At 42.6% G+C, this 45,466-nt stretch carries 41 protein-coding genes, 1 tRNA gene and 1 pseudogene (1 of these 43 running past the window's edge); 39 read left to right on the top strand and 4 right to left on the bottom strand.

Annotated elements, in window-relative coordinates; all coding sequences use genetic code 11:
- Positions 1-111 precede the first annotated feature (111 nt).
- The 4 genes from HMPREF9421_RS00505 (at position 112) to HMPREF9421_RS00490 (ending at position 5,362) form a co-directional block, all read left to right on the top strand.
- A complete protein-coding gene (locus tag HMPREF9421_RS00505; protein WP_006595047.1) occupies positions 112-1,041 on the top strand; it encodes an ABC transporter ATP-binding protein in 930 nt (309 codons plus the stop codon).
- The gene (locus tag HMPREF9421_RS00500; RefSeq protein ID WP_006595046.1) at positions 1,034-1,912 is read left to right on the top strand and encodes an ABC transporter permease; all 879 of its coding nucleotides are present in this window, start codon (positions 1,034-1,036) and stop codon (positions 1,910-1,912) included. Before HMPREF9421_RS00505 ends, HMPREF9421_RS00500 begins: the two co-directional genes overlap by 8 nt.
- Before the next feature lie 326 nt (positions 1,913-2,238).
- On the top strand, positions 2,239-4,047 hold the full coding sequence (glmS, locus tag HMPREF9421_RS00495; protein WP_006595045.1) for a glutamine--fructose-6-phosphate transaminase (isomerizing): 1,809 nt from the start codon (positions 2,239-2,241) through the stop codon (positions 4,045-4,047).
- A 265-nt stretch (positions 4,048-4,312) separates the two neighbouring features.
- On the top strand, positions 4,313-5,362 hold the full coding sequence (locus HMPREF9421_RS00490; RefSeq protein WP_006595044.1) for an LLM class flavin-dependent oxidoreductase: 1,050 nt from the start codon (positions 4,313-4,315) through the stop codon (positions 5,360-5,362).
- A gap of 31 nt (positions 5,363-5,393) precedes the next feature.
- On the opposite strand, the gene HMPREF9421_RS00485 is transcribed toward HMPREF9421_RS00490, so the two are convergent.
- Positions 5,394-6,215: a Cof-type HAD-IIB family hydrolase gene (locus tag HMPREF9421_RS00485; RefSeq protein ID WP_006595043.1), complete on the bottom strand. Its 822-nt coding sequence runs from the start codon at positions 6,213-6,215 to the stop codon at positions 5,394-5,396.
- Positions 6,216-6,534: 319 nt separating this feature from the next.
- On the opposite strand from HMPREF9421_RS00485, the gene HMPREF9421_RS00480 reads away from it, so the two are divergent.
- The 14 genes from HMPREF9421_RS00480 (at position 6,535) to HMPREF9421_RS00415 (ending at position 20,380) form a co-directional block, all read left to right on the top strand.
- Positions 6,535-7,536 (top strand): uroporphyrinogen decarboxylase family protein, encoded by a 1,002-nt coding sequence (locus HMPREF9421_RS00480; protein ID WP_006596959.1) that lies wholly within the window; start codon positions 6,535-6,537, stop codon positions 7,534-7,536.
- A gap of 18 nt (positions 7,537-7,554) precedes the next feature.
- Positions 7,555-7,755 (top strand): hypothetical protein, encoded by a 201-nt coding sequence (locus HMPREF9421_RS00475; RefSeq protein WP_006595041.1) that lies wholly within the window; start codon positions 7,555-7,557, stop codon positions 7,753-7,755.
- A gap of 99 nt (positions 7,756-7,854) precedes the next feature.
- Positions 7,855-8,856: a uroporphyrinogen decarboxylase family protein gene (locus tag HMPREF9421_RS00470; protein WP_006595040.1), complete on the top strand. Its 1,002-nt coding sequence runs from the start codon at positions 7,855-7,857 to the stop codon at positions 8,854-8,856.
- Between the two features lie 27 nt (positions 8,857-8,883).
- Positions 8,884-9,762, top strand: a complete 879-nt coding sequence (locus HMPREF9421_RS00465; protein WP_006595039.1) for a transporter substrate-binding domain-containing protein — start codon at positions 8,884-8,886, stop codon at positions 9,760-9,762.
- Positions 9,763-9,828: 66 nt separating this feature from the next.
- Positions 9,829-10,521, top strand: coding sequence for an amino acid ABC transporter permease (locus HMPREF9421_RS00460; protein ID WP_006595038.1), 693 nt, complete (start codon positions 9,829-9,831; stop codon positions 10,519-10,521).
- Positions 10,522-10,524: 3 nt separating this feature from the next.
- Positions 10,525-11,211: an amino acid ABC transporter permease gene (locus HMPREF9421_RS00455; RefSeq protein ID WP_006595037.1), complete on the top strand. Its 687-nt coding sequence runs from the start codon at positions 10,525-10,527 to the stop codon at positions 11,209-11,211.
- A 19-nt stretch (positions 11,212-11,230) separates the two neighbouring features.
- Complete coding sequence (locus HMPREF9421_RS00450) at positions 11,231-11,995, top strand: amino acid ABC transporter ATP-binding protein (RefSeq protein WP_006595036.1); 765 nt, start codon at positions 11,231-11,233, stop codon at positions 11,993-11,995.
- A 358-nt stretch (positions 11,996-12,353) separates the two neighbouring features.
- Positions 12,354-14,459 (top strand): ATP-dependent Clp protease ATP-binding subunit, encoded by a 2,106-nt coding sequence (locus tag HMPREF9421_RS00445; RefSeq protein WP_006595035.1) that lies wholly within the window; start codon positions 12,354-12,356, stop codon positions 14,457-14,459.
- A gap of 292 nt (positions 14,460-14,751) precedes the next feature.
- Positions 14,752-14,997, top strand: coding sequence for a hypothetical protein (locus HMPREF9421_RS00440; protein ID WP_006595034.1), 246 nt, complete (start codon positions 14,752-14,754; stop codon positions 14,995-14,997).
- A 187-nt stretch (positions 14,998-15,184) separates the two neighbouring features.
- A complete protein-coding gene (yajC, locus tag HMPREF9421_RS00435) occupies positions 15,185-15,514 on the top strand; it encodes a preprotein translocase subunit YajC (protein WP_006595033.1) in 330 nt (109 codons plus the stop codon).
- 132 nt (positions 15,515-15,646) lie between these two features.
- Complete coding sequence (locus HMPREF9421_RS00430; RefSeq protein ID WP_006595032.1) at positions 15,647-16,396, top strand: isoprenyl transferase; 750 nt, start codon at positions 15,647-15,649, stop codon at positions 16,394-16,396.
- An 11-nt stretch (positions 16,397-16,407) separates the two neighbouring features.
- Positions 16,408-17,211, top strand: a complete 804-nt coding sequence (locus tag HMPREF9421_RS00425) for a phosphatidate cytidylyltransferase (RefSeq protein WP_006595031.1) — start codon at positions 16,408-16,410, stop codon at positions 17,209-17,211.
- A 41-nt stretch (positions 17,212-17,252) separates the two neighbouring features.
- The gene (gene rseP, locus HMPREF9421_RS00420) at positions 17,253-18,512 is read left to right on the top strand and encodes an RIP metalloprotease RseP (protein ID WP_006595030.1); all 1,260 of its coding nucleotides are present in this window, start codon (positions 17,253-17,255) and stop codon (positions 18,510-18,512) included.
- 17 nt (positions 18,513-18,529) lie between these two features.
- Positions 18,530-20,380, top strand: coding sequence for a proline--tRNA ligase (locus HMPREF9421_RS00415; protein WP_006595029.1), 1,851 nt, complete (start codon positions 18,530-18,532; stop codon positions 20,378-20,380).
- A 210-nt stretch (positions 20,381-20,590) separates the two neighbouring features.
- On the opposite strand, the gene HMPREF9421_RS00410 is transcribed toward HMPREF9421_RS00415, so the two are convergent.
- Together HMPREF9421_RS00410 and HMPREF9421_RS00405 are read right to left on the bottom strand one after the other, a co-directional pair.
- Positions 20,591-21,058, bottom strand: coding sequence for a hypothetical protein (locus tag HMPREF9421_RS00410; protein WP_006595028.1), 468 nt, complete (start codon positions 21,056-21,058; stop codon positions 20,591-20,593).
- Positions 21,059-21,166: 108 nt separating this feature from the next.
- On the bottom strand, positions 21,167-21,586 hold the full coding sequence (locus tag HMPREF9421_RS00405) for a hypothetical protein (protein ID WP_006595027.1): 420 nt from the start codon (positions 21,584-21,586) through the stop codon (positions 21,167-21,169).
- A gap of 291 nt (positions 21,587-21,877) precedes the next feature.
- Between HMPREF9421_RS00405 and HMPREF9421_RS00400 the strand changes: the two genes are divergently transcribed.
- Positions 21,878-26,269: a PolC-type DNA polymerase III gene (locus HMPREF9421_RS00400; protein WP_006595026.1), complete on the top strand. Its 4,392-nt coding sequence runs from the start codon at positions 21,878-21,880 to the stop codon at positions 26,267-26,269.
- A gap of 289 nt (positions 26,270-26,558) precedes the next feature.
- A complete protein-coding gene (locus HMPREF9421_RS00395; protein ID WP_006596968.1) occupies positions 26,559-27,422 on the top strand; it encodes a helix-turn-helix domain-containing protein in 864 nt (287 codons plus the stop codon).
- A 9-nt stretch (positions 27,423-27,431) separates the two neighbouring features.
- On the opposite strand, the gene HMPREF9421_RS00390 is transcribed toward HMPREF9421_RS00395, so the two are convergent.
- Positions 27,432-29,015, bottom strand: a complete 1,584-nt coding sequence (locus HMPREF9421_RS00390; RefSeq protein ID WP_006595024.1) for an ATP-binding cassette domain-containing protein — start codon at positions 29,013-29,015, stop codon at positions 27,432-27,434.
- A 191-nt stretch (positions 29,016-29,206) separates the two neighbouring features.
- Here HMPREF9421_RS00390 and HMPREF9421_RS00385 point away from each other — a divergent pair, with 191 nt between their 5' ends.
- The 19 genes and pseudogenes from HMPREF9421_RS00385 to HMPREF9421_RS00295 form a co-directional block, all read left to right on the top strand.
- Positions 29,207-29,470, top strand: a complete 264-nt coding sequence (locus HMPREF9421_RS00385) for a type II toxin-antitoxin system RelB/DinJ family antitoxin (RefSeq protein WP_006595023.1) — start codon at positions 29,207-29,209, stop codon at positions 29,468-29,470.
- Positions 29,463-29,741 (top strand): annotated as a pseudogene (locus tag HMPREF9421_RS00380) (type II toxin-antitoxin system RelE/ParE family toxin). The gene HMPREF9421_RS00385 and the pseudogene HMPREF9421_RS00380 overlap by 8 nt, the downstream one beginning before the upstream one ends.
- A gap of 37 nt (positions 29,742-29,778) precedes the next feature.
- Positions 29,779-30,474, top strand: coding sequence for a hypothetical protein (locus HMPREF9421_RS00375; protein WP_006595021.1), 696 nt, complete (start codon positions 29,779-29,781; stop codon positions 30,472-30,474).
- The gene (locus tag HMPREF9421_RS10890; protein ID WP_006595020.1) at positions 30,471-30,620 is read left to right on the top strand and encodes a hypothetical protein; all 150 of its coding nucleotides are present in this window, start codon (positions 30,471-30,473) and stop codon (positions 30,618-30,620) included. The genes HMPREF9421_RS00375 and HMPREF9421_RS10890 overlap by 4 nt, the downstream gene beginning before the upstream one ends.
- Before the next feature lie 18 nt (positions 30,621-30,638).
- A complete protein-coding gene (locus HMPREF9421_RS00365; RefSeq protein WP_006595019.1) occupies positions 30,639-31,880 on the top strand; it encodes an aminopeptidase in 1,242 nt (413 codons plus the stop codon).
- Between the two features lie 531 nt (positions 31,881-32,411).
- The gene (locus HMPREF9421_RS00360; RefSeq protein WP_006596963.1) at positions 32,412-35,972 is read left to right on the top strand and encodes a family 20 glycosylhydrolase; all 3,561 of its coding nucleotides are present in this window, start codon (positions 32,412-32,414) and stop codon (positions 35,970-35,972) included.
- A 145-nt stretch (positions 35,973-36,117) separates the two neighbouring features.
- A complete protein-coding gene (truA, locus tag HMPREF9421_RS00355; RefSeq protein WP_006595016.1) occupies positions 36,118-36,864 on the top strand; it encodes a tRNA pseudouridine(38-40) synthase TruA in 747 nt (248 codons plus the stop codon).
- Entirely contained in the window at positions 36,857-37,618 is a 762-nt protein-coding gene (locus HMPREF9421_RS00350; protein WP_006595015.1) for a bifunctional hydroxymethylpyrimidine kinase/phosphomethylpyrimidine kinase, read from the top strand. The genes truA and HMPREF9421_RS00350 overlap by 8 nt, the downstream gene beginning before the upstream one ends.
- A complete protein-coding gene (locus HMPREF9421_RS00345) occupies positions 37,608-38,078 on the top strand; it encodes an ECF transporter S component (protein WP_006595014.1) in 471 nt (156 codons plus the stop codon). The genes HMPREF9421_RS00350 and HMPREF9421_RS00345 overlap by 11 nt, the downstream gene beginning before the upstream one ends.
- A 3-nt stretch (positions 38,079-38,081) precedes the next feature.
- Positions 38,082-38,645: a TIGR01440 family protein gene (locus tag HMPREF9421_RS00340; RefSeq protein ID WP_006595013.1), complete on the top strand. Its 564-nt coding sequence runs from the start codon at positions 38,082-38,084 to the stop codon at positions 38,643-38,645.
- Positions 38,646-38,863: 218 nt separating this feature from the next.
- Positions 38,864-40,147 carry a trigger factor gene (gene tig / locus HMPREF9421_RS00335; protein WP_006595012.1) on the top strand — a complete coding sequence of 428 codons (1,284 nt, stop codon included), beginning with the start codon at positions 38,864-38,866 and terminating at the stop codon, positions 40,145-40,147.
- Between the two features lie 217 nt (positions 40,148-40,364).
- Positions 40,365-40,943 carry a DNA-directed RNA polymerase subunit delta gene (gene rpoE, locus HMPREF9421_RS00330; RefSeq protein WP_006595011.1) on the top strand — a complete coding sequence of 193 codons (579 nt, stop codon included), beginning with the start codon at positions 40,365-40,367 and terminating at the stop codon, positions 40,941-40,943.
- A 109-nt stretch (positions 40,944-41,052) separates the two neighbouring features.
- Positions 41,053-41,748 carry a B3/B4 domain-containing protein gene (locus HMPREF9421_RS00325; protein ID WP_006595010.1) on the top strand — a complete coding sequence of 232 codons (696 nt, stop codon included), beginning with the start codon at positions 41,053-41,055 and terminating at the stop codon, positions 41,746-41,748.
- Positions 41,749-41,912: 164 nt separating this feature from the next.
- A tRNA-Leu gene (locus HMPREF9421_RS00320) sits at positions 41,913-41,998 on the top strand.
- Positions 41,999-42,175: 177 nt separating this feature from the next.
- A complete protein-coding gene (locus HMPREF9421_RS00315; RefSeq protein WP_006595009.1) occupies positions 42,176-43,057 on the top strand; it encodes a class II fructose-bisphosphate aldolase in 882 nt (293 codons plus the stop codon).
- A gap of 155 nt (positions 43,058-43,212) precedes the next feature.
- Positions 43,213-43,968 carry a DeoR/GlpR family DNA-binding transcription regulator gene (locus tag HMPREF9421_RS00310; protein ID WP_006595008.1) on the top strand — a complete coding sequence of 252 codons (756 nt, stop codon included), beginning with the start codon at positions 43,213-43,215 and terminating at the stop codon, positions 43,966-43,968.
- 220 nt (positions 43,969-44,188) lie between these two features.
- A complete protein-coding gene (gene lacA / locus HMPREF9421_RS00305) occupies positions 44,189-44,614 on the top strand; it encodes a galactose-6-phosphate isomerase subunit LacA (protein WP_006595007.1) in 426 nt (141 codons plus the stop codon).
- A 16-nt stretch (positions 44,615-44,630) separates the two neighbouring features.
- Positions 44,631-45,146 carry a galactose-6-phosphate isomerase subunit LacB gene (gene lacB, locus HMPREF9421_RS00300; protein ID WP_006595006.1) on the top strand — a complete coding sequence of 172 codons (516 nt, stop codon included), beginning with the start codon at positions 44,631-44,633 and terminating at the stop codon, positions 45,144-45,146.
- Positions 45,147-45,157: 11 nt separating this feature from the next.
- Positions 45,158-45,466, top strand: the start of a protein-coding gene (locus tag HMPREF9421_RS00295) for a tagatose-6-phosphate kinase (protein ID WP_006595005.1). Its footprint extends 621 nt past the window's final position; the window shows 309 of its 930 coding nt (coding positions 1-309); its start codon is at positions 45,158-45,160; its stop codon lies off the right edge, out of view.

Genomic DNA, 45,466 nt, shown 5'->3' with positions numbered 1-45,466 from the left:
TTTTTTAGTGAAAATGAAGGTTAGACAGGACATGAATGTCCTCACGTTAGAGGATAGAAATTAGGTATACTGAGATTACAAGGAAAGAAAAAAGGATCTTGGTGTCAGAAAATGGAAATTAGATTACACAATGTAAAGAAAAGCTACGGTTCCTTTGAGGCTTTGAAAGGAATTGATTTAGTTCTTGAGGAGGGGAAATTTTATGGACTTCTTGGACCAAATGGAGCTGGAAAAACAACGCTTTTTAATTTGTTGATTCAGAATTTCAAGCCAAGTTCAGGAGAGATTTTTTGGGAGGTAGATGGAAAATCCTTGTCAACGAAAGATTTTTATCGACATATCGGTATTGTATTTCAAAGCAATCGTCTAGATGATCATTTAACGGTAGAGGAAAACCTGATTTCTCGAGGAGCCTTGTATGGATTATCAAAATCACAAGTACAAAAGCGTATTAAAGATCTGCAATCCTATTTGGATGTAGCTACTCTTAAAAAGAAAAGCTATGGCAGTTTATCAGGAGGACAAAAACGAAAAGTAGATATTGCCCGAGCTTTATTGCCACAACCGTCTTTGCTCTTGTTAGATGAGCCAACAACTGGTTTAGATCCACAATCTCGTCATGATTTATGGGAAGCGATTCATCAGTTGAATAAGAAAGATAATATGACAGTCGTTCTAATTACACACTATTTAGAAGAGATGGCTGCTTGTGATGTCTTAAATGTCTTAATTGAAGGGAACTTGTACTATTCAGGAGATATTGCCAATTTTATTAAACAGCATTCAACCACTAACCTGAATCTTACGTTAAAACCAGGAAGATCACTGAAATCATTATCAGTTTCTACGTTTGCTAATAAGTGTCAGATCCTTTCGGAGGCAGAAGTCGTATGTAAGGATGTTTCCGTTGAAGAGATGATGGAAATTATTGCAGAAAATCAAGGAAAATCAATTATTGAAACGTTTAATGTAGAATATTCAAATTTAGAAGCAGCTTATTTGAACTTACTAAGATCTAAAGGAGGAGAAGGGAATGCTTGAATTAATCTCTAGAAATCGGAAAGTCTATACAAGAGATCGCTTAGCTTTCTTTATGTCCTTCTTATCAGTCATCATCTTAATCTTGGTTTATCAAGTCTTTTTAGGACAAATTCAGATTGATGCCATCAAGGAGGCTTTGAATAGTGATACCGCCTCTACGGACACCGTCCAGATGGTCAATTATTGGTTAATCTCAGGTTTAACGACCATTATTTCAATGACCAGTACTCTTGGTGCATTTGGAGTGATGGTTTCGGATAGAGAAAAGAAATTGAGTGAGGACTTTAAAGTCAGTCCAGTTTCTAACTTTAAAATTGAACTATCGTATGCGATCTTTGCGATTTTATTTGGGATTATTATGACCATGTTCTCTTGTATCTTTGCAATTGGTATGTTTAATGGTTTTAGTGCTCTTCTTGACTATTCTATGATGGACTACTTATCTATTTTAGGAGTTGTCACAATGGGAACGATGTTGTCTGCAACTATTATTCTGCCAATCCTAGCTTTTATTCGAACCAGTTCAGCATTTACAACTTTGAGTACAATAGTTGGAACTTTTATCGGATTCATTTCAGGTGTTTATCTTTCGATTGGATCCGTAGGAGAAAGCTTGCAACAGGTCATGTCCTGGTTCCCTTTGACACAAGTGAATGCACTACTAAAACAGATTTTAATGAAAGATGCAATTAGTAAAGTCTTTGATCATGCACCGTCTACAGTAATTACGAACTACAAAGAATCTTATGGGATTATCTTGAAGAATGCGAGTGGGGAACATCTATCGAGTCAGTCCATGTTTGCCTATATTTTCATTATTATAGTTGTTTTGCTGGGAGTTGATTTGATGATTAAAAAGATCAAAAAATGAAGTGAAACTTATACAATTACTCGATAGGCATTTAGATCAGTTGGCATCAATAACGATCTAAAAATAAGCCAATCATCCTAACCTATCACTAAAAAAGTTGATAGGTTTTTCTTAATCCTTTCTTAACTAGACCAATTTTTGATATTTTGAAGGTTGACAAACAGAAAAAAGCATTGTATACTGACTCCGCTGATAATTTTTCTATCGAATCAGACTAGACCAATTTTATAAATTGGCTAAGAAAATAAGGGAACTCAAGTACGGATACCTATTTTCTTTCATTTTTATAGAAGGAGAAAGCACAGCTTGTCTGTGTCGTGTATACTATGTGTGGAATTGTTGGTGTTGTTGGAAATACAAATGCAACGGATATTTTGATTCAAGGACTTGAAAAGCTTGAATACCGTGGTTATGATTCTGCGGGGATTTTTGTCCTAGGTGGTGCTGAAAACCATTTGGTGAAAGCGGTTGGTCGTATTGCGGAATTGTCTGCTAAAACGGCTGGTGTTGAGGGAACAACTGGTATCGGACATACTCGTTGGGCGACTCACGGGAAACCAACGGAAGATAATGCTCACCCACACCGCTCTGAGACAGGACGTTTTGTCTTGGTGCACAATGGTGTGATTGAAAACTATCTCGAAATCAAGGAAGAATACCTTGCGGGTCACCACTTCAAGGGACAAACAGATACAGAAATCGCCGTTCACTTGATTGGGAAATTTGCGGAAGAAGATGGCTTGTCAGTACTTGAAGCCTTTAAAAAGGCTCTTCACATCATCCGTGGATCTTATGCCTTTGCCTTGATTGACTCTGAAAATCCAGATGTCATCTACGTGGCCAAGAACAAATCACCACTTTTGATTGGTCTTGGAGAAGGCTATAACATGGTCTGCTCAGATGCTATGGCCATGATTCGTGAAACCAACCAATATATGGAGATCCATGACCAAGAGTTGGTAATTGTGAAAGCTGATAGCGTTGAAGTGCAAGACTACGATGGCAACAGCCGTGAGCGTGCTAGCTACACTGCTGAACTTGACTTGTCAGATATCGGTAAGGGAACTTACCCTTACTACATGCTCAAAGAAATTGATGAGCAACCAACGGTGATGCGTAAGCTCATTCAAGCCTACACAGATGAGGCTGGTCAAGTAGTGGTAGACCCAGCCATCATCAAGGCTGTTCAAGACGCTGACCGCATCTACATCCTTGCAGCTGGAACATCTTACCACGCAGGATTTGCTTCTAAGAAGATGTTGGAAGAATTGACGGATACACCAGTTGAACTGGGTATCTCCTCTGAGTGGGGTTATGGGATGCCACTTCTCAGCCAGAAACCACTTTTCATCTTTATCAGTCAATCTGGTGAAACAGCTGATAGCCGTCAGGTTTTGGTTAAGGCCAATGAAATGGGAATCCCAAGCTTGACAGTGACAAACGTGCCAGGATCAACCCTTTCACGTGAAGCCAACCATACTATGTTGCTTCATGCAGGTCCTGAAATTGCTGTAGCATCAACTAAGGCTTATACAGCCCAAATCGCAGCCCTTGCTTTCCTTGCAAAAGCGGTTGGTGAAGCAAATGGCAATGAAAAAGCCAAAGCTTTTGACCTGGTTCATGAGTTGTCTATCGTGGCTCAGTCTATCGAGTCAACCCTTTCAGAAAAAGAATTGATTGATGCTAAGGTTCGTGACCTTCTTGAAACAACACGCAACGCCTTTTACATCGGACGTGGTCAAGATTATTATGTAGCCATGGAAGCCAGTCTCAAGCTCAAAGAGATTTCTTACATCCAATGTGAAGGTTTTGCGGCTGGAGAGCTCAAGCACGGAACCATTGCCTTGATTGAGGATGGAACACCTGTTTTGGCCCTCTTGTCAGACCCAGTTCTTGCTAACCACACTCGTGGAAATATCCAAGAAGTGGCAGCGCGTGGTGCTAAGGTCCTCACCATCGCAGAAGAAAATGTTGCCAAAGATACAGACGATATCGTTCTTACGACCGTACACCCTTACCTCTCACCAATCTCAATGGTCGTACCAACACAATTAGTCGCTTACTTTGCAACCCTCCACCGTGGACTTGATGTAGACAAACCACGGAACCTTGCTAAATCCGTAACAGTAGAATAATCTAAGAGAGAGCGGGACAGAAATCGGTAATTCGATAGAATTCGATTTCGTCGTCCCACCTCCGCACAGTTGAGTAGGGCTGTAAAAGCTGATGAAATCAGCGTAGTAGAGCCCACTCAACCACTGCGTCTTGCTCGACAATCCAAAAACAATTGAGAGGCTAGGACTTTTGTCCCAGCCTTTTTTTAATAAGCAAATTTTTTGCAATTATAACTAATTAGTGATAAAATCCCAAAATAACTAATAATGAAACGAGTAAATCAGTATGGTAGAATTAGGAATTTCAACATTTGGTGAAACAACAGCCTTAAATGGGACTGGACAAGTATACAGTCATGATGAACGAATCCGTCAGTTGGTGGCAGAGATAGAGTTGGCTGATAAGGTTGGTTTGGATGTGTATGGCATTGGGGAGCATCATCGGGAGGACTTTGCGGTATCAGCGCCAGAGATTGTCCTTGCAGCTGGTGCGGTGAATACCAAGAAGATTCGTTTGACCAGTGCTGTCAGCATCCTCTCGAGTATGGATCCCATCCGTTTGTTCCAACAATATGCCACCATCGATGCCCTTTCAAACGGACGTGCGGAGATTATGGCTGGGCGTGGTTCATTCACCGAGTCCTTTCCTCTGTTTGGCTATGACCTGAAAGACTATGAAGCCCTCTTTGATGAAAAATTGGACCTGCTTCAGCTGGCAAATGAAAGCACCAAAGTGAACTGGCGTGGACAATTGACCCAAAGCATTGCTGGAAAAGAAGTCTATCCACGTCCAGTTCAGGAAAAATTGCCTCTGTGGGTAGCGACAGGAGGGAACGTTGAGTCAACCATCAAGATTGCCCGTGCTGGTTTGCCGATTGTCTATGCGATTATCGGTGGCAATCCTCGCTATTTTAAAAAGTTGATTCAAGCTTATCGTGAGATTGGAAGCGAAGCGGGTCATGCTGACAAAGACTTGAAAGTGGGAGCCCATTCTTGGGGGTGGATTGCTGAAGATGGCGAGCAGGCAGTGAAAGATTATTTCCATCCGACCAAGCAAGTGGTGGATGCGATTTCTAAAGACCGTCCGCACTGGCAGGAATTGCGTTATGAGCAATATCTTGAGCAGGTGGGGCCAAATGGCGCTATGTTTGTGGGAAATCCAGATCAAGTAGCAGAAAAAATGATCCGTATGATTGAGGATTTAGGCTTGGATCGCTTTATGTTGCACTTACCGCTTGGTTCTATGCCACATGATCAAGTTCTTCGAGCTATTGAACTTTTTGGAACGCAAGTCGCACCAAAAGTGCGTGCTTACTTTGTCATGAAAGAAGGGTAATAAAAACCCATGAAGGAAGAAACTTCATAGGTTATTTGTTTGATGGTGATAAGACATACTCTTGGATTGCTTTTGCTACGCCGTGCTCTTGGTTGCTACTGGTGACAACTTGAGCTTCCTTTTGGACGGCTTCAGGAGCATTTCCCATGGCAACTCCAAGTCCAGCCAGACGAATCATGGGGAGGTCATTGAAGTGATCCCCGATGGTCATGACCTGTTCTAAAGGGACCTGGTAATAAGCAGCCAGTTCAAGGACAGCATCTCTTTTTGAGACGGACTTGGCGGTGACTTCTAGGTAGTTTTCCTTTGAAAGGTAGAAAGCAGTCTGAGGAAATTCTTGTGGATCCAGCTTCTGATAGAGTTCTTGAATGTTCTGAGTATCGCCGATCAAGAGCAATTTATGTAGATGGAGAGCATCGTCAGAGAGGGTCTGAGAAAGGGGCTGTATCTGTGGCGTCTCACCAGTAATCGAAGCCTCAACTTGGGTCCACTGGTCCTCTCTGGAGTTAAACCAGACTGACCCACTATAACAATTAATCGAAATGCTGGAATCTAGTTCTTCCACACGATGGAGGAAGGTGCGGATCTCATCTTTGTTCAGGCTGTGTTCAAATAGAATCTCTTCTCCCTTGACGATGAGAGCTCCATTATAGCAAGCGATTGGTTCCTGGTGGACGCCCAATCTTCTTGCGATAGGAGCAATCCCGATAGGAGAACGAGCCGATGCCAAGATAAAAGGAATCTTTTTTTCTTGGAGCTTGGGGATGAGTTCGATGAGGTCGGGATCGACCTGATGCTGCTGGTCCAGAATGGTTCCGTCAATATCACTGACAATTAAACGAATGGAAGACATAGGCACCTCCTTTTTCTTTAGTATACCATATTTTAGGAGAATGAAAAGGAGGGGTATAGTTGATTCTTATAACGGGGTCAAGTAATTTTCAAAGTAGGTTCCTTTCTTCAAAAATAAAATAATAGATCAGAATGCGCGCAAGGCTTTATTTTCAAGGGCTTGCGCTTTTTTTGATACCTACCTCAATAAAGAAATTTTAAGGCCTTGATAGGGAAAATATATTAGTCAGCTACTTTTCGAGGTGATATCATGGTTACAAATTTCAGAAGGGCAGCAATCAGTCTTCCTTTTGGAGAAGAGATTGAGGAGGTTTCACGGTATGAGTAAAAAAGAATTGGTTCTTCGTGCCATTCGAGGCGAAGCAGTAGAGCGAATTCCTGTAGGATTTTGGCTCCATTATGTGACCCAAGAAGAAAAAGAATTGGGTCTAGACAATCCGGCCGTACTTGAAAAAAGTATCAAAGGACACCAACACTATGTTGAAGAAATTTCCCCTGATTTTGTCAAGATTATGAGCGATGGCTTCTTCCGCTATCCGAGTGCTCTTTATTCGAGAGAGATCACATCAATCCAAGAATTAAAGGATATTCAGCCCATCGGAGAGCATCATCCTTGGATTGAAAAACAAATTGAAGTGGTCAAGGAAATTCGTTCTCATTTTCATGAGGAGATTGCTTCTTTCTACAACATCTTCTCGCCCATTTCTTATTTGAAACGCTGGTTCCGGACAGATCATTCTCGCGGGGATCAAGTGATTGCGGACTTTATCAAGGAAGATCCAGAAACCTTGGCCCATGTACTTGATGTCATTGCTGAAGATATCGCTATTCTTAGTCGCCGCTTGATCCAAGAAGCGGGAGTGGAAGGGATTTACTTCTCAACTCAGCAGATCCAAGATGAGCGCGTGACAGATGAAGAATACCGCAAGATTATTGAACCGAGCAGTATCGCTGTCCTAGAAGCGGCCAATGAAGCGGGTGGCATCAATATCCTTCATATCTGTGGCTTTGAAGGAGCTAGCAATGAAGTGGAACTCTTCAAGGATTATCCAGCTCAGGTTATCAACTGGGCGACCCATCATGAAGGGATCAGCTTAGCAGAGGGGCGCAAGCTCTTTGGCAATCGCGCCGTCTTGGGTGGCTTTGTCAATGGTAAGAAAGGCTTGCTCTACCAAGGGGAACGAGCAACTATCGAGCAAGAAACCCGTCGCTTGGTGGCAGAAGCTGGAAGTCGCGGTTTGATCCTTGGAGCAGACTGCACCGTGCCAGACGATTTCCAATTGGAACGTCTTGATTGGGTGCGCCAAGCAGCTGTCTTATAAAAGAGAAAGGAGAGGGAGATGAAAAAAATCAATATTTGGTGTCTGATGCTGGTAGCTTTATTCCTAGTCCTAGGACTCGCAAAAGTTGCTGCCGCTAGCAGTCAAGAGGAAAGCAAAACGGATCCGGATGTGGAAAGACTGGAGAAAATTCCAGCTCATAGTCTCTCCCTCATTCGCCCGTCTGATCTAGCAGGAGTCCTGCTCCTAGAAGATCAGTGATAAAAAAAGATGAAGGGCTTGATAAAAAATATATATTAGTCAAATAAAAGTCCAAGTGTTAAGATAACTAGCAAGAAAAGAATAGAACGAGGTAAGAACATGTCCACAAAAAGAGAATTAGTTTTAAAAGCTTTCAGAGGGGAAGCGGTTGACCGTGTGCCAGTTGGCTTTTGGCATCACTTTACAAGGGAAGAAGAATGGTTGAAAGGTTTTTCCAATCCTGAAATTATTGAAAAAAACCTCAATGGTCATAAAAACTTCCTACACAAGGTCAAACCAGACTTTGTCAAACTCATGAGTGATGGCTACTTTGCTTATCCAAACCCAGCTATTTACAAGGGCCTTGAAAACATCTCGGATTTAGCAGGGATTGAACCCCTTGGAGCAGATCATCCATGGATCACAGAGCAGGTAGAATTGGTCAAAAAAATTCGCGCTGGTTTTGAAGAGGACATTGTAGCAATCTACAACATCTTTGCTCCAGTGACCTACTTCAAATGGTTGGTCGGAGAAGTGTCAGGTGGAGATGACTTGATCGCCAACTTTATCGATCAAGATGCAGCCACTCTTAAAAAAGTATTGGATACCATTGGCCAAGATATTGCAAGTTTGAGCCAACGAATCATTAAAGAAGCTGGAGCAGACGGGATCTACCTCAGTGTTCAAAGCATCCAAGATGCGCGTGTCAGTCAGGAAGTTTACAAACAAGTCATCGCGCCTAGTGAACTCCATGTCTTAGAGACAGCTAAGGAAGCCGGTGGCGTAAATATTCTTCATATCTGTGGCTACGAAGGAGCTCGCAATGATATCCATCTCTTCACAGACTATCCAGCCCCAGTCATTAACTGGGCAGTCGGACCCGAAGGGATTAGCCTAGCAGAAGGACGCGAAATCTTCGGTGGACGCACGGTTCTCGGTGGTTTTGAAAATGGCAAAACTGGTCTTCTCTACACAGGAGACAAGGCTGCCATCCAAGCAGAAACCAAACGCATCATAGCAGAGACAGGAACCACAGGCTTGGTCATCGGTGCGGATTGTACTATCCCAAGTGACATTGATGAAGAACGAATCGAATGGGTTCGTGAAGCTGCAGCAGAATAAGGAAAATAGAAAGCGAGAAAAGAGAATATGAGTAAAAAAACATGGATTATCGGTGGGGTGGCTGTTCTTGCCCTTGCAGGTGCAACGATTATTGGTCGAAGCTTGAACCACGCAAACGACAGCAAAGAATCAACAGGATCTAATAAAGTAACAACCTTGAAAGTGGCCCACACGCAAAACTACGTGCCGTATGATTTCGTTGATGAAAAAGGGGAATCAGATGGCTATGAAGTAGCTGTGCTCAAAGCTATTGACGAAAAGCTACCAGACTACAAGTTTGAGTATACTGGAACGAGTGACGACGACCTCTTGATTGGTCTAGAATCTGGTAAATACGATATTGGAACCAAAGGAGCTTGGTATACCGAAGAACGCGCCAAGAAATTTATCATTCCAAAAGAACCAATCGGAGCCAGTATCATCGGATTTACCGTACGGAAAGAAGATGCGGATAAATACAAGAACATCGATGATTTTGCTAAAGAAAAAGGAAAATTGGTTCCAATTTCACCACAAAATGCCCAATGGAATGTCATCAAAGAATACAATGAAAAGCATAAGGACCAACCAATCGAATTAACAGCTGCAGAATCTTTCAAAGTCGCAGATGCCTATGCTTGGGTTCTGGAAGGACGTTACGACGGCTTCTTTGACATCAAACTTTCCTTTGAAAAAGCTGTCACAGATAAAGATGGTTCTTACCACCAATATGCAGACAAACTGAGCTGGTTTGCCTACAAAGGAATTCCAACTTACCCATTGATTCATAAGGATAAGAAAAACGAAAAATTTGCGGAAGCCTACAGCAAGGCCATCAAAGAATTGGAAGAAGATGGGACGCTTGCTAAACTATCCGAAAAATATTTCGGTGAAGATGTCTTCAGTTATGTAGATAAAGAAAAATAAGAAGAAACTGGGTGCGCATAGCCCCAGCTTCCTTATTTCTATACGGATACAGAAAGGAAAAGAAACATGGTCTCATACGACATTTCCAAGGTCTGGACTTTTCTCCCAACCTTGGTCCAAGCCCTACCAGCGACCCTAGCTTTGATGGTGTTAACGACGCTTCTAGGTTCGGCATTTGGCTTGGTTTTGACCTGGGCACAAGTATCAGAAGATAAGGTAGGAGCAGGTCTGGCCAAAGGCTATGTCTTTACCTTGCGTTGTACCCCTCCGATTGTCTTGCTCTTTTTGGTCTTTTATGGACTGCCCCAATTTTTGAACTGGTGGTTGGGCATTGACATTGACCACTGGTCCAAGTTTGTCTTTGTCCTGATTGCCATGTTTCTTCTCTTTGCGGCAATGATTTCTGAGGTCTTTAAGGCAGCCTATTTGGCCATTCCAAAAGGTCAGATGGAAGCGGGCTTGAGTATTGGTTTGACACCAGCTCAGACTATTTGGCGGATTGTCCTTCCACAAGCCTTTCGCGTGGCTCTTCCAAATATGACGACTGCCATCTTGAACCTCATGCGCGATGCGGCATTGGCTTATACCATTGGCTTTATCGATATCATGGGAGCAGGAAACAACTTGATCAGTCGCAATCTTGGAAATTATTCCCTCGAGACCTATACAGCCGTAGCAGTGATCTACTGGGCTATTGCCCTTGTGATTTCCTTCTCCGCTCAATTGCTTGAAAAACGACTCAGTGTAACAGAAAGGTAGCTTATGGATTTCAATTTTATTAGTAAAACGTTTCTAGCCACCTTGGGTGGCGTTCCAGTGACCCTTCTGATCATGGTCGTATCGATTCTCTTGAGTTTTTTTCCAGCCCTCTTTTTGGCACTCGGCCAGATCTATAAGGTCAAAGGGGTTCGCAGTTTCTCAGTGGTTTACTTAGCCTTTATCCGCGCGACACCTCCAATTCTCTTGATTCTCTTCTTTTATAGTCTCTTTCCCAGTCTCTTAAATAGCTTTTTTAAGAGCATAGGCAGTCACTTTAATGTCTTTGAGATCAATCCCATTTACTATGCCTTTATCATCTTTAGCTTGATGACGACAGGAAGTCTAGCTGAAATTTTACGGTCAGCCATTCTGACGGTGGATAAGGGCCAGCTAGAAGCAGCGCAAGCCATTGGCTTGACCAACCGCCAAGCCTATATCCGCATTGTTTTTCCACAAGCCTTGCGTGCGGCCCTGCCTAATCTGTGTAACCTGGTCATCAACTTGGTCAAAGGAACCTCCCTTGTCTTTGTCATGACCATCAAGGATATCACCGCCATTGCCAAGGTCGAAGCCTCTTATGGCTATCAATATTTTGAATCCTATTTAGTGATTTTTATTCTTTATATTGTCATTTGTGGGGTGATTCAGTGGGGATTCAACCTCTTAGAAAAACGCCTGACACTCGCATAGAAGAAGGAGAAATGAGAAGATGTTAGAAGTAGAACACGTATCGAAAAAATTTAAGGACCACCAAGTCTTGGTAGATGTTAATCTCAAGGTCAACCAAGGGGATGTCGTCGTTATTTTGGGTCCATCTGGATCAGGAAAAACAACCTTCCTTCGCTGCCTCAATCACTTGGAAAAGGCAGACACAGGCCGTTTGACTTTGGGTGGAAAAGAGTATGATCTCTCAAAGCTCAGCAAAAAAGAAATTCTAGAAATCCGCCAAAAGACAGCCTTTGTCTTCCAGCATTACAATCTCTTTGCTAATAAAACAGCGATTGAAAATATCTTAGAGGGCCTGATTGTGGCTCGGAAGATTCCAAAAGAAGAAGCCATCCAACGGGCAGAATCCGCCCTTGAAAAAGTCGGCCTCCTCGCTTATAAGGATTACTATCCTTCTCAATTGTCAGGTGGTCAGCAGCAACGGATCGGGATTGCGCGTGCCATCGCAGTGAAACCCGACGTGATCTTGCTGGATGAGCCAACTTCAGCGCTAGACCCAGAATTGGTCGGGGACGTCTTAGATGTCATGAAGCAATTGGCTCAAGAAGGCGTAACCATGGTTGTCGTAACCCATGAGATGGGCTTCGCGCGTGATGTGGCCAACCACGTCATCTTTATGGATGGCGGGCACATCATCGAAGAAAATGAACCGCATGAATTCTTCAACAGTCCAAAAGAAGAACGAACCAAACAATTCCTTTCACGGATTCTATCCGACGCCACCTACAGCGTCGAATACATGATTTGATAAGAGGCACACCCTGGTAAGGGTGTGTTTTTTTGCTTCGGAAAAATTTTTTTAAAAAATGTAAAAAATTATGTAAAAAAGTGTTGACAAAAAACCCAGTCTGCTTTATAATAATTTATGTAAACAAAAAGAGGTTGAGAAAATCTCAAAAGTTTACAGGATCAATAGTGGAAAGGAGATGGTGAAATGCTATTTCCAAAATATAGAAAACTAATTGATAAAAGAAGAAATACAAGATCCTAGCCCTCGAGGCTATTCATTTAAAAGTAAAATAAAATTATGTAAAAAACATAAAGTAGCCAAATCGGCTACTCATTTTCAAGAATAAATTAAAATTATGTAAAACGAGGTAATAACTATGAACAACAACTTTAACAATATGGATGATCTTTTCAATCAACTAATGGGAAACATGGGTGGTTTTCGTTCTGAAAGCCGTCGCTACATGATCAATGGTCGTGAAGTAACACCTGAAGAATTCGCCATTTACCGTCAAACTGGTCAACTTCCAACTGAAGGAAGTGAGCCCGTGCAACACCAACAAGGCAAAGGCATGAAACAAGATGGGATCCTTGCGAAGCTTGGTCGTAACTTGACCGAAGAAGCTCGTGAAGGTAAGCTAGATCCAGTTATTGGACGTAATAAAGAAATTCAAGAAACTTCTGAAATTCTTTCTCGCCGTACTAAGAACAATCCTGTTCTTGTAGGGGATGCGGGTGTTGGTAAAACAGCCGTTGTAGAAGGCTTGGCCCAAGCTATCGTGAATGGTGACGTTCCAGCAGCCATCAAGAACAAAGAAATTATTTCCATCGATATTTCTGGTCTAGAAGCTGGTACGCAATACCGTGGTAGCTTTGAAGAAAATATCCAAAATATGATCCAAGAAGTCAAAGCCATGGGAAATGTCATTCTCTTCTTTGATGAAATTCACCAAATCCTTGGTGCTGGCTCAATCGGTGGTGATAGTGGATCTAAAGGTCTTGCGGATATCTTGAAACCAGCTCTTTCACGTGGTGAATTGACCGTGATTGGGGCAACGACTCAAGATGAATACCGCAACACTATCTTGAAAAATGCAGCTCTTGCACGTCGTTTCAACGAAGTCAAGGTCAATGCTCCATCTGCTGAAGATACCTTCAAGATCCTCCAAGGAATCCGTGAACTGTATCAACAACACCACAATGTGGTCTTGCCAGATGAAGTCTTGAAAGCTGCTGTTGATTACTCTGTTCAATACATTCCACAACGTAGCTTGCCGGATAAGGCCATTGACTTGGTCGATGTGACAGCTGCTCACTTGGCAGCACAACACCCAGTGACAGATGTACATGCGGTTGAGCACGAAATCCAAGCGGAAAAAACTAAACAAGAAGAAGCTGCTGCAAAAGAAGATTACGAAGCAGCCCTTAATGCAAAAATTCGGATCGAAGAATTGGAAAAACAAATTGCTAACCATACAGAAGATCACAAGGTGACTGCAACTGTCAATGACGTAGCTGAGTCTGTCGAACGGATGACTGGTATTCCTGTTTCTCAAATGGGGGCTACGGACATCGAACGTTTGAAAGATATGGGTCACCGTTTGCAAACGAAAGTTATCGGTCAAGACAAAGCCGTTGAAGCTGTTTCAAAAGCGATCCGTCGGAACCGTGCAGGGTTTGATGAAGGTAACCGTCCAATCGGTAGCTTCCTCTTCGTCGGACCTACTGGTGTTGGTAAAACAGAGTTGGCTAAACAATTAGCCCTTGATATGTTCGGTACTAAAGATGCCATCATCCGTTTGGACATGTCAGAATATAGCGACCGTACAGCCGTATCTAAATTGATCGGTACAACTGCAGGTTATGTAGGTTACGATGACAACAACAATACATTAACTGAACGCGTCCGTCGTAATCCATACTCTATCGTCCTTCTTGATGAGATTGAAAAGGCGGATCCTCAAGTGATCACCCTTCTTCTTCAAGTCTTGGATGATGGTCGTTTGACAGACGGTCAAGGGAACACGGTCAACTTCAAGAATACAGTGATTATCGCCACTTCAAACGCTGGCTTTGGTTACGAAGCGAACTTGACAGAAGATGCGGACAAGCCAGAACTCATGGATCGTTTGAAACCATTCTTCCGTCCAGAATTCTTGAACCGTTTCAACGCTGTGATTGAATTTTCACACTTGAGCAAGGAAGACCTTTCTAAGATTGTTGACTTGATGTTAGTAGAAGTGAACAAAACTCTTGCTAAGAAAGACATCGACTTGACAGTGAGCGATGCTGCCAAAGAATACATGACTGAAGAAGGATATGATGAAGTTATGGGTGTTCGTCCACTCCGTCGTGTGGTTGAACAACAAATCCGAGATAAAGTGACAGACTTCCACTTGGATAATCTTGATGCTAAACACTTGCTAGCAGATATGGAAGATGGAGAATTGGTTATTAAAGAGAGTGGAAACTCAGAAGAATAACTAGGGCATCTAGCACCATAAACGAGAGAAAATCAGTTTGAAAAAGGAGGCTAAGAAAAAATTCTTAGCCTTTTTTTATGTCAACAAAAGAAAAATATATAAGGTATAGTTTTATCGTTTTTTTTCCCAGAAAGTGAAAAATGATAAAAAATAGGTATGATTTTTCATAAATTGGTGCAAAATACAGTATGAAAATGCCTTAGAAAGCGTCTGTAAGCAAGATTTTCTTATAAATGAACAAATAAATTATATAATATATAAAAGACTAAATTTAAGGGGATAGGATGATTTTATGAAAAATCCAATTGATATTTATTCGACAAAAGATTATAAGAAAGTTGAAGCTGTCGTTCAATTGATGGTGGATGGAAAGGTGACAAGTTATAGAGTAGCGACTGAGACAGATATTAGTAAGATGAGTCTAGCTACCTTGACAAAAGGAACCAGTAAAATTAAAAACATTACCTATCAAACAGCCATGTTGTTGATTGAATGGTATGATAAAAATCATGAAAAATATGGAATTGCAATCGATTAGCAAAAACCTATTTTTTATGGTTTTTTCTTTTTCTAAAAAAGGAATTACTAGAAAAGATGTTCGAATCGAATAGAGGGCAGACCACCTCAATCTACCGACTTATTTTTTGAAAATCAAGGGTTCGTATTGAAAATGCCTATAAAATTTGCTATAGTAGAGCATATATGATTTAAAAAGGAGAAATGGTATGCAAAGTGGTACAACCTTGCTATTTATGCTTGCGCTAATGGTCGGAATGATGTTCTTCATGAGCCGTAGCCAAAAGAAACAATACCAAAAACGGATGGAAAGCTTGAACAAGCTTCAAAAAGGGTATGAAGTGATTACCATCGGTGGTTTGTATGGAACAGTTGATGAAGTAGACACTGAACGGAAAACCGTTGTCTTGGATGTGGATGGCGTATACCTCACATTTGAATTGACAGCTATTAAAACAGTTTTGCCAGTTTCAGAAGGGGTGACAGCTGGTGCAGTTGAAGGCGCTGGTGACTCAGATTCTATCATCGACGGTGAATAATAAGAAAGAGCGATCAAAAGGTCGCTTTTTTCATTTTTAGATATATACCCTCTAGAAAAGGGGCTAGACTGCCATTTTAAGCGGATTTATGATATAATGAAGCGATAAAAACAGTGAAATAGGTAGAAAAACATGTTTCGTTTTAAAAAGAAAGAAAAGTTAAGTGTTCCCCTAGAAGTGCCCAAGCACATTGGAATCATTATGGATGGGAACGGTCGTTGGGCCAAAAAACGGATGCAACCTCGTGTCTTTGGCCACAAGGCAGGCATGGAGGCTCTGCAAGAAGTAACCATCGCAGCCAAGGAGATGGGAGTGAAAGCTCTAACGGTCTATGCTTTCTCAACTGAAAACTGGACGCGTCCTCAACAGGAAGTGAGTTTTATCATGAATCTTCCAGTTGAATTTTACGATCGCTTTGTTCCAGAACTTCATAGAAATAATGTGAAGATCCAGATGATTGGCGAGGTTTCCCGTCTTCCAAAGGAAACCTTAGAGGCTCTGGAAAAGGCAGAGGCGTTAACCCACTCCAATACAGGCTTGATTTTGAATTTTGCCTTGAACTATGGAGGACGGGCGGAACTGACCCAAGCAGTCAAACAAATCGCCCAGGAAGTTCTCGATGCGCACTTAAATCCGGGTGATATTACAGAAGAGACCATTGCCAATTATCTGTATACCAGTAGTCTACCCAAGGACTTGCGAGATCCTGACCTGATTATTCGGACAAGTGGGGAGCTTCGCTTGAGTAACTTTTTGCCTTGGCAAGCGGCCTATAGTGAGCTTTACTTTACCGATGTGATGTGGCCAGATTTTGGAGAAAAGGCCTTGCATGATGCAATAGAAGAATACAGCCATCGTCATCGACGCTTTGGTGGTGTATAGGAGAGAAATAGATGAGAAAAGATTTACAGAAGCGAGTGATTTTTGGAGGAATCGCCTTAGCTTTCTTTATTCCAGTCGTCCTTGTTGGAGGAGTTGTTTTTCAGATTGTAGTGGGACTCATCGCTATGTTGGGTGTTCATGAATTGTTGAAGATGAAAGGCTTGCAGACCGAAACCATCGAAGGAGCCTTGGCTATGCTAGCAGCTCTTGTGTTAGCCCTGCCTTTAGAGAGTTACCTTCCTTTCTTGCCAGCAGGTGGCAATTTCATCGCCTACGGGCTCTTGGTCTTGCTATTGATGGGGACAACTGTCTTAGCACAAGGCTATACCTATGATGAGGTTGTCTATCCAATCGCCTCTAGCTTTTATGTCGGCTTTGGATTCCACGCCTTGATTCAGGCGCGCTTAGCAGGTGTGGATAAAATTCTCTTGGCCCTCTTTATTGTTTGGGCTACGGATTCAGGGGCCTACTTTATTGGGAGCCAGTTCGGTAAGAAAAAACTCTTGCCAAGAGTGTCACCTAATAAGACTGTTGAAGGAAGTCTAGGCGGGATTGCTTGTGCAGTCGTTGTGACGATGATCTTTATGATCCTAGATCGTACTGTTGCGGGATCTTACGGTTGGGTAACCATGATTCTCTTTACCATTCTTTTCAGTATAGCAGCTCAGTTTGGTGACCTCGTCGAAAGTGCCATCAAGCGCCATTTTGGAGTGAAAGACTCTGGCCGTTTTATCCCTGGTCACGGTGGTGTCTTGGATCGATTTGATAGCTTGATTTTTGTTTTCCCACTGATGCTATTCTTTGGTCTATTTTAAACAATAATCGTATAATCATCAGATAAAACGAAGGAGCGTGTATGCAATTTATTGCCTTTATTATCATTTTTGGCGTCATTGTTCTGGTGCATGAGTTTGGCCATTTCTATTTTGCAAAGAAATCAGGCATCTTGGTCCGTGAGTTTGCGATTGGGATGGGGCCAAAGATTTTTGCGCATGTGGGCAAGGACGGAACAGCCTATACCATTCGAATCCTTCCGCTGGGCGGCTATGTTCGTATGGCAGGATGGGGCGAAGATACGACAGAGATTAAGACAGGAACGCCTGTCAGTCTGACTTTGAACCCTGAGGGAACTGTTGTTCGGATCAACCTTTCTGGAAAAAATATCGACCAGACAGCTCTCCCCATGAATGTCACAGATTTTGATTTTGAGAATAAACTTCAGATTACAGGAATCGTCATCGAAGAGACCAAAACCTATCCTGTCCACCATGATGCAACCATCGTTGAGGAAGATGGGACAGAAGTACGGATTGCCCCTCTGGATGTGCAGTATCAAAATGCTAGTATCTGGGGACGACTGATTACCAACTTTGCTGGTCCGATGAACAACTTTATCTTAAGTATTGTTGTGTACTCTCTTCTCGCCTTTATGCAGGGAGGAGCAGTGGACTACTACAGCAACCATGTTCGAGTTGTTCCTCAAGGAGTAGTGGCTAAGGCCGGTTTGAAAGACAATGACCAGATCGTTCAGATCAATGAATACAAGGTTTCCAATTGGGATGAGTTGACCGATTCTGTCCAGAAGGCAACCCGTAACCAAGGAAAAAATCCAGAAGTAACGATCACCTATGAACGAGACGGGAAGACTCAAAAAGTGACGGTCCAACCAGAAGAAGATGGTGGACGCTATTATATCGGTGTGATTAATGCCGTTAAGACCGGCTTTTTCGATAAGCTTCTCTCAGGTGTGACAGATACTTGGTACACCGCAACTCGTATCTTAACGGCCTTGAAGGATATTATCTTCCACTTTAGTTTGAACAAGTTGGGTGGTCCGGTAGCGATCTACAAAGCTAGTTCACAAGCAGCGGAGCTAGGACTTCCAGCTATCCTGTCCCTGATGGCCATGTTGTCCATCAATATCGGAATCTTTAACTTGATCCCCATTCCGGCCTTGGATGGTGGAAAAATCTTGATCAATCTGATCGAGCTGGTCCGTAGAAAACCGCTGAAGCAGGAGGTAGAAACCTACTTGACCCTTGCTGGAGTGGCAGTCATGGTTATCTTGATGATTGCCGTGACTTGGAACGATATAATGAAATTATTTTTGAAATAGAAAAGGAATGAATCTGAATGAAACAAAGTAAAATGCTTATTCCAACACTTCGCGAAATGCCAAGTGATGCGCAGGTCATTAGCCACGCTTTGATGCTCCGTGCTGGTTATGTTCGTCAAGTATCAGCAGGTGTTTATTCATATCTGCCACTTGCAAATCGTGTGATTGAAAAAGCTAAGAAGATCATGCGCCAGGAATTTGATAAGATTGGTGCCGTTGAGATGTTGGCTCCAGCCCTTCTCAGTGCGGATCTTTGGCGCGAATCTGGCCGTTATGAAACTTACGGGGAAGACTTGTACAAATTGAAAAATCGTGAGAAGTCAGACTTTATCTTGGGTCCAACTCACGAAGAAACGTTCACAGCAATTGTCCGTGATTCTGTCAAGTCTTACAAGCAATTGCCACTGAACTTGTACCAAATCCAGCCTAAGTATCGTGATGAAAAACGTCCACGTAATGGCCTTCTTCGTACCCGTGAATTCATCATGAAAGATGGCTATAGCTTCCACGCTAACTACGATAGCTTGGATGTAACTTATGATGAGTACAAGGCAGCCTACGAACGCATTTTCACTCGCAGTGGCTTGGACTTCAAAGCCATCATTGGTGACGGTGGAGCTATGGGTGGTAAGGATAGCCAAGAATTTATGGCCATTACTCCTTCTCGTACAGACCTTGACCGTTGGGTGGTGTTAGACAAGTCTGTTGCATCATTTGACGAGATTCCTGCAGAAGTGCAAGAAGAAATCAAGGCAGAATTGCTCAAATGGATGGTTTCTGGTGAAGATACCATTGCCTACTCAAGTGAGTCAAGCTATGCAGCTAACTTGGAAATGGCAACTAACGCCTACAAACCAAGCAACCGTGTTGTGACGGAAGAAGAAGTGGCTCGTGTGGAAACACCAGGTGTTAAATCAATTGATGAAGTCGCAGCCTTCTTGAACATCTCTGAAGAGCAAACCATCAAGACCTTGGTTTATATCGCAGACGAGGAGCCAGTTGTAGCCCTACTCGTCGGCAATGACCAACTCAATGAAGTCAAATTGAAAAATCACCTTGGAGCAGACTTCTTGGAACCTGCAACCGAAGCCGAAGTGAAAGAATTGTTGGGAGCGGACTTTGGTTCACTTGGCCCAGTCAATCTTCCGGAAAATGTTAAGATTATTGCTGACCGCAAGGTGCAAGATAGCCGCAATGCGGTTGTTGGTGCCAACGAAGATGGCTACCACTTGATGGGTGTCAACCCAGGTCGTGACTTCACTGCTGAGTATGTGGATATCCGTGAAGTTCGTGAAGGTGAAATTTCTCCTGATGGACAAGGCGTTCTCAACTTTGCGCGTGGGATCGAAATCGGTCACATCTTCAAACTTGGAACTCGTTACTCAGCAAGTATGGGGGCAGATGTCTTGGACGAAAATGGCCGTGCTGTACCAATCATCATGGGATGCTACGGTATCGGTGTGAGTCGTCTCCTTTCAGCAGTCATGGAACAACACGCTCGCCTCTTTGTTAACAAAACGCCTAAAGGTGAATACCGTTACGCTTGGGGCATCAACTTCCCTAAAGAATTGGCGCCATTTGATGTGCACTTGATTCCAGTCAATGTCAAGGACGAAGCAAGTCTTGAATTGACTAGCAAGATCGAAGACCAATTGGTCAAGGCTGGCTACGAAGTCTTGGTGGACGATCGTAACGAACGTGCCGGTGTTAAATTTAGCGATAGTGACTTGATTGGCTTGCCAATCCGCATCACTGTTGGGAAGAAAGCAGCTGACGGTGTCGTAGAAGTGAAAATTAAAGCTTCAGGCGACACGATTGAAGTGCATGCAGACAACCTGCTTGAAACCCTTTCAATTTTAAATAAATAAGCTAAACTGCCAGTTTTACCTGGCAGTTTTCTTTTCCTGAAGAAGTAGCTAACCCCCTGACTTTCCGAAGCGCTAAGAGATTATTGCTATTCGGAATAATTTACCCTCGAGCTGAATAAGTTAAAAACATTTTTTTGCAAAAAAAACTAACCATAGCTAATAGCTTGGTTAGTTCAGTGTTCAAGAGTGGTAATCTAGAGAAGTAGCGATCTAGTTCTCTTCGCTAGGGAAAGACTCTCCAAAAGACAACTCAGAGTATGGTATTTCAAAACTGTCTTTGTTATAAGTTACCTTGACTGAAGTCGTTCCAAAGTCGACGAGGATGGGATGTCCTGAAGTGATGATGGTATAGCGATCAGCGGTTTGTTTGATATCATAGACTGTCGTTGGTCCGTAAAGGTAATCAGAAGAATAGATATCCCCTTTTTTAATTGTTTTTGTTATGGCAACAGTTTCTTTAGTAGGAGAATAGGATAAATTATAGACTTCTTTTCTGTTGATGTCTTGTGCAATAAAAGTTTGATGGTCATCACTTTTTGCTTGATAGTGAATAAACTTTTCATCAAATCGTTTCAGGGCGTTTTGCCTAGTGAGATACAAACTTCCTCCCCATAGACATAGGCCTAAAACGACAAGAGAAGCGATACCAATCAGAACTGTTTTTTTAGTGAGGCGCATAATAACTCCTTTAAATTTATAGTGAATAGAACTAGAGTAAGGAACTCAGATTAAAAAAAAGACGAAAATTTGCGAATAGGTATACGTTCAAAAATGAATTAGAAAGCTTTATTCTTCTTCTGTCAAACCTTGTTCTTCGATAGCTTTAAAAAAGTCTTCAGGTTTACCTTTTAGTTTTTCAAAGAGGGTCCCCTTTTTGTTTGTCACGCCCAAAGCCGCGGCCACTTCATCTACATCCATCTTGGCCAAATCAAAAGTGACAAATTGTCGAACCGTTTTTTTATCTGCAGAAATTAGAACTTTTAACTCAATCCCTTTGGCTTTGTTCATCGCTTCAAAGTAGGGACTGCTTTCCATGTCTTCTTGATAATAGTCAGCTAACTCTTCGCGGCTTTTATCTTGTTCCTCTTCAGGGATCTCTTTTTCATGAATGAAAGAAAAAGCAGTCACCTTATCTTTTAGATAGTAGACTTTGATTTTAGTGACGACATCAGCACTTACTGCCCTTGAAAAAGTTTTCGTCTTCACCTTTTCTTCTTTGGCTTTCTGTTGACTCTGAGTTTGCTTGAGTTTGTTTTCTAGCTGATTCTGACTAGGCGTGCTACAGGCAGTCAGGGTCAGCAGACAGGCACCGGCTAGTAAAATTTCTTCACAGTGAGGGCTCCTTTTAATAAATATTCTGTTCTATTATATCATAACTGAGCCCCGTGAAAAATGACTCGCTAATTGTGTAGGAGCTCGCACCTGGCCCTATTTTTTTCTGTCGAAAAACAGGCCGATTTATGGTAAAATAGGGTCACTACTGTACGAGGAAATATCATGTCAAACAAGTTTGAAATCTTAATGAATCAGTTGGGAATGCCTTTGGAAATGCGTGAATCAGACGCTTTTGAAGGGGCTGAGATCCAAGAGGTCATCGTCCATAAGCTCAGTCGTGTTTGGGAATTTCGTTTTGTTTTTGCCGAAATTCTTCCCATCACGATTTTTCAGGAGCTCAAAAACCGCTTGGCTGAGGAGTTTTCAAAGACAGGAAATCGAGCGGTGTTTGAGATTCAGGTAAAGAATCCAACTTTTAGTGAGGAGCTCTTGCAAGCCTATTATCAGGAGGCTTTTGAAGATGGTCCCTGTGCGAGTCAGGGCTTTAAGAGCATGTATCAACACCTGCAAGTTCGCTCTCAAGGAGAAGAGCTGATTATTAGTGGCCCCTCATCTGTGGATACGGAGCACCACCGGAAAAACCATCTGCCTAATCTTGCTAGTCAATTGACCAAGTTTGGCTTTCCCCATTTCCAGTGTCGGGTCGAGGCGGATGACCAGTTGACAGAAGAACTCCAGCAAGCCTTCGAGGCTGAGAAGGATCAAATCTTCCAAGCAGCTCACGAAGAAACTCTGCGGGCCATGGAGTCCTTGTCTCAAATGGCCCCACCACCAGCAGAAGAAAAACCAGCCTTTGATTTCAAGGCCAAAAAGGCTGTGGCTAAGCCCAAGCTGGATAAGGCAGAGGTCACTCCTATGATCGATATCACGACAGAAGAGAACCGCATTGTCTTTGAAGGAGTGGTTTTTGATGTTGAGCAAAAGGTGACTCGGACAGGTCGGGTCTTGATCAATTTCAAGATGACCGACTATACTTCCAGTTTTTCGCTTCAAAAATGGGCTAAAAACGAAGAAGAAGCTCAGAAGTTTGACATGATCAAGAAAAACTCTTGGTTACGGGTCCGTGGGAATATCGAGGTCAATAACTTTACACGAGATTTGACCATGAATGTCCAGGATGTTCAAGAAGTGGTCCACTATGAGCGCAAGGATCTGATGCCAGAAGGTGAGCGTCGGGTCGAGTTCCATGCCCATACCAATATGTCGACCATGGATGCCCTACCTGAGGTAGAGGAGTTAGTCGCAAAAGCAGCCAAATGGGGCCACAAGGCTCTTGCCATTACCGATCACGGCAATGTGCAGTCCTTCCCTCATGGTTATAAGGCAGCTAAAAAGGCTGGTATCCAACTTATCTATGGGATGGAAGCCAATATTGTCGAAGACCGCGTGCCGATTACTTACAATGAAGTTGATTTAGACCTTCATGAAGCAACCTATGTGGTTTTTGACGTGGAAACGACAGGACTCTCAGCGATTTACAATGACCTGATTCAGGTTGCCGCTTCTAAAATGCACAAGGGCAATATTATTGCCGAATTCGATGAGTTCATCAATCCAGGGCATCCCATTTCCGCCTTTACAACGGACCTGACAGGTATTACCGATGATCATGTTCGCAATGCCAAACCTTTGAAACAGGTCTTGGAGGAGTTCCAGGAATTCTGTCAGGATGCGGTTTTGGTTGCCCATAATGCCACTTTTGACGTGGGCTTCATGAATGCCAACTATGAGCGTCATGGCCTTCCCAAAATCACTCAGCCAGTAATTGATACACTAGAGTTTGCTCGGAACCTCTATCCAGAGTACAAGCGTCATGGTTTGGGGCCCTTGACCAAGCGGTTTGGGGTTGCCTTGGAACACCACCACATGGCCAACTATGATGCGGAAGCGACGGGCCGCTTGCTCTTCATCTTTATCAAGGATGTAGCCGAAAAACATGGCGTGACTAATTTAGCTAAGCTGAATTTGGATCTAATTAGTCCGGATTCCTACAAAAAGGCACGGGTCAAACACGCAACCATCTATGTCAAGAACCAAAACGGCTTGAAAAATATGTTCAAATTGGTCTCTCTTTCCAATACTCAATATTTTGAGGGCGTTCCTCGGATTCCCCGGACAGTTTTAGATGCCCATCGGGAAGGGTTGATCCTGGGATCGGCTTGTTCTGAAGGAGAGGTCTTTGATGCGGTCGTCTCTCAAGGAGTTGACGCCGCAGTAGAAGTAGCCAAGTATTATGACTTTATTGAGGTGATGCCTCCAGCCATTTATGCGCCCCTCATTGCCAAAGAGCAGGTTAAGGATATGGATGAGCTCCAGACCATCATCAAGAGTTTGATTGAGGTGGGAGATCGCCTTGGCAAGCCAGTCCTAGCGACAGGAAATGTCCACTACCTTGAGCCTGAGGAAGAGATCTATCGGGAGATCATTGTCCGCAGTCTCGGGCAAGGGGCTATCATCAACCGGACTATCGGCCATGGAGAAAACGCTCAACCAGCACCCCTGCCAAAAGCCCATTTCCGCACAACCAATGAAATGCTGGATGAATTTGCCTTTCTAGGGGAAGATTTAGCACGAAAATTGGTCATTGAAAATACCAATGCTCTGGCAGAAATCTTTGAACCCGTTGAAGTGGTTAAAGGAGACTTGTATACCCCATTTATTGACAAGGCCGAAGAAACAGTTGCCGAATTGACCTATCAGAAGGCTTTTGAAATCTATGGCAATCCGCTACCTGATATTGTTGATTTGCGGATTGAAAAAGAATTGACCTCTATCCTGGGGAATGGCTTCGCCGTGATCTATCTGGCTTCCCAGCTCTTGGTGCATCGCTCCAATGAACGGGGTTACTTGGTGGGTTCACGGGGATCCGTCGGATCCAGTTTCGTAGCTACCATGATTGGGATTACCGAGGTCAATCCGCTCTCGCCTCACTATGTCTGTGGCCAGTGCCAGTACAGTGAGTTTATCACGGATGGTTCTTATGGTTCAGGCTTTGATATGCCCAATAAGGACTGTCCAAACTGTGGACACCAGCTTAGCAAAAACGGCCAAGATATTCCGTTCGAGACCTTCCTTGGTTTTGATGGGGACAAGGTACCCGATATCGATTTGAACTTCTCAGGGGAAGACCAGCCGAGTGCCCACTTGGATGTCCGGGATATCTTTGGAGAAGAATACGCCTTCCGGGCAGGAACAGTAGGTACGGTTGCGGCCAAGACGGCCTATGGGTTTGTCAAGGGCTATGAGCGTGATTTTGGCAAGTACTACCGAGATGCCGAGGTAGAACGTCTGGCCCAAGGTGCCGCTGGGGTCAAACGGACGACCGGTCAGCACCCAGGGGGAATCGTTGTTATTCCTAACTACATGGATGTCTATGACTTCACCCCTGTTCAGTATCCAGCAGATGATGTGACAGCCGAATGGCAAACCACTCACTTTAACTTCCACGATATCGATGAGAACGTCCTCAAGCTCGATGTCCTGGGACACGATGATCCGACCATGATTCGCAAACTTCAGGACTTATCAGGCATTGATCCAAACGATATTCCTATGGATGATCCTGGTGTCATGGCCCTCTTCTCAGGAACCGATATCCTAGGAGTCACACCGGAGCAAATCGGTACCTCAACCGGTATGCTGGGTATCCCAGAGTTTGGGACCAACTTTGTTCGGGGAATGGTAGATGAGACCCATCCAACCACCTTTGCCGAGTTGCTTCAGCTGTCAGGGCTGTCTCACGGTACCGATGTATGGTTGGGAAATGCCCAAGACTTGATCAAGGCGGGAATTGCCGACCTATCGACCGTTATCGGATGTCGGGACGACATCATGGTTTACCTCATGCACGCTGGCCTAGATCCAAAAATGGCCTTTACCATCATGGAGCGGGTGCGGAAAGGCATGTGGCTCAAGATTCCTGAAGAAGAGCGCAATGGCTATATCGAGGCCATGAAGGCTAACAATGTTCCAGAATGGTACATCGAGTCTTGTGGAAAAATCAAGTACATGTTCCCTAAAGCCCATGCGGCAGCCTACGTTATGATGGCCTTGCGGGTGGCTTACTTCAAAGTGCATCACCCTCTCTATTATTATTGTGCTTACTTCTCCATTCGGGCTAAGGCCTTTGATATCAAGACTATGGGTGCAGGCCTAGAAGCTGTGAAAGCGCGGATGAAGGAGATTGCTGAAAAACGCAAGAACAACGAAGCTTCCAATGTGGAGATTGACCTCTACACAACCCTTGAAATTGTCAATGAGATGTGGGAGCGTGGCTTCAAGTTTGGTAAGCTAGACCTCTATCGCAGTGATGCGACGGAATTCATCATCGATGGAGATACCCTTATCCCACCATTTGTCGCCATGGATGGATTGGGAGAAAACGTCGCCAAGCAGATTGTGCGAGCTCGAAAAGAAGGAGAATTCCTCTCTAAAACGGAGTTGCGCAAACGTGGCGGTGTCTCCTCAACCTTGGTAGAAAAGATGGACGAGATGGGAATTCTTGGCAATATGCCAGAGGATAACCAGTTGAGCCTCTTTGATGATTTGTTCTAATTTAAAGTCAACTTGTTCAAATAAGCCGACTAAGTTTCATCTAATTAAGACTTAACAGTAAAACCAGTAGAGATGATTTTTTATGATTTTCATTTCTACTGGTTTTTAGATATGATAGAGTATAAGTAAGTTTTTATCCAAAGACTAAAACTTTAGGAAGTTATATATTGAAATTATCAAAAATGATTGCTATAAATTACTAATAATGATACTCTTAAACAAGAGTAAGCTTAACGGAAGTAGTGTTTGCTATACCTTAATAACTTTTCGATATGGAATGGAGATAAGTATGATTTTAGGTGAAACTTATAGGAAAATAAGAGAAGAAAAGGGGATTTCTATTTCTTCATTAGCAGGTGCTGAAATTTCAAAATCTCAAATATCTAGATTTGAATTAGGAGAAACAGAGATTTCTGTCTTTAAGTTATTGTATCTTCTTGAAAGAATAGGAGTAACACTAGAAGAATTTCTGCTTATCTGTAATCATTATCAGCCTTCGGATTTTAATACCTTAATAGTTTCTGTTAAACAGGCTGCATATAATGAAGATGCTCAAGCATTACTAGATATGGTAGAGAAAGAAATAGAACTTTTTCATGAGACAAATTCTCATTACCATAAATTAAATGCTATTTTCATCGAAAGTATTGTTTCGGGAATGGATAAGAATCATCAATTGAGTCGTCAAGACGCCTCTTATCTTACAAACTATTTATTTTCTGTTGAAAACTGGGGTTATTACGAAACGCTCATCCTTGGAAATTGCTGTCGTGTTCTATCTCCAGATTTATTATTTAGATATGCCAAAGAGGCGCTCAAAAAAGGGAAATTGTATAGTTCTATACCTAGAAATAGACAATCTCTCATTCAACTACTTCTCAATTCTTTGATTATAATGATTGAGAACGACTTATATGAGGAATCTTTATTTTTAAAACAGGCTACGAAGAATATATTAGCGGATTCCACAGATTTTTTTGAACAAACTATTTTGCTATATTTAGATGGATATTTGGAACTGAAATTCTATCATAATCAAAAATCACTTTTAAAAATCGAAGAAGCTTTAAAAATTTTCGAACTCTTCAATAAAACAATCTACAAAAATTACAAAGAATACTTTGAGAAACACATCATTCATTTAATAGACTAGGCCATTTATCTATAAGGTAATAACGTGATCAAACTCTTCCAATATTTTTGGACTTTGATCATGAGTAATGACAATAACAATTGCATCTTTAATGGATAGAATGTAGTCCATCATTGCTTTAGCTTTTATTGGATCAAGATTGCTTGTAGGTTCGTCAAATATATATACAGAATATGGTTTGACTAAAAACCTAGCTAAATCAATTCGTTGCTTTTCTCCTTCTGAAATGCTTTTGCCTGATTGAGATAGACTCTTATTAAGGAAGTGTTCGTTAAATCCTAAGGCTTTTCTTAATTTTTCAGTTAAATAAAGGTTTCTGGACAGTTTGATATTATCTAGGACATTTCCTTCAATTAGAAAATCATTTTTTTGCACAAATGCAATATCTTTATATAACTCCTCTGAGGGAATATCAATATTCTGTTTTCCGTTGATTTGTATTTCCCCATCATAAATATTTTTGGAATAATAATTTAGTATTAATTTTACTAAAGTTGTTTTCCCAGCTCCTGAAGCACCGATAATTGCATAGCGCTTGCCTTTTTTAAATTCATAGGAAAAATGGTCAAATAATATTTTATTTTCAATTTCATAATGTAATTGGCTAATAGAAATGGTCGAAATGTTATCACAATCAATTGTACTTGTTTTATGGAAAGTTCCATGATTTGTCTCATATAGATTTTCTTGGATATTATCAATAATGGACTTGCTACTGCTGATTAAATTTTTATTGTAAAGAATAGATTGTAATGGAGCAAAAACACCGTTTAATAATTGAATACTTGTTACTAGTAATCCAATAGTCAGTAAGTTATTTCTTACAAAAAAGATACCAGCGACCATACAGGATAGTTGAGAGCCAAAACTTAGTAAAATTCCAGTAGTTGAAGCTAAGTCTTTTAAAAATTGATATGTTTTTCTGGACTCTTCAAATTCTAAACTGATTCCCTGAATTTTTTCTTGGGTCCAGCTTTGAATATTTAATAACTTAATTTGTTCAAAACCATTAATAAAGTTTGTCATTTTTGACAAATAGTGATTATTTTGTAGAGAATAATTATTAGTTGATTTAGTCATTAACTTTCCAGGAATTTGTGATAGAAAAATCGTTATACTCGACAATAAAAGAAAGACTAATGCTAATCGCCATTCTATATAAATAATAGCAACCACACTCATGATAAGGCTCCCTAAATTTGCAATTAGAGAGATTTTAGGGATTAATAAATTTTCTTGAATAAGGTCACTGTTTTTGGTGATATTATTTAAGAAATCTGAATGGTTACGGTTGTCAATTTGGTTAAATTCACGCGATAAATAATGTAATAAGAGACGCCTTTTTAGATCCAAAATAACTTTTTTTACATATTGGTTTTTAAGATAGGAATAGGAACAAGAAATCAAGAACCACAGTAAAATCGAACCTACAGAAATAGTGATATGAAAGAGTAATCCGCTATTTGAATTAGATATACTATCAAGTATTCTTCCTAATTGCAGAGAGAAGAATGTCATTAAAAGAGCACTTGTCAGACTTAATAAAATGAGCAAGAAATATAGTAATTTATATTGTTTCGTAATCTGGTTCATATTTTTCACCTCTTAATCTATGATAGCAACATTATATTCTAAAACTAAAACTCAGGCTGAGATCTCCCATATTTGGGACATTAATTTTATTTCTTTACTATATTTTGGCTTATAGACATCTGTTGTATATCCAATGAATTTACAACAGCCTTCTTTTTTGTTACTATAATAGATAGAAAGAAGGTGAGAATATGTCTAAGACGAGTATGAGTATTCGTTTGGATAGTGAGGTTAAGGAACAGGCTCAACAGGTTTTTAATCATTTAGGAATGGATATGACAACAGCCATCAATATTTTTCTCCGTCAGGCTATTCAATATCAGGGCTTACCTTTTGATGTTAGAATAGACGATAATCGGAAATTGCTTCAAGTAGTAATGGATGTAGATCAAAATCGGAATATGAGTCGGTCTTTTGAATCTGTCTCAGACTTGATGGAGGACTTGCGTGCTTAAGATTCGCTATCATAAACAGTTTAAAAAAGATTTTAAGTTGGCAATGAAGCGTGGATTGAAAGCAGATTTGTTTGAAGAAGTCTTGCATTTTCTGATTCAAGAAAAAGAACTTCCTGTCAGATATCGTGACCATCAACTGACCAACTCCAAGCATTTTCAAGGTGTTCGTGAGTGTCATATTCAGCCGGATTGGCTTTTGGTGTAAAAAGTGGACAAGGATGAATTGATTTTAAACTTGCTGAGGACAGGAAGTCATAGTGATTTGTTTTGATGGATTCAACGATCCTCGCTCGGTTTGAGGTTGGCTAATGATAGAAAAGAAAAAAAGAGCAACACCTTGGAAGTCAGGGAAAGTCATTTCCATTCGCCTACGGAATGGCGTCTATGTCTTAGCACAAATGGTGCGAGAGCCCTATCTGGTATTTTTTAACCATTTTAATGAGGATAATAGTTGGAAGGGAGTGACTTTGAAAGAGGAGAATATTCTCTTTTGTAAAGCAGTCACTCGTCAGTTTCTACGCTATAGTCCTGTAACGATTGTCAAAGATCTTGACCCTCTCTTAGATTATCGGCTGCCTAAAGAATGGATTTATAGCCATATGGGAGGGCATCCGATTACGGTTTCGGTGAAGGGACGGGAGCGCCAAGTAGCTGGTTTTGGTCATCGGCTTTCCTTGGTTCAGGCGGATAAGGATAGTGGCCAACCAGAGGATAATCCTCTAATGGGACTCTTCCAAGCCTATATCCTACCAAATATCCAAGAGCAAGATTGGGAGCGGGTTGGTCAGGCTGAGCTCATGTCACTTGAAGTCTTTCCGACACTCAATGAACGTCTCTATCTCTGCTTTCTCCATGGGAAAAATGTGAATCCAGAGCAAGATATTTCTTTAGGAAAACCCTTGCTTGATGATTATGAAACCTATCTCGATATTCTTACCAACAGCCCAGAGGCAAGACGCCTTTATCTAGCTGAAGAGGATGCTAAGAAAGGAATAGAACGATGAGAGTAAAAATTTTTGCAGAAGACAAACCTGCTCAAAAAACATTTAGCTATCAATTAGAGCTAAATACTGATACCATTTTAAAAGTAACTGGCCTGGTCTGCTCCACTGTCGTGGTAGCAAACCTCTTGTCACTCTTAAAGGATTAATATAGAAAAGGATTGAACATGGTTTTACCAAATTTTAAAGAAAACTTAGAAAAATACGCAAAATTGTTGGTGGCGAACGGCATCAACGTGCAACCTGGCCATACCTTGGCTTTGAACATCGATGTGGAACAAAGAGAATTGGCCCACCTAATCGTGAAGGAAGCTTATGCCTTGGGGGCCCACGAAGTCATTGTCCAATGGGCAGATGATTTTACTACCCGGGAAAAATTCCTCCATGCACCGATGGATCGCTTGGACAATGTACCTGACTACAAGATTGCAGAGATGAATTACCTCTTGGAACACAAGGCCAGTCGTCTTGGTGTCCGTTCTTCTGATCCAGGTGCCTTGAACGGCGTCGATGCAGAGAAACTTTCTGCTTCTGCCAATGCTTTGGGAATGGCCATGAAACCAATGCGCATTGCCACTCAATCCAACAAGGTTAGCTGGACCGTTGCTGCAGCAGCAGGTTTAGAGTGGGCGAAAAAGGTCTTCCCAAATGCGGCGAGTGACGAAGAAGCAGTGGATCTCCTGTGGGATCAAATCTTCAAGACCTGCCGGGTGTACGAAGAAGATCCAGTTAAGGCTTGGGAAGAACATGCAGCTATCTTGAAGAGCAAGGCGGAGATGCTTAATAAAGAACAATTCTCAGCCCTTCATTACACAGCACCAGGAACCGATTTGACCCTTGGTTTGCCAAAAAACCACGTCTGGGAATCTGCCGGGGCTATCAATGCTCAAGGCGAAGGTTTCTTGCCAAACATGCCGACAGAAGAGGTCTTCACAGCTCCTGACTTCCGTCGTGCAGAAGGTTATGTAACTTCCACAAAACCGCTTAGCTACAATGGGAACATCATCGAAGGCATCAAAGTGACCTTTGAAAATGGAGAAATTGTGGATATTACAGCTGAAAAGGGCGATCAAGTCATGAAAGATTTGGTCTTCAAAAACAAGGGAGCACGTGCCTTGGGTGAATGTGCCCTCGTACCAGACCCAAGCCCAATTTCACAGTCAGGCATCACCTTCTTCAACACACTCTTTGATGAAAATGCTTCTAACCACTTGGCCATCGGGGCAGCCTATGCAACCAGTGTAGAAGGTGGCGCAGAATTCACAGAAGAAGAACTCGAAGCAGCCGGCCTCAACCGCTCAGACGTCCACGTCGACTTCATGATTGGCTCAAGCCAAATGGATATCGACGGTATCCGTGAGGATGGAACACGCGTCCCAGTCTTCCGCAACGGAGATTGGGCAATATAGGGAGCAGGACAGAAATCAGTAACTCGAAGAGTTTGATTTCGTAGTCCTGCCCCCGCACAGTTGATTAGGAAGTACGAGTACCGCAGGTAGGAGTAGTTCCAATCAACCACTGCGCCAAGAGACAGAAATCAGTAACTCGAAGAGTTTGATTTCTACTTCGCTTTTCGGTTTTAAGGCTCAGGCAAAAAAGGTCCACAGGACCTTTTTAGTCCCCCCGCACAGTTTATGAGGAAGGGCCTTGCTACGCAATCCCTATCTGCCAGCTCAAAATAGTGTTTTGAGCAATCAACTACTGCGCCAAGAGATAGAAATCAGCTACTCAGAGCCTTTGTTTTTAGAATACATCAATAAAGAGTTTGGTTTTAAGAGCCAAGCTCTTTTTTTGTCCGCTAGTTTTAATGAAATATAGGGATAAAATTTTATAGCTTCTTCTCTTAATTAAAGAACCTTTCAAAGAAGCCTTGACGAGGGCCTGCTTTCTAGATAGACTGGAAGTAAGCGTTTACACACAACAAATTTTAGGAGGTCATGATGAAATCACATCAACCACGTTATGCTATTCGCAAGTATGCTGTAGGAGTTGCTTCGGTACTGGTTGGCTTTTTTGCCAGCGGTCAAGTCGTAGCAGCAGATACGCCAAGCGTTACAGAAAGCCCTGCAACGACTCTTCCGACACAGCCAAGTGAAGGAGACTTTCCTCAGTCTGCTACCGAGGAAACTGCTCAGCCGGTAGTAGAAAAACCAATTGTTCCTGCTCCAATCGTCGATCAAAGCCAACCAACCCTACCTGATCGAGAATTGCGCGCATCCGATCTTGATCGCTTGATTCGTGAAGAAGCGATCTCTGTTACAGAAGCTGATGGGACAGCTCAACCGGTGACAGCAGCGACTGAAACACCCGCTAAAGATCCAGAGCAAGAAGAAAAATTGGCCAAGAAAAAGGTCATCTCTATTGATGCCGGTCGCAAGTACTTCTCACCGGATCAAATCAAGGAAATCATTGATGAAGCCAGCAAGACGGGTTATACCGATTTGCATCTCTTAGTGGGAAATGACGGCTTGCGCTTTGTCCTTGATGACATGTCCTTGCAAGTAGGAGATGCGTCCTACTCAAGTCAAGCGGTCAAAGAAGCTGTAGAAAAAGGAACCAAAGCCTACTATGACGATCCAAATGGAACAGCCTTGACTCAGGCTCAAATGGATGAGATTTTGGCTTATGCCAAATCCAAGAATATAGGCGTCATTCCAACGATTAATAGCCCAGGGCACATGGATGCAATTCTGACAGCTATGGAGCAATTGGGGATTGAAAACCCTCACTTTAATTACTTTGGTACGAAAAAGTCAGAACGGACTGTCGATTTAGACAACCAAAAAGCTCTAGATTTCACCAAAGCCTTGGTGGACAAGTATGCGGCTTATTTCAGTGGCAAGACAGAAATCTTTAACATCGGCTTGGACGAATATGCCAATGATGCAACAGATGCCCATGGTTGGCAGGTCCTTCAAGCTAGCAAGCATTGGCCGGATGAAGGCTATCCAGATAAAGGCTACGAAAAATTCATCCAATATGCCAATGATCTAGCGGCTATTGTGAAAAAACACAAGATGAAACCAATGGCCTTCAACGACGGTATCTACTACAATGGCGATACCTCCTACGGAACCTTTGATAAGGATATCATTGTATCCTATTGGACAGGTGGTTGGAACGGCTATGATGTGGCTTCGTCAAAATTCCTATCTGAACTAGGCCATCAAATTCTTAATACCAATGATGCTTGGTATTATGTCCTCGGCCGGGATAAGGCTGGATCTGGCTGGTACAATCTCGATCAAGGACTTGAAGGGATTTCCAAGTCAGCGATTGATGTTGTTCAAAAAAATGATGGGGCTAAGGTTCCCTTCATTGGTGGGATGGTAGCTGCCTGGGCAGATACGCCATCTGCAACCTACAAAAAAGAGCTACTCTTCAAGCTCATGCACGCTTTTGCGGATAAGAATGCGGACTACTTTGTAGCAGATCCTGAAGTCGTCGAAAAAGCTCTGGCGGAAGCTCCAACTGATTTGGACCACTACACACCGGAATCCCTAGTAGCCTTTACAGCAGCAAAAAAGGCGCTGGAAGGAGTAGGAGCAGAGACGACTCGAGCAGAAGCTAAGGAACTGATTGCTTCTCTCAAAGCCGCTCAAGAGTCCTTAGTCTATACAGAAAGCTATGCCAAAGAGTTGGCAGACAAGGAAGCTGCTGAAAAACTAGCTAAGAGCAAGGTGATTTCCATTGACGCAGGACGCAAATACTTCTCATTGGATCAGCTGAAACGAATCGTGGACAAGGCCAGTGAGCTAGGCTACTCTGACTTGCACCTCCTTGTCGGAAACGATGGCATGCGCTTCGTCCTCGATGATATGACGGTGGAAGCTAATGGCAAGACTTATGCCAGCGATGACGTGAAACAGGCCCTTCTCGAAGGAACCAAGGCCTACTATGACGATCCAAATGGTCAAGCCTTGACCCAAGCAGAAATGGACGAATTGTTAGCTTATGCGACTTCTAAAGGAATTGGCTTGATCCCAGCAGTCAATAGTCCAGGTCATATGGATGCTATCTTGGTAGCGATGGAAAAACTAGGTATCGAACATCCACAAGCGACCTTTGATACGGTTTCTAAGACAACCATGGATCTGACCAACGAAGAAGCGGTTAATTTCACCAAGGCCCTCATTGGCAAGTACATGGACTATTTCAAAGGCAAGTCTAAGATCTTTAACTACGGAACAGACGAATACGCCAATGATGCTACTAATGCCCAAGGCTGGTACTACCTCAAATGGTATGAGCTCTATGGTAAGTTTGCGGACTATTCTAATAGTCTCGCTGCTATGGCTCGTGAAAAAGGCTTGCAGCCAATGGCCTTTAACGATGGCTTCTACTATGGAGACGAAGATGATGTTTCCTTTGACAAGGATGTCTTGATTTCTTACTGGTCTAAAGGATGGTGGGGCTATAACCTCGCATCACCACAGTACCTAGCAGACAAGGGCTACAAATTCCTCAATACAAACGGGGACTGGTACTATGTTTTGGGCCATAGAGGAGATCAAAGCTATCCACTCGATAAAGCTATCCAACATTCAGAAACTGTTCCATTTGAACAATTAGCTTCAACCAAATACCCTGATGTGAAATTACCAGTGTCCGGAAGTATGTTGGGAATCTGGGGAGATGAACCAGCCAATGAATACAAGGAAGAAGAAGTCTTCCAGGTCATGGAAGCATTTGCCAACCACAATAAGGACTACTTCAAAGCTGACTATACAGCCCTTCGTGCGGCTCTTGCCAATGTTCCAACCGATCTTTCCATCTACACTGAGGAATCTCGTTCAGCTCTTGCAACGGTGCTAGACCAGCTAAATTGGAAGATCAGTCGTGCTCACCAAGAAAAAGTGGCAGAGCAGGTTGAACAGGTAACTCAAGCTCTCAGTCAATTGAAACCAATCACCCAAGTGGGAAGCCAAGCAGAAGATGATGTCAGAGCCTTGGTAGCAGACAAACCAAGCTTGGAAGTCGTCGAAAAAGAACTGGATTTTGAAGTTGTTGAACGGACCAATCCAGAACTAGCCAAGGGTGAACGAAAAGTGGTTCAAGCAGGTGTCAAAGGCCAGCAGCGTGAATTTGTTGCGGTTTCTGCCCTTGATGAGAGCCACCAAGTAGTAGGAACTGAAGTTTCGAAAGAAGCTGTTGCTGAGATTGTGGAAGTGGGAACCAAGGAGGCAGAAGTGATCACTCCGACTCCAGGTTTACAGGATGGTCCAAGTCCTCAACCAGACTTACCTCAAGTTGATCAAGGAGGTCATCATCAAGTAAGACCAGTAACTCCTGAAGTGAAGCCACTTGTGAACGCTCAGCCAGCTCCAGTCGCTTCAGAACAAAAAACAGTAGAAGAAGCTCAGCCAGCACCGGTGCAAGACCAAACACCGTCTAGTCATCAGCTTCCTCAGACTGGACAAGAATCTGTCCTAGGTTTGGCCTTGCTTGGAGCGATCTTAGGAGCGACAGGCATGAGTCTCAAAGGACGTAAAGAAGACTAATCAGCCCCCCGATTGAACTAAGTTTTTCTATTTTCCAGACATGGAAAAGGAAAGACTTGGTTCTTTTTTTGCCTCAGAAACTGTACCCGGACAGTTCTCTCTTTTCCGCCTTGTTCAGCTTGGATGAACTTGATAAAATAAAAACATGACACGATACAAAGCAACTATTTCTTACGATGGAACTCTATTTGCGGGTTTCCAACGCCAACCGCATGCCCGTAGTGTGCAAGAAGAAATCGAGAAGACCTTGATGCGTCTCAATCAAGGAAATCCTGTGACCATCCATGGAGCAGGCCGGACGGATGCAGGTGTCCATGCCCTTGGGCAGGTCATCCATTTTGATCTCCCCCAGCCACGGGACGAGGAGAAGCTCCGCTTCGCCCTCGATACCCAAACCCCAGAGGATATTGACTTTATCCGGGTGGAGCAAGTTCCCGATGACTTTCACTCGCGCTACCAGAAGCACAGCAAAACCTATGAATTCATCGTGGATTATGGTCGTCCCAAGAATCCCATGATGCGTCACTATGCCACCCACTATCCCTATCCCTTGGATGTGGCCAAGATGCAAGCAGCCATCCAAAAGTTGGAGGGAACCCATGATTTCACCGGTTTTACGGCTTCAGGAACCAGTGTGGAAGACAAGGTTCGTACGATTACAGAGGCTCGTTTGGTCGAGGATGCAGAACATCATCGCCTGGTCTTTACCTTTTCGGGCAATGGCTTCCTCTACAAGCAGATCCGCAATATGGTGGGGACCTTGCTGAAGATTGGCAATGGACGAATGCCGGTGGATCAAATAGACTTGATTTTAGAAAAGAAGGACCGCAATCTAGCAGGTCCTACAGCAGCGCCAAATGGCTTATATTTAAAGGAGATCCGTTATGAGTAATGAATTGATTCTAGCTATTTCAGGAAATGATATTTTTAGTGGGGGAGGTCTTCACGCTGACCTGGCCACCTATACAACCAACAAACAGCATGGCTTTGTAGCAGTGACTTGTTTGACCGCTATGACGGAGCACGGTTTTGAAGTGATTCCAGTGGATCCGACGACCTTTGCTCAACAGCTCAGCTCTCTCAAGGATGTTCCTTTCTCTGCTATTAAACTCGGCCTCTTGCCAAATGTCCAAGTGGCAGACTTAGCCTTGGACTATGTCAAAGACCATGAGGAGATTCCTGTGGTACTAGACCCTGTCTTGGTCTGCAAGGAAACCCATGACGTGGAAGTGTCAGCCCTTCGAGACGAATTGATCAAGTTCTTCCCTTATGTGACCATCATCACGCCAAACTTACCAGAAGCTGAGATCTTGACTCAAAGTAAGATTCAATCGCTCGATGATATGAAAGAGGCTGCTCGTAAGCTCCATGAATTGGGAGCAGCGACTGTCGTGGTCAAAGGGGGCAACCGCCTTAACAAGGAAAAAGCCATCGATGTCTTTTATGACGGCCAAGACTTTACCATCTTCGAAGAAGAGGTTTTAGAAAAGAATAATACAGGAGCTGGTTGTACCTTTGCCTCTAGCATAGCAAGCCAGTTAGTCCAAGGGAAGGCAACCTTAGAAGCTGTCAAAGCTTCTAAAGACTTTGTCTACCAAGCCATTCAAAAATCAGATCAATATGGAGTAGTTCAATATGACCAATAAACGGACCCAAGTAATCGCGCATTTAGCCATTTTAACCGCCTTAACAGTTGTACTAGGCTATTACACCAAGTTGCCAACTCCTACCGGGATGGTGACCTTGCTGGATCTAGGCGTCTATTTCACTGCCTTTTATTTGGGGCGCAAAGAAGGAGCAGTGGTCGGTGGTCTTGGTGCCTTTCTCTTGGACCTCCTCTCTGGCTATCCTCAATGGATGTTCTTTAGTCTCTTGTTCCACGGAGCTCAAGGCTACTTTGCTGGCTTTAAAGGAAAAGTCCGTTACATCGGTCTGCTTCTAGGAACGGTTATCATGGTCGGTGGTTATGCCCTAGCATCAGCACTCTTTTTAGGAAATACCTGGGTAGCGGCCATTGAAGAGGTTCCTCATAATCTGGTTCAAAACTTCGTTGGGATGGCTCTGGGATATGCTCTGTATCATTTCTTACCAAAGAAGGGAAATTAGAAGATGGAGTTAGAGCAATTAAAAAGAGAAACCCAGGAGATTTTGCTGGATCTTTTATCCAAGGCCAATCTGCATCAGGGACAAATCCTCGTATTAGGCCTGTCCACCAGTGAAGTCGCTGGTGCAAGTATCGGGAAGAACTCAAGCCTAGAGATTGGACAAGCCATTGTGAAAACCATCTTGGATACCCTGACTCCCAAAGGGATTTACTTAGCTGTCCAAGGATGTGAGCATCTTAACCGAGCTTTGGTGGTCGAACGTGAACTAGCAGAAAAGAAAGACTTAGAAATCGTCAATGTACTACCGAGCCTCCATGCAGGGGGTGCCGGACAGTTGGCAGCCTTCGGTTATATGAAAGACCCTGTTGAAGTGGAATACATCACAGCTCAGGCTGGTTTGGACATTGGGGATACTTCGATTGGGATGCATGTCAAGCATGTGCAAGTACCCGTTCGCCCTGTCTTGAAAGAACTGGGTGGCGCTCATGTGACGGCTCTAGCCAGTCGTCCAAAGTTGATCGGTGGGGCGCGTGCTACTTACCAGGAAGATCCGCTTCGGAAGTCCTAATAGGAAGGAAACTAGTTCAGGTACGGACTAGTTTTTTTATTCCGGGACAATTTTTGAGATAGGAAAGAAATTTTAAATCTTTTTGTCTTCAGAAACCACTATAAAATTCCTCTAAAAAGAAGCAGTTTCCACAAAACCAAGATGCCCAAAAACTTGCATTTTCGAAGTTTTATGGTAAAATTATTAGGAATGACTATATTATTTTAAGGAGAGACAGAATGTCTGTATCATTTGAAAACAAAGAAACAAACCGCGGAGTATTGACTTTTACCATCAGTCAAGACCAAATTAAACCAGCTTTAGACCGCGTGTTTGAGTCTGTTAAGAAAAACTTGAACGTACCAGGATTCCGTAAAGGTCACCTTCCACGTCCGATCTTCAACCAACGTTTTGGTGAAGAATCACTTTATCAAGATGCTTTGAACGATCTTCTTCCAGCAGCTTATGAAGCAGCAGTAAAAGAAGCAGGTCTTGAAGTGGTTGCTCAACCAACTTTTGACGTTGTATCAATGGAAAAAGGTCAAGATTGGACATTGACAGCAAATGTTGTTACAAAACCAGAAGTAAAATTGGGTGCTTACAAAGACCTTGAAGTATCTGTAGAAGTTTCTAAAGAAGTAACAGATGAAGATGTAGATGCACGTATCGAACGCGAACGCAACAACTTGGCTGAATTGGTAATCAAAGAAGGACCAGCAGCTGAAGGTGATACAGTGGTGATCGACTTTGTAGGTTCTGTTGACGGTGTTGAGTTTGACGGAGGAAAAGGAGATAACTTCTCACTTGGACTTGGTTCAGGTCAATTCATCCCAGGTTTCGAAGACCAATTGGTTGGACACTCAGCTGGTGAAACAGTTGATGTCATCGTAACTTTCCCAGAAAACTACCAAGCAACTGACCTTGCAGGTAAAGAAGCAAAATTCGTGACAACGATCCACGAAGTAAAAGCAAAAGAAGTACCAGCTCTTGACGATGAATTGGCAAAAGACATCGACGAAGAAGTTGAAACTCTTGCTGAACTGAAAGAAAAATACCGCAAAGAGTTGGCTGAAGCGAAAGAAGAAGCTTACAAAGATGCAGTTGAGTCAGCAGCAATTGACCTTGCAGTAGAAAACGCAGAAATCATTGACCTTCCAGAAGAAATGATCCATGAAGAAGTACACCGTGCTGTAAATGAATTCCTTGGAAACATGCAACGTCAAGGAATCTCTCCAGACATGTACTTCCAAATCACTGGAACAACTCAAGAAGATCTTCACAAACAATATGAAGCAGATGCAGCAGCACGTACTAAGACAAACCTTGTCGTAGAAGCAGTTGCTAAAGCAGAAGGCTTCGAAGCAACCGACGAAGAAGTAACTGCTGAAATCGAACAATTGGCAGCAGACTACAACATGCCAGTTGAACAAGTTCGTAGCTTGCTTTCACCAGAAATGTTGAAACACGATATCGCTGTGAAGAAAGCTGTTGAAGTGATCACAAGCACTGCGAAAGTAAAATAAAAAGATGATCTTCCATCATGATGGAAAGAAGTCATAAGAGGAAAAGCTGAGGCCATGTGTCCCGGCTTTTCTCTTCTTATTGGCGCGGAATTTTCCTTTGACGAAAGGGGAAAATTATCGTACAATAGAGTGTAACGATAAATGATGTATTCTAGGGGTATCCTCTTTTTTAATGAAAAAGAGTGTTGCCTTGAGATAAAAATGAAGGAGATCTACCTTGGAATTAGAAGTATTTGCTGGACAAGAAAAAAGTGAACTTTCAATGATTGAAGTAGCCCGTGCGATTTTGGAGTCACGTGGCCGTGATCATGAAATGTATTTCAATGACCTGGTCAATGAAATTCAAAACTACCTCGAAAAATCAAACAGTGAAATTCGTGAAGCTCTTCCATTATTCTATACGGAATTGAATGTGGATGGAAGCTTTATCCCACTAGGGGATAACAAATGGGGACTTCGCTCATGGTATGCGATTGATGAGGTAGATGAAGAAATCATCGCTCTTGAAGAAACAGATGAGGACGAAGAACCTAAAAAACGTAAGAAAAAACGTGTCAATGCCTTTATGGACGGAGACGAAGACGCGATCGATTATAATGCGGATGATCCAGAAGACGAAGATGTCTATGAAGCAGATCCAGCGCTTACTTACGATGATGAAAACCCAGAAGATGAGAAGGATGAAGTGGAAGCTTATGACGCTGAAATTAATGAAATCTCACCAGATGAGTTGGATGAGGAAGTTGAGTTAAGTGACGAAGAAGACGAAGAAGATTCTTACGAAGAAGAAGAATAACCCAAAAGACAAGGAATTTTTTCCTTGTTTTTTCTTTGCTTGAAAGACGCTTCAAGGAGGAGTATAATAAGGGTGTAAGACTGATGTAGCGTAGAAGGAGGAAGGGGATATGGACTGGATACTGAATCAAAGTTTGGTGGATTTGGGGATTGAGACAGTTGTAATCGGAGTGGCCAAACAGGTGGATCCGCAAGCTCCCTTATCTGCAGATTTTTTATCTAAAAAGAAGGAGATGGAAGCTTGGGCCTTAAATTGTGATCTCAGCTCGGTGAAAGAGGAGGCAGTTGTACAAGGCTACATTGACTTGTTGAAGGAAGTGGGACGTAGTGTTAAGAAGAACCCGCCGACTATTCTTGCTTTGATTAAGAATATCCAAAGCCGTGGCTTCCTTCCGACGATCAATAGTGTGATTGATATCTATAATGTTGAATGTCTTCGTTCCTTTCTAGCCATCGGAGGGCATGATTTGGATAAGATACAGGAACCAATCGAGTTTACGATTAGTCAAAGAGAGGATACCTTTTTGCCTATCTTATCAACAGAAAAGCATGTTAGTGAAACCGATCCGGTCTACCGAGATCAAGAGGGTATTATGGCCTGGCTAGATGTGAGAGATGGTGAGCGCTATAAGATGGAGGAAACTACCCGCAATGCCCTCTTTATCATCCAGGGGAATCGAGCGACCTCTGTAGAGATGCGCTTGGAAGCACTCGATCGAATCAGGGAAGATTTGGCCTCTTGCATGCCTGATTTAGAATTTGAAAAATATCTGGTTACCCCCAGTGAGACAATTCCAGTCCCTTAAAGGAAGTCCTCCTGTGATAGGGATGTGTCCTCATTTGAACAGGAGAAACAAGTGAAGCTGCTAAGGCTTTTCCTGATTTGGGAAAATCTGCAAACTTTGAAAAAAGTTTGAAAAAAATCTTGACAAGAAAGTAGAAGATTGATATACTAGTAAGGTACTCAATCGCGGGGATGGCGGAATTGGCAGACGCGCAGGACTAAGGATCCTGTGACCGCTTTAGGTCGTGAGGGTTCAAGTCCCTCTCTCCGCATCAGATAACCAAGACAGCTTCGGCTGTCTTTTTTCTTGTTCATTTAGCAGAAAGAATGCTTGAAAGAGAAGAAAACGCTTTAAAGGTTCAGGAAAAGCTAGCATTTTCAATGAAAAAGTGATAAAATAAACAATGTAAGTGGTTTAACCACAAAAAATAAGAGGAGGCCTACAACTAATGGCAATCGTTTCAGCAGAAAAATTTGTCCAAGCAGCTCGTGACAATGGTTACGCAGTTGGTGGATTTAACACAAACAACCTTGAGTGGACTCAAGCTATCTTGCGTGCAGCAGAAGCTAAAAAAGCTCCAGTTTTGATCCAAACTTCTATGGGTGCTGCTAAATACATGGGTGGTTACAAAGTAGCTCGCAACATGATCGCTAACCTTGTTGAAGCAATGGGTATCACTGTACCAGTTGCAATCCACTTGGACCATGGTCACTATGAAGATGCTCTTGAGTGTATCGAAGTTGGTTACACTTCAATCATGTTCGACGGATCACACCTTCCAGTTGAAGAAAACCTTAAATTGGCGAAAGAAGTTGTAGAAAAAGCTCACGCTAAAGGTATCTCAGTTGAAGCTGAAGTTGGTACAATCGGTGGTGAAGAAGACGGTATCGTTGGTAAAGGTGAATTGGCACCAATCGAAGATGCTAAAGCAATGGTTGCTACAGGAATCGACTTCTTGGCAGCAGGTATTGGTAATATCCACGGTCCATACCCAGCAAACTGGGAAGGTCTTGACCTTGACCACTTGAAGAAATTGACAGAAGCTCTTCCAGGATTCCCAATCGTATTGCACGGTGGTTCAGGTATCCCTGATGAGCAAATCCAAGAAGCTATCAAACTTGGTGTTGCGAAAGTTAACGTTAACACTGAGTGCCAAATCGCATTCGCTAACGCAACTCGTCAATTCGTACGTGAATACGATGCAAACGAAGCAGAATACGACAAGAAGAAACTCTTCGACCCACGTAAATTCTTGAAACCAGGATTCGAAGCAATCACAGCTTCAGTTGAAGAACGTATCGACGTATTTGGTAGCGAAAACAAAGCTTAATCTTGCTTGAAACGTTATTAACCAGAGGTTTATCCGTAAGGATAAGCCTTTTTTGATTTCTCTTTTTCTGAAAAATGTTTGTTTCAAACAAAAAATGATTGCGATTCTGACAGTTTAAGGTTATAATAAACAAAAACGATGCAAGTAGGTAGGAAATGAAAAAACAGGAAAGACTGAATGAGATTATCAATCTGGTCAATAAGGCTGGAACCGTTTATGTTCAAGACATCATGGAAAGTATGCAGGTGTCGGATATGACGGTCCGTCGGGATTTGATTGAATTGGAAAAGCAAGGGCTCCTTATTCGTGTTCGAAATGGAGCCAAAAGTAACCAATTCCTTCCTTCACGAGAGCTTCCCCATGAAGAGAAGTTACTCAAGAATATTCTGGCTAAGCGTGAGGTAGCGAAGAAAGCTAGCGAACTGATAAAAGAAGGTGAGAGTATCTTCCTTGGGCCGGGGACCTCTGTTGAGGTTCTTTCCGAAGCCATTAATAATAAGGAATTGCGTGTGGTGACCAACTGTCTGCCGATTTTCCAAGAGTTGTTAAAGAAGAAAAGTGATACCTTTAAGGTAATCCTCTTGGGAGGGGAGCTACGAGAAACCAGTCAAGCTTTTGTCGGCGAGATAACGAACACTCTCATGGAAAGAATGTACTTCCACAAGATGTTTTTTAGTGGGAATGGCATTGTGGATGGGCGCGTTCTGACCTCTTCTTTTGAAGAAGCCTATACGCAAAAGTTAGCCTTAGAACGTTCTTCCGAAGCCTACCTACTGATTGATTCCTCCAAGATTGGCAAGGAAGACTTTACCTCTATCTGTTCCTTGAAAAAAGTAACTGCGGTGATAACGGACGATGCATCTGAAAAAGCACATGAAGAATTAGAGGAATATACACGTGTGATTGTATAAATAATAAACTGAAAAGAGAGAGCGATTCTCTCTTTTTTGTTTATTACAAACAATTTAGGGCTGAAAATAGTAAAAAATGAAGAAAAAAGAAAAAATAAACAAAAAATAGTTGACAACAAACAAAATTAGCGCTATACTGTGTTTGTGAATAACAAAACGAAGTCGAATGAAGAAAGAGGAGAGCTTTCTTTGTTGACAGAAATGCAAAAAGGAGAAGTATATGGCAATTGTAGTTGGTGCGGATGCAGCAGGTATTCGCTTAAAAGAAGTAGTCAAAGAATATTTGGAAGCAGAAGGTTTCCAAGTCGTGGACGTGACAGAAGAAGGGCAAGACTTTGTTGATGTGACTTTAGCTGTTGCCAAAGAAGTCAAACAGGCAGAAGATAATCTGGGTATTGTTATTGACGCTTACGGAGCTGGTCCATTTATGGTCGCAACTAAAATTAAAGGAATGGTTGCCGCAGAAGTTTCAGATGAGCGTTCCGCTTACATGACTCGTGGCCACAACAATTCTCGCATGATCACCATGGGTGCTCAAATCGTGGGTGACCAATTGGCAAAAAATATCGCTAAAGGTTTTGTAAACGGTAAGTACGATGGTGGTCGTCACCAAATCCGTGTCGATATGCTCAACAAGATGTGCTAAAGGGAGGAGTAAACGAATGAAAATTGCAATTGGATGTGACCATATTGTCACAAATGAAAAAATGGCTGTTTCTGAGTTTTTGAAATCAAAAGGCTATGAAGTCCTTGACTTCGGAACCTATGACCATGCGCGGACCCACTATCCAATTTTTGGGAAGAAGGTTGGGGAAGCAGTAGTGAGTGGTCAAGCAGACCTTGGCGTATGTATCTGTGGAACTGGCGTTGGAATTAACAACGCGGTTAACAAGGTTCCTGGAATCCGTTCAGCCTTGGTCCGCGATATGACCTCTGCTCTTTATGCGAAAGAAGAACTCAATGCCAACGTGATTGGTTTTGGTGGGAAGATCACAGGAGAACTTCTGATGTGTGACATTTTGGAAGCCTTCATCCATGCGGAATACAAACCAAGTGAAGAAAACAAGAAATTGATTGCCAAGATTCAACATTTGGAAACCCACAACGACCATCAAGAAGATGAGGATTTCTTCACAGAATTCCTTGAAAAATGGGATCGTGGGGAATACCACGACTAAGAGGTGAGTCTATGATTTTAACGGTAACCATGAACCCTTCAATCGACATTTCCTATCCATTAGAATCCTTACACTTGGATACGGTCAATCGAGTTGACAAGGTAAGCAAAACCGCAGGAGGGAAGGGTCTCAATGTCACACGGGTCCTTGCAGAGATTGGAGATCCTGTCTCGGCAACTGGTCTGATTGGTGGTTCAACAGGCCAATTTATCTTGGACCATCTAGATCAGGAAATCGGCAAAGAATTCTTTAAAATTCAAGGGGAGACCCGGAATTGTATTGCGATCCTCCACGAAGGACAACAAACTGAAATCCTGGAA

The organism is Streptococcus australis ATCC 700641 (assembly GCF_000186465.1).
Taxonomy (GTDB): Bacteria; Bacillota; Bacilli; order Lactobacillales; family Streptococcaceae; genus Streptococcus; species Streptococcus australis.
This window is presented reverse-complemented; position numbering and strand designations above follow the sequence as displayed.

What these genes read in the sequence shown, in the direction of transcription:
- HMPREF9421_RS00310 (WP_006595008.1), top strand. Translation starts at nt 43,213, where the DNA reads ATGAAAAAACAGGAAAGACTGAATGAGATTATCAATCTGGTCAATAAG.
- HMPREF9421_RS00480 (WP_006596959.1), top strand. Translation starts at nt 6,535, where the DNA reads ATGAGTAAAAAAGAATTGGTTCTTCGTGCCATTCGAGGCGAAGCAGTA.
- HMPREF9421_RS00325 (WP_006595010.1), top strand. Translation starts at nt 41,053, where the DNA reads ATGGACTGGATACTGAATCAAAGTTTGGTGGATTTGGGGATTGAGACA.
- HMPREF9421_RS00490 (WP_006595044.1), top strand. Translation starts at nt 4,313, where the DNA reads ATGGTAGAATTAGGAATTTCAACATTTGGTGAAACAACAGCCTTAAAT.
- yajC (WP_006595033.1), top strand. Translation starts at nt 15,185, where the DNA reads ATGCAAAGTGGTACAACCTTGCTATTTATGCTTGCGCTAATGGTCGGA.
- HMPREF9421_RS00375 (WP_006595021.1), top strand. Translation starts at nt 29,779, where the DNA reads ATGATAGAAAAGAAAAAAAGAGCAACACCTTGGAAGTCAGGGAAAGTC.
- HMPREF9421_RS10890 (WP_006595020.1), top strand. Translation starts at nt 30,471, where the DNA reads ATGAGAGTAAAAATTTTTGCAGAAGACAAACCTGCTCAAAAAACATTT.
- HMPREF9421_RS00390 (WP_006595024.1), bottom strand. Translation starts at nt 29,015, where the DNA reads ATGAACCAGATTACGAAACAATATAAATTACTATATTTCTTGCTCATT.
- HMPREF9421_RS00395 (WP_006596968.1), top strand. Translation starts at nt 26,559, where the DNA reads ATGATTTTAGGTGAAACTTATAGGAAAATAAGAGAAGAAAAGGGGATT.
- truA (WP_006595016.1), top strand. Translation starts at nt 36,118, where the DNA reads ATGACACGATACAAAGCAACTATTTCTTACGATGGAACTCTATTTGCG.
- HMPREF9421_RS00485 (WP_006595043.1), bottom strand. Translation starts at nt 6,215, where the DNA reads ATGTCTTCCATTCGTTTAATTGTCAGTGATATTGACGGAACCATTCTG.
- HMPREF9421_RS00415 (WP_006595029.1), top strand. Translation starts at nt 18,530, where the DNA reads ATGAAACAAAGTAAAATGCTTATTCCAACACTTCGCGAAATGCCAAGT.
- HMPREF9421_RS00470 (WP_006595040.1), top strand. Translation starts at nt 7,855, where the DNA reads ATGTCCACAAAAAGAGAATTAGTTTTAAAAGCTTTCAGAGGGGAAGCG.
- HMPREF9421_RS00455 (WP_006595037.1), top strand. Translation starts at nt 10,525, where the DNA reads ATGGATTTCAATTTTATTAGTAAAACGTTTCTAGCCACCTTGGGTGGC.
- lacB (WP_006595006.1), top strand. Translation starts at nt 44,631, where the DNA reads ATGAAAATTGCAATTGGATGTGACCATATTGTCACAAATGAAAAAATG.
- HMPREF9421_RS00345 (WP_006595014.1), top strand. Translation starts at nt 37,608, where the DNA reads ATGACCAATAAACGGACCCAAGTAATCGCGCATTTAGCCATTTTAACC.
- HMPREF9421_RS00445 (WP_006595035.1), top strand. Translation starts at nt 12,354, where the DNA reads ATGAACAACAACTTTAACAATATGGATGATCTTTTCAATCAACTAATG.
- rseP (WP_006595030.1), top strand. Translation starts at nt 17,253, where the DNA reads ATGCAATTTATTGCCTTTATTATCATTTTTGGCGTCATTGTTCTGGTG.
- HMPREF9421_RS00360 (WP_006596963.1), top strand. Translation starts at nt 32,412, where the DNA reads ATGAAATCACATCAACCACGTTATGCTATTCGCAAGTATGCTGTAGGA.
- HMPREF9421_RS00315 (WP_006595009.1), top strand. Translation starts at nt 42,176, where the DNA reads ATGGCAATCGTTTCAGCAGAAAAATTTGTCCAAGCAGCTCGTGACAAT.
- HMPREF9421_RS00500 (WP_006595046.1), top strand. Translation starts at nt 1,034, where the DNA reads ATGCTTGAATTAATCTCTAGAAATCGGAAAGTCTATACAAGAGATCGC.
- HMPREF9421_RS00385 (WP_006595023.1), top strand. Translation starts at nt 29,207, where the DNA reads ATGTCTAAGACGAGTATGAGTATTCGTTTGGATAGTGAGGTTAAGGAA.
- HMPREF9421_RS00505 (WP_006595047.1), top strand. Translation starts at nt 112, where the DNA reads ATGGAAATTAGATTACACAATGTAAAGAAAAGCTACGGTTCCTTTGAG.
- glmS (WP_006595045.1), top strand. Translation starts at nt 2,239, where the DNA reads ATGTGTGGAATTGTTGGTGTTGTTGGAAATACAAATGCAACGGATATT.
- tig (WP_006595012.1), top strand. Translation starts at nt 38,864, where the DNA reads ATGTCTGTATCATTTGAAAACAAAGAAACAAACCGCGGAGTATTGACT.
- HMPREF9421_RS00475 (WP_006595041.1), top strand. Translation starts at nt 7,555, where the DNA reads ATGAAAAAAATCAATATTTGGTGTCTGATGCTGGTAGCTTTATTCCTA.
- HMPREF9421_RS00400 (WP_006595026.1), top strand. Translation starts at nt 21,878, where the DNA reads ATGTCAAACAAGTTTGAAATCTTAATGAATCAGTTGGGAATGCCTTTG.
- HMPREF9421_RS00350 (WP_006595015.1), top strand. Translation starts at nt 36,857, where the DNA reads ATGAGTAATGAATTGATTCTAGCTATTTCAGGAAATGATATTTTTAGT.
- lacA (WP_006595007.1), top strand. Translation starts at nt 44,189, where the DNA reads ATGGCAATTGTAGTTGGTGCGGATGCAGCAGGTATTCGCTTAAAAGAA.
- HMPREF9421_RS00425 (WP_006595031.1), top strand. Translation starts at nt 16,408, where the DNA reads ATGAGAAAAGATTTACAGAAGCGAGTGATTTTTGGAGGAATCGCCTTA.
- HMPREF9421_RS00450 (WP_006595036.1), top strand. Translation starts at nt 11,231, where the DNA reads ATGTTAGAAGTAGAACACGTATCGAAAAAATTTAAGGACCACCAAGTC.
- HMPREF9421_RS00465 (WP_006595039.1), top strand. Translation starts at nt 8,884, where the DNA reads ATGAGTAAAAAAACATGGATTATCGGTGGGGTGGCTGTTCTTGCCCTT.
- HMPREF9421_RS00410 (WP_006595028.1), bottom strand. Translation starts at nt 21,058, where the DNA reads ATGCGCCTCACTAAAAAAACAGTTCTGATTGGTATCGCTTCTCTTGTC.
- HMPREF9421_RS00365 (WP_006595019.1), top strand. Translation starts at nt 30,639, where the DNA reads ATGGTTTTACCAAATTTTAAAGAAAACTTAGAAAAATACGCAAAATTG.
- HMPREF9421_RS00460 (WP_006595038.1), top strand. Translation starts at nt 9,829, where the DNA reads ATGGTCTCATACGACATTTCCAAGGTCTGGACTTTTCTCCCAACCTTG.
- HMPREF9421_RS00440 (WP_006595034.1), top strand. Translation starts at nt 14,752, where the DNA reads ATGAAAAATCCAATTGATATTTATTCGACAAAAGATTATAAGAAAGTT.
- HMPREF9421_RS00430 (WP_006595032.1), top strand. Translation starts at nt 15,647, where the DNA reads ATGTTTCGTTTTAAAAAGAAAGAAAAGTTAAGTGTTCCCCTAGAAGTG.
- HMPREF9421_RS00340 (WP_006595013.1), top strand. Translation starts at nt 38,082, where the DNA reads ATGGAGTTAGAGCAATTAAAAAGAGAAACCCAGGAGATTTTGCTGGAT.